The 55,459-nt window shown below is 64.3% G+C and carries 54 protein-coding genes and 5 pseudogenes (1 of these 59 cut by a window edge); 15 read left to right on the top strand and 44 right to left on the bottom strand.

All coding sequences use genetic code 11. The features are described 5' to 3' along the window. The 4 genes from Q0330_RS00005 to Q0330_RS00020 form a co-directional block, all read left to right on the top strand. Window positions 1–274 (top strand): hypothetical protein (locus Q0330_RS00005; RefSeq protein WP_366518274.1); only part of this gene is annotated, 274 nt, incomplete at its 5' end. 368 nt (window positions 275–642) lie between these two features. Continuing rightward, window positions 643–930 carry a hypothetical protein gene (locus Q0330_RS00010; protein ID WP_299472703.1) on the top strand — a complete coding sequence of 96 codons (288 nt, stop codon included), beginning with the start codon at window positions 643–645 and terminating at the stop codon, window positions 928–930. A gap of 27 nt (window positions 931–957) precedes the next feature. Beyond that, complete coding sequence (locus Q0330_RS00015; protein WP_299472705.1) at window positions 958–3,963, top strand: N-6 DNA methylase; 3,006 nt, start codon at window positions 958–960, stop codon at window positions 3,961–3,963. A 2-nt stretch (window positions 3,964–3,965) separates the two neighbouring features. Continuing rightward, the gene (locus Q0330_RS00020; protein ID WP_299472707.1) at window positions 3,966–4,682 is read left to right on the top strand and encodes a hypothetical protein; all 717 of its coding nucleotides are present in this window, start codon (window positions 3,966–3,968) and stop codon (window positions 4,680–4,682) included. 107 nt (window positions 4,683–4,789) lie between these two features. Here Q0330_RS00020 and Q0330_RS00025 read toward each other — a convergent pair whose 3' ends face one another. From Q0330_RS00025 to Q0330_RS00075, 10 genes are all read right to left on the bottom strand, one after another. Continuing rightward, the gene (locus Q0330_RS00025; RefSeq protein ID WP_299472709.1) at window positions 4,790–5,053 is read right to left on the bottom strand and encodes a hypothetical protein; all 264 of its coding nucleotides are present in this window, start codon (window positions 5,051–5,053) and stop codon (window positions 4,790–4,792) included. 147 nt (window positions 5,054–5,200) lie between these two features. Further along, complete coding sequence (locus Q0330_RS00035; RefSeq protein ID WP_299472713.1) at window positions 5,201–5,869, bottom strand: D-Ala-D-Ala carboxypeptidase family metallohydrolase; 669 nt, start codon at window positions 5,867–5,869, stop codon at window positions 5,201–5,203. Window positions 5,870–5,944: 75 nt separating this feature from the next. Next, entirely contained in the window at window positions 5,945–6,241 is a 297-nt protein-coding gene (locus Q0330_RS00040) for a hypothetical protein (RefSeq protein WP_299472715.1), read from the bottom strand. Continuing rightward, window positions 6,213–6,650: a hypothetical protein gene (locus tag Q0330_RS00045; RefSeq protein WP_299472717.1), complete on the bottom strand. Its 438-nt coding sequence runs from the start codon at window positions 6,648–6,650 to the stop codon at window positions 6,213–6,215. Before Q0330_RS00045 ends, Q0330_RS00040 begins: the two co-directional genes overlap by 29 nt. Then, a complete protein-coding gene (locus Q0330_RS00050) occupies window positions 6,647–7,390 on the bottom strand; it encodes a DUF2793 domain-containing protein (RefSeq protein WP_299472719.1) in 744 nt (247 codons plus the stop codon). Before Q0330_RS00050 ends, Q0330_RS00045 begins: the two co-directional genes overlap by 4 nt. Window positions 7,391–7,407: 17 nt before the next feature. Beyond that, the gene (locus Q0330_RS00055; protein WP_299472721.1) at window positions 7,408–11,430 is read right to left on the bottom strand and encodes a glycoside hydrolase TIM-barrel-like domain-containing protein; all 4,023 of its coding nucleotides are present in this window, start codon (window positions 11,428–11,430) and stop codon (window positions 7,408–7,410) included. Window positions 11,431–11,433: 3 nt separating this feature from the next. Then, on the bottom strand, window positions 11,434–11,877 hold the full coding sequence (locus Q0330_RS00060; protein WP_299472723.1) for an NlpC/P60 family protein: 444 nt from the start codon (window positions 11,875–11,877) through the stop codon (window positions 11,434–11,436). Next, window positions 11,877–12,761, bottom strand: coding sequence for a DUF2163 domain-containing protein (locus Q0330_RS00065; protein WP_299472725.1), 885 nt, complete (start codon window positions 12,759–12,761; stop codon window positions 11,877–11,879). Before Q0330_RS00065 ends, Q0330_RS00060 begins: the two co-directional genes overlap by 1 nt. Continuing rightward, entirely contained in the window at window positions 12,758–13,381 is a 624-nt protein-coding gene (locus Q0330_RS00070; protein WP_299472846.1) for a DUF2460 domain-containing protein, read from the bottom strand. Before Q0330_RS00070 ends, Q0330_RS00065 begins: the two co-directional genes overlap by 4 nt. A 2-nt stretch (window positions 13,382–13,383) precedes the next feature. Further along, window positions 13,384–15,795 carry a tape measure protein gene (locus Q0330_RS00075; protein WP_299472727.1) on the bottom strand — a complete coding sequence of 804 codons (2,412 nt, stop codon included), beginning with the start codon at window positions 15,793–15,795 and terminating at the stop codon, window positions 13,384–13,386. A gap of 77 nt (window positions 15,796–15,872) precedes the next feature. Between Q0330_RS00075 and Q0330_RS00080 the strand changes: the two genes are divergently transcribed. Together Q0330_RS00080 and Q0330_RS00085 are read left to right on the top strand one after the other, a co-directional pair. Beyond that, the gene (locus tag Q0330_RS00080) at window positions 15,873–16,211 is read left to right on the top strand and encodes a type II toxin-antitoxin system RelE/ParE family toxin (RefSeq protein ID WP_299472729.1); all 339 of its coding nucleotides are present in this window, start codon (window positions 15,873–15,875) and stop codon (window positions 16,209–16,211) included. After that, a complete protein-coding gene (locus tag Q0330_RS00085; protein WP_299472731.1) occupies window positions 16,208–16,498 on the top strand; it encodes a helix-turn-helix domain-containing protein in 291 nt (96 codons plus the stop codon). Before Q0330_RS00080 ends, Q0330_RS00085 begins: the two co-directional genes overlap by 4 nt. A 5-nt stretch (window positions 16,499–16,503) precedes the next feature. Here the strand turns inward: Q0330_RS00085 and Q0330_RS00090 are convergent, their stop codons facing one another. From Q0330_RS00090 to Q0330_RS00125, 8 genes are all read right to left on the bottom strand, one after another. Then, entirely contained in the window at window positions 16,504–16,653 is a 150-nt protein-coding gene (locus Q0330_RS00090) for a hypothetical protein (RefSeq protein ID WP_299472733.1), read from the bottom strand. Between the two features lie 83 nt (window positions 16,654–16,736). Continuing rightward, on the bottom strand, window positions 16,737–17,174 hold the full coding sequence (locus Q0330_RS00095; protein ID WP_299472735.1) for a hypothetical protein: 438 nt from the start codon (window positions 17,172–17,174) through the stop codon (window positions 16,737–16,739). 3 nt (window positions 17,175–17,177) lie between these two features. Further along, on the bottom strand, window positions 17,178–18,116 hold the full coding sequence (locus tag Q0330_RS00100) for a phage tail tube protein (protein WP_299472737.1): 939 nt from the start codon (window positions 18,114–18,116) through the stop codon (window positions 17,178–17,180). Window positions 18,117–18,149: 33 nt separating this feature from the next. Beyond that, window positions 18,150–18,872, bottom strand: coding sequence for a phage regulatory protein/antirepressor Ant (locus Q0330_RS00105; protein WP_299472739.1), 723 nt, complete (start codon window positions 18,870–18,872; stop codon window positions 18,150–18,152). Window positions 18,873–19,000: 128 nt separating this feature from the next. After that, window positions 19,001–19,426 carry an acyl-CoA transferase gene (locus Q0330_RS00110; RefSeq protein ID WP_299472741.1) on the bottom strand — a complete coding sequence of 142 codons (426 nt, stop codon included), beginning with the start codon at window positions 19,424–19,426 and terminating at the stop codon, window positions 19,001–19,003. Next, window positions 19,423–20,046 (bottom strand): DUF6441 family protein, encoded by a 624-nt coding sequence (locus tag Q0330_RS00115; RefSeq protein WP_299472743.1) that lies wholly within the window; start codon window positions 20,044–20,046, stop codon window positions 19,423–19,425. The genes Q0330_RS00110 and Q0330_RS00115 overlap by 4 nt, the downstream gene beginning before the upstream one ends. Beyond that, window positions 20,043–20,357 (bottom strand): hypothetical protein, encoded by a 315-nt coding sequence (locus tag Q0330_RS00120; RefSeq protein ID WP_299472745.1) that lies wholly within the window; start codon window positions 20,355–20,357, stop codon window positions 20,043–20,045. The genes Q0330_RS00115 and Q0330_RS00120 overlap by 4 nt, the downstream gene beginning before the upstream one ends. Continuing rightward, window positions 20,357–20,728, bottom strand: coding sequence for a DUF2190 family protein (locus Q0330_RS00125; protein ID WP_299472746.1), 372 nt, complete (start codon window positions 20,726–20,728; stop codon window positions 20,357–20,359). The genes Q0330_RS00120 and Q0330_RS00125 overlap by 1 nt, the downstream gene beginning before the upstream one ends. 72 nt (window positions 20,729–20,800) lie before the next feature. On the opposite strand from Q0330_RS00125, the gene Q0330_RS00130 reads away from it, so the two are divergent. Continuing rightward, entirely contained in the window at window positions 20,801–20,986 is a 186-nt protein-coding gene (locus Q0330_RS00130; protein WP_299472748.1) for a hypothetical protein, read from the top strand. On the opposite strand, the gene Q0330_RS00135 is transcribed toward Q0330_RS00130, so the two are convergent. The 11 genes from Q0330_RS00135 to Q0330_RS00185 form a co-directional block, all read right to left on the bottom strand. Continuing rightward, window positions 20,956–22,992, bottom strand: coding sequence for a prohead protease/major capsid protein fusion protein (locus Q0330_RS00135; protein WP_299472750.1), 2,037 nt, complete (start codon window positions 22,990–22,992; stop codon window positions 20,956–20,958). The genes Q0330_RS00130 and Q0330_RS00135 overlap by 31 nt on opposite strands. A gap of 10 nt (window positions 22,993–23,002) precedes the next feature. Beyond that, on the bottom strand, window positions 23,003–24,538 hold the full coding sequence (locus tag Q0330_RS00140; protein ID WP_299472752.1) for a phage portal protein: 1,536 nt from the start codon (window positions 24,536–24,538) through the stop codon (window positions 23,003–23,005). 3 nt (window positions 24,539–24,541) lie between these two features. Then, window positions 24,542–24,745, bottom strand: a complete 204-nt coding sequence (locus tag Q0330_RS00145) for a hypothetical protein (RefSeq protein WP_299472754.1) — start codon at window positions 24,743–24,745, stop codon at window positions 24,542–24,544. Continuing rightward, window positions 24,745–26,733, bottom strand: a complete 1,989-nt coding sequence (locus Q0330_RS00150; protein ID WP_299472756.1) for a phage terminase large subunit family protein — start codon at window positions 26,731–26,733, stop codon at window positions 24,745–24,747. The genes Q0330_RS00145 and Q0330_RS00150 overlap by 1 nt, the downstream gene beginning before the upstream one ends. After that, entirely contained in the window at window positions 26,720–27,319 is a 600-nt protein-coding gene (locus tag Q0330_RS00155; protein WP_299472758.1) for an elements of external origin, read from the bottom strand. Before Q0330_RS00155 ends, Q0330_RS00150 begins: the two co-directional genes overlap by 14 nt. A 39-nt stretch (window positions 27,320–27,358) precedes the next feature. Further along, window positions 27,359–28,351 (bottom strand): DNA cytosine methyltransferase, encoded by a 993-nt coding sequence (locus Q0330_RS00160; RefSeq protein ID WP_299472760.1) that lies wholly within the window; start codon window positions 28,349–28,351, stop codon window positions 27,359–27,361. Window positions 28,352–28,355: 4 nt separating this feature from the next. Next, entirely contained in the window at window positions 28,356–29,576 is a 1,221-nt protein-coding gene (locus Q0330_RS00165; protein ID WP_299472848.1) for a site-specific DNA-methyltransferase, read from the bottom strand. A gap of 325 nt (window positions 29,577–29,901) precedes the next feature. After that, the gene (locus tag Q0330_RS00170) at window positions 29,902–30,387 is read right to left on the bottom strand and encodes a DUF6362 family protein (RefSeq protein WP_299472762.1); all 486 of its coding nucleotides are present in this window, start codon (window positions 30,385–30,387) and stop codon (window positions 29,902–29,904) included. Then, the gene (locus Q0330_RS00175) at window positions 30,374–31,255 is read right to left on the bottom strand and encodes a helix-turn-helix domain-containing protein (protein ID WP_299472764.1); all 882 of its coding nucleotides are present in this window, start codon (window positions 31,253–31,255) and stop codon (window positions 30,374–30,376) included. Before Q0330_RS00175 ends, Q0330_RS00170 begins: the two co-directional genes overlap by 14 nt. Next, entirely contained in the window at window positions 31,252–31,404 is a 153-nt protein-coding gene (locus Q0330_RS00180) for a hypothetical protein (RefSeq protein ID WP_299472766.1), read from the bottom strand. The genes Q0330_RS00175 and Q0330_RS00180 overlap by 4 nt, the downstream gene beginning before the upstream one ends. Then, the gene (locus tag Q0330_RS00185; protein WP_299472768.1) at window positions 31,401–31,637 is read right to left on the bottom strand and encodes a transcriptional regulator; all 237 of its coding nucleotides are present in this window, start codon (window positions 31,635–31,637) and stop codon (window positions 31,401–31,403) included. Before Q0330_RS00185 ends, Q0330_RS00180 begins: the two co-directional genes overlap by 4 nt. Before the next feature lie 367 nt (window positions 31,638–32,004). On the opposite strand from Q0330_RS00185, the gene Q0330_RS00190 reads away from it, so the two are divergent. After that, entirely contained in the window at window positions 32,005–32,601 is a 597-nt protein-coding gene (locus Q0330_RS00190) for a hypothetical protein (RefSeq protein ID WP_299472770.1), read from the top strand. Here the strand turns inward: Q0330_RS00190 and Q0330_RS00195 are convergent. Further along, on the bottom strand, window positions 32,558–33,865 hold the full coding sequence (locus Q0330_RS00195) for a site-specific integrase (protein ID WP_299472772.1): 1,308 nt from the start codon (window positions 33,863–33,865) through the stop codon (window positions 32,558–32,560). The two genes, Q0330_RS00190 and Q0330_RS00195, sit on opposite strands and share 44 nt — an antisense overlap. A gap of 249 nt (window positions 33,866–34,114) precedes the next feature. Between Q0330_RS00195 and Q0330_RS00200 the strand changes: the two genes are divergently transcribed. Then, the gene (locus Q0330_RS00200; protein ID WP_299472774.1) at window positions 34,115–35,077 is read left to right on the top strand and encodes an SOS response-associated peptidase; all 963 of its coding nucleotides are present in this window, start codon (window positions 34,115–34,117) and stop codon (window positions 35,075–35,077) included. 25 nt (window positions 35,078–35,102) lie between these two features. On the opposite strand, the gene Q0330_RS00205 is transcribed toward Q0330_RS00200, so the two are convergent. The 4 genes from Q0330_RS00205 to Q0330_RS00220 are packed head-to-tail and all read right to left on the bottom strand — an operon-like array spanning window position 35,103 to window position 41,080. Continuing rightward, window positions 35,103–36,578, bottom strand: a complete 1,476-nt coding sequence (locus Q0330_RS00205; RefSeq protein ID WP_299472776.1) for a class I SAM-dependent DNA methyltransferase — start codon at window positions 36,576–36,578, stop codon at window positions 35,103–35,105. 1 nt (window position 36,579) lies between these two features. Further along, complete coding sequence (locus Q0330_RS00210; protein ID WP_299472778.1) at window positions 36,580–37,032, bottom strand: hypothetical protein; 453 nt, start codon at window positions 37,030–37,032, stop codon at window positions 36,580–36,582. Further along, window positions 37,029–38,561 carry a restriction endonuclease subunit S gene (locus tag Q0330_RS00215; RefSeq protein WP_299472780.1) on the bottom strand — a complete coding sequence of 511 codons (1,533 nt, stop codon included), beginning with the start codon at window positions 38,559–38,561 and terminating at the stop codon, window positions 37,029–37,031. The genes Q0330_RS00210 and Q0330_RS00215 overlap by 4 nt, the downstream gene beginning before the upstream one ends. Continuing rightward, window positions 38,558–41,080, bottom strand: coding sequence for a DEAD/DEAH box helicase family protein (locus Q0330_RS00220; protein WP_299472782.1), 2,523 nt, complete (start codon window positions 41,078–41,080; stop codon window positions 38,558–38,560). The genes Q0330_RS00215 and Q0330_RS00220 overlap by 4 nt, the downstream gene beginning before the upstream one ends. On the opposite strand from Q0330_RS00220, the gene Q0330_RS00225 reads away from it, so the two are divergent. Beyond that, window positions 41,054–41,458 (top strand): hypothetical protein, encoded by a 405-nt coding sequence (locus Q0330_RS00225; protein ID WP_299472784.1) that lies wholly within the window; start codon window positions 41,054–41,056, stop codon window positions 41,456–41,458. The two genes, Q0330_RS00220 and Q0330_RS00225, sit on opposite strands and share 27 nt — an antisense overlap. Window positions 41,459–41,799: 341 nt before the next feature. Here the strand turns inward: Q0330_RS00225 and Q0330_RS00230 are convergent, their stop codons facing one another. Both Q0330_RS00230 and Q0330_RS00235 read right to left on the bottom strand, forming a co-directional pair. Next, window positions 41,800–42,111: a type II toxin-antitoxin system RelE/ParE family toxin gene (locus Q0330_RS00230; protein ID WP_299472786.1), complete on the bottom strand. Its 312-nt coding sequence runs from the start codon at window positions 42,109–42,111 to the stop codon at window positions 41,800–41,802. 4 nt (window positions 42,112–42,115) lie between these two features. Beyond that, entirely contained in the window at window positions 42,116–42,370 is a 255-nt protein-coding gene (locus Q0330_RS00235; protein WP_299472849.1) for an addiction module antitoxin, read from the bottom strand. A 588-nt stretch (window positions 42,371–42,958) separates the two neighbouring features. On the opposite strand from Q0330_RS00235, the pseudogene Q0330_RS19195 reads away from it, so the two are divergent. After that, window positions 42,959–43,282 (top strand): annotated as a pseudogene (locus tag Q0330_RS19195) (UvrD-helicase domain-containing protein); the annotation flags it as partial. Between the two features lie 160 nt (window positions 43,283–43,442). Here Q0330_RS19195 and Q0330_RS00245 read toward each other — a convergent pair. From Q0330_RS00245 to Q0330_RS00260, 4 genes and pseudogenes are all read right to left on the bottom strand, one after another. Then, window positions 43,443–43,688, bottom strand: a pseudogene (locus Q0330_RS00245) (Arm DNA-binding domain-containing protein); the annotation flags it as partial. Between the two features lie 132 nt (window positions 43,689–43,820). Continuing rightward, complete coding sequence (istB, locus tag Q0330_RS00250) at window positions 43,821–44,585, bottom strand: IS21-like element helper ATPase IstB (protein ID WP_299472788.1); 765 nt, start codon at window positions 44,583–44,585, stop codon at window positions 43,821–43,823. After that, window positions 44,582–46,026: pseudogene (istA, locus tag Q0330_RS00255) on the bottom strand (IS21 family transposase). The gene istB (Q0330_RS00250) and the pseudogene istA overlap by 4 nt, the downstream one beginning before the upstream one ends. Before the next feature lie 809 nt (window positions 46,027–46,835). Next, window positions 46,836–47,528: a GntR family transcriptional regulator gene (locus Q0330_RS00260; RefSeq protein WP_299472790.1), complete on the bottom strand. Its 693-nt coding sequence runs from the start codon at window positions 47,526–47,528 to the stop codon at window positions 46,836–46,838. Window positions 47,529–47,698: 170 nt separating this feature from the next. On the opposite strand from Q0330_RS00260, the gene Q0330_RS00265 reads away from it, so the two are divergent. From Q0330_RS00265 to Q0330_RS00280, 4 genes are all read left to right on the top strand, one after another. Then, on the top strand, window positions 47,699–48,766 hold the full coding sequence (locus Q0330_RS00265; RefSeq protein WP_299472792.1) for an ornithine cyclodeaminase: 1,068 nt from the start codon (window positions 47,699–47,701) through the stop codon (window positions 48,764–48,766). Window positions 48,767–48,788: 22 nt separating this feature from the next. Beyond that, window positions 48,789–49,934 (top strand): amidohydrolase, encoded by a 1,146-nt coding sequence (locus tag Q0330_RS00270; RefSeq protein ID WP_299472794.1) that lies wholly within the window; start codon window positions 48,789–48,791, stop codon window positions 49,932–49,934. A gap of 49 nt (window positions 49,935–49,983) precedes the next feature. Continuing rightward, window positions 49,984–51,345, top strand: coding sequence for a branched-chain amino acid transport system II carrier protein (brnQ, locus tag Q0330_RS00275; RefSeq protein WP_299472796.1), 1,362 nt, complete (start codon window positions 49,984–49,986; stop codon window positions 51,343–51,345). A gap of 73 nt (window positions 51,346–51,418) precedes the next feature. Beyond that, a complete protein-coding gene (locus tag Q0330_RS00280) occupies window positions 51,419–52,747 on the top strand; it encodes an amidohydrolase (protein WP_299472798.1) in 1,329 nt (442 codons plus the stop codon). Between the two features lie 284 nt (window positions 52,748–53,031). Here the strand turns inward: Q0330_RS00280 and Q0330_RS00285 are convergent. The 4 genes and pseudogenes from Q0330_RS00285 to Q0330_RS00300 all read right to left on the bottom strand — a co-directional run. Next, window positions 53,032–53,774, bottom strand: a pseudogene (locus tag Q0330_RS00285) (3-keto-5-aminohexanoate cleavage protein). A 62-nt stretch (window positions 53,775–53,836) separates the two neighbouring features. Continuing rightward, on the bottom strand, window positions 53,837–54,382 hold the full coding sequence (locus Q0330_RS00290) for a hypothetical protein (protein WP_299472800.1): 546 nt from the start codon (window positions 54,380–54,382) through the stop codon (window positions 53,837–53,839). 51 nt (window positions 54,383–54,433) lie between these two features. Then, entirely contained in the window at window positions 54,434–55,198 is a 765-nt protein-coding gene (istB, locus tag Q0330_RS00295; RefSeq protein ID WP_299472788.1) for an IS21-like element helper ATPase IstB, read from the bottom strand. Next, window positions 55,195–55,459, bottom strand: a pseudogene (locus Q0330_RS00300) (IS21 family transposase) (its annotated part continues 728 nt past the right edge of the window); the annotation flags it as partial. The gene istB (Q0330_RS00295) and the pseudogene Q0330_RS00300, both read right to left, overlap by 4 nt.

The raw sequence follows: 55,459 nt of genomic DNA on the forward strand, positions 1-55,459 counted from the left end.
GTTTGAAAGGAACCGGCGTCTCCGTCAAATGTGCGAAAGAATTTGTACGTTATCCATCATCGACGGCTATCCCTTCTCCATCGAAATATACCGCGCCGAAACGGATCAGAACTGGATGCTTGAGGTCGTCGACCAGGATGGCACCAGTCATGTCTGGGACGACCAATTCTCTTCCGACAAGGATGCCAGAAATGCCGCCATTCAGGCCATCGAGGAAGAAGGCGCCATCGCCTTCATGCGCGGTGACAATGTCATCCAGTTCCCCGAACGGTGATGCGCGACGCTGATAGCGCCACAAGACGCATGAACGGCCCGAAGCGGACTCTCGGCCACCTCAGAGCCAGCGTCGGCTTCACGCCCGTCCAAGCCGTTTCGGTATCGACATGCGTCCGATACTTGCCCTACGTTCAGATGACCGATCTGGGCCGGTTCGCTGACCAGTCAGGTTGTGCCGGTGCCGATTGAGTGCTCCTTTCAATGAGGCTTCCGAAATGTGCTGACGTTGGAGTACTCCGCCAAACTACCGATCGGACGAGACGCCCAAGAACGTCGAGGGAGCATTGCTCACATCGCTTCGTGTGTTGCGACACATCAAAACATGTGCCACTCTACGTCAAACACTACGTAGGATGAAATATTGAGGTGCCGTACGCTGAATTCCTTGCCGAGCTTGAGCGCGCGGCTCTCAGTGTGCGCGGCTTTGCTGACCTCATCGGTATGAACCCCAATTCGATCACTAACTATGCCGGTCGGGGAGAGGTGCCCCAGCACATCGCACTTGTTGCCGTCCTCGTCGCTGAAATGGCAACGAGCGGAGGCGACTATCGCACCGCGATTGCAAAAGTTGCGCCAACGAAGAAGCCGCGCGGAGGGACCCGGCGCGGCCATTTCGGCGGCGACCGTCAGGCAAGTCTGGATCTGCTGCCGTGAGCTCGTCGATGCCACTAGGACCGGATCATGACTGATTGGCTGACCCGGCTCGAACCGTTCGGCGCCGATCGGCAAGCACTGCGCTTGCTTGATGCCGACTGCCCAGAACTGCTGCCCTATGCGACGCTGACAAACGCGCGGCGCGACAGCAATTCGATCCTCGGGGTCGTTGGCGCCGTCTATGAATGGCAGGATGCACCACTGATCTTTCTGGTGGATGCCGACCAAATCGAGGGCGTCACTCAAATCCACCAACTCCGTCGCCTTCTCGCGATGCGCGGCGATGCGCCCTATCTCGGCATCGCTGCACCTGGTCGACTGGACGTTTATGCTATCGCGCTTGATCACAATACACCCGCGCAGGCGCGTTTGGCCATCAATGCGTCCGGCGAGGCGCTCAAGGATCTGTTTCCGCATCTGGCCAATCGCCGTCCAAGTGCGACGCGTACTAGACAGAGCTGGATTTCCAATGTGGTCCTCAACCTTCTGACTGAGGCGATTGATCGGCTGATCGATCTCGATCTCGACCACGGAGACGCGATCTCCCTTGTAGGACGGGCACTGTTTGCGCGATTCTTGGGCGATCGCGAGCTTTTGCCGGCGGATCTGGAATCACCCGAAGTCGCCGCCGCTCTGTTCGATAATGCGGACAATGCCTGCGCGACCAGCGCTTGGCTGGACAGAACTTTCAACGGCGATCTACTGCCGTTGTCGGAAAATATTTTCGAGATCCTACCTACGGATGCCTATCAGGTGCTCGGCAACATCATGATGCGCGCACCCGGGGACCAGCTCTTTCTTGGTTGGGCAGAACGCTGGGATCGGCTCGACTTCGCTCACATCCCCGTCGGAGTGCTCAGCCAAGCCTACGAGCTTTACCTGCGCAGCCATGCTCCGGAAAAGCAGCGCAAAGAGGGCGGCTTCTACACGCCGCGGCCGATCGCCGACCTGCTTGTCCGGGCATCATTTCGCGCGCTAGAGCGGGACGGCTCGAGCGCAGCCGCACGCGTCCTCGATCCTGCGGCAGGCGCCGGCGTATTCTTACTGACGGCCTTCCGCGAACTCGTCGCGGCACGATGGCGCGCCGACGGCAAGCGACCCGACACTCAGCGCTTGCGCCAGATCCTCTATGGCCAGATCACAGGCTTCGACATCAACGAGGAGGCATTGCGCTTCGCCGCACTCGCGCTTTACCTTGTCTCGATCGAACTAGATCCGCAGCCACAGCCAGTCGACAAACTTGGCTTCGATGATCTTCGAGGCAAGGTTCTCCACCTCGTCGCCAGCGAAGAGCGAGTGCTGGGCGCTGGCCTCGGCAGTCTCGGCCCCCTCGTCGGCGAAGCGCATCGGGGGCGGTACGACATGGTTGTCGGCAACCCTCCGTGGTCTACCGGCACCAAGCTGGCTGATTGGCGATTAGTGCTGGAGACGGTCTCGCGCATCGCCAGCGAACGACATGGCGCAAAGATTGCCCCACCGCTTCCCAACGAGGTGCTCGATCTTCCTTTCGTTTGGCGTGCGATGGAATGGGCAAAGCCGGGCGGCCAGATTGCGTTCGCTCTACACGCTCGCCTGCTTTTCCAACAGGGTGACGGTATGGTCGACGCGCGCCGGATGCTCTTCCAAGCGCTCGACATTACTTCAGTCATCAACGGTGTCGAACTGCGTCAAACCAAGGTTTGGCCAGAAATCTCGGCCCCATTCTGCATGCTCATCGCAACCAACCAAGTGCCGGAGACCGGCGCGGGATTCCGACTGATCAGTCCCCGCCTCGAAACGACGCTCAATGCCTCGGGAACGATGCGTGTCGACGCCCACTCAGCCGAGATCGTCGCGACCCAGCAGATGGTTGAGACGCCCGACATCCTCAAAATTCTGTTCCGCGGAACGAAGTCCGACCTAGGCTTGGTCCAGCGGATTCGCGGTAAGGAATTTCCAACGCTAGAGACATTCTGGCGCGATGCCGTCGGCATCTCGACACGCGGCCGCATGGTTGGCTCAGGACAGGGATATCAGCAGCTCCGGCGGAGCAGCCGCACGAGAAAAAACGGAGACGGGCTCCCGGGCGCCGATGCGGCCTATCTGCACGGTCTGCCTGACGTTACGGTCAATTCCCTTGATGACCTGCTCATCGATACAGAACGCCTTCAAACGTTTCGGCATTCGCGCATTCACGACCCCCGAGATCCGCGCCTCTTCCAAGCGCCTCTCGTGATCGTTCACAAGTCTCCCCCTGCTGACCGGGGGCGTATCCGCGTCGGCGTAGCTGACTGCCAAGTCGCCTATAATGAGAATTTCTATGGCTATTCGCCAAGTGGATTTGAGCGCGCCAGCGAACTTGCACGCTATATTGCACTCGTGCTCGGCAGCAAGTTTGCGCTGTGGTTCACGCTGATCACCAGCGGCGAATTCGGGTTCGAGCGAGAGGTGATCGAAAAGACTACCATCGACCGTATTCCGCTTCCCGACTTCCGTTGCCTCCAGCCTGCCGACTGGGAGAAAATCCTCCAGCTCTTTGAAGACGTGTGCAGATCCGCTTCAGCTTGGGAAGACGTGGATCGCTGGGTCGCAAGTCTCTATGGCCTAGGCGCCGGTGACTTGCAGATCATCACCGACACGCTGTCCTACAATTTGCCCTTCGCTGAGATCAAATTGGCCGCTCAGGCACGTCCGGATCCGAAGGCCGCCGAGGATTTCTGCTTAGTCCTTCAAAATGAACTGGCGCCTTGGGCGAAGCGGTTCGGCACATCGCTCAGCGTTCGTATGATCGCCAGTCGATCGACCTCACCGTGGATGGGTTTTCTACTACAGACGGGGGCAAATACCTCTGATGCAGGGGTCCAGCAGCATTGGGAGGCATTACTCTCGGTCGCCGACGCTACGGCAGCAACCGAGTTAATGGTGGAAGACGGGAGCGGCGCGCTCCTCATTGGGCGTCTCGCCCAAAGCCGGTATTGGAGCTATACTCAAGCGCGTCTCTTAGCCCAGCACATCATCTGGTCGCGCCTCGACATCTTAAAGAGGCGAGGTTGAGGATGAGTTCGTCGGCGCTTTTGCCTCGTCCGGACCAGATCGCGGAACTAACACGCGGTTTAGATTTGCCCTTGGCGGCGATCGAAGAGGTGTATCTGCAAATCATCACCGAAGGCGTGGTCAACGCATTCCAAGACATTCGCGCCAGCGCATTCACCTCCGTCACAACCGGCGACGAGGCCGAGGTCACCGCGCTTTTGGTGACCCGACTCAATCGCATGATCGAGGAGGATACGGTCTGGCGCCAACTCGTCACTTGCGTGGTAAGGGGCGCCGAGAGCCTGAGCTACAATGGCGAGCATTTGGAAAAGCGCCCTGACCTTTCGATCTTCTTGTCCGGGCGCGCGCTGCGCTTTCCGTTGATTGCCGAAGCGAAGATCATAGACACCACGCGTGGCGAGAATCTCTATTGCAGCCAAGGTCTCAGGCGCTTTCTCAATGGTCAATATGGCTGGGGTGGCCGCGAGGCTATCATGATTGCCTATGTGCGGGACGGGACCACGATCGCAGGTCGGCTACAACCCTATCTTGCACAATCCGCTCAGACTGTGAGCTACGCCGTCAAAACCGCACCAATCGCGCTTGCGACCACCGTCTGCGACGCCGCCCGTTCAAGTCATGGCCGGTCTTTCCTTTATTCGCATACGGCTCCGCCCGCCAACGCTCCGGGTACTGTCACTCTCTGGCATCTTTGGGTCAACGCATCACCGTCGCCATAACCAAGCCAGCAAACCAAATATCTCGGGAAGGCAGCTACCAGTCGGACATCGGCCCCGAACCGGCCGTTCGTCCTTTTCGCAGCGAAAGGCAGCTCTCCGCCCAAGTTTCATCCTCTACCGCCCAGTTCCGTCCCTTCACACGCCCGTGCCTGCCGCCGCAGCACATGGTAATCCGCCATCATCCCGGCGACGGCGGAATCCTCTGGCATCGCCTCCAACTCTTCGGCCGCCCGTTTCTGCACTGCCGCCGGATAGTCCACCACCGGCGGGCAGGCGCCATGATCAGAACCTGCCGTCCCGCAGGCGCTCAGCAAGGTCATCGCGATCACGGGGCCGATCCGCCCCGGCCTCCAGCATGTGACGAAGCGCATCATTGGTCCTTTCCGTGTTTTGCAGGCGCTCGGCCGCGCGACCGGCGGTTTCGCCGGTTCGCCTTGCGCCAAGGATGAAAAGAAGAATGGCCGCAATAAGGGCCAGCCAGGGCAACGCCCGCCGCCAGAGGGCGTTGAGGACGGCGATCATCGCCGCCCCCGCTTCCAGTCGTCGAGCCGGGCGTAGACGGTGACGGCGATGCCGGCCAGTGCCAGCGCGATGAAGGCCCAGCGGAAGGTATCGAGCCAGGGCAGCAGCGCCTGCACCGCGCCCTGCGTCTCGGCGATGCCGTCCTGCAGCACCTCGATCCCCGCTGCCCCGACCGTGGCGGCACCGGCTGTGCCGCCACCCTTCATGGTGCGGCTGTCCGCCAGGGACTCGCGCGCCGGAGGCCGGTCAACCGCAAAGCGCGAGGCCCGGTCCGGAAAGGGCTCGCCCCAGACCCGGGCCGGTCCGATATCGATATGGACGAAGTTCGACCGTGGATAGGTGCCGATGCCGGTAAATCCGGCCTCGCGCGCGGCGGCAATGAAACTTTCCGGATCGTGGTTCGCCATGGAGATATCGAAGGCGGCGCCGGAGAGGTGCTGCGATTTCTTCGCGCCACCGACGCGGGCATTGTGTTCGGGGCTGCGATAGGCGGAATTGACGATCATTGGCCGGCCGAGGGCGCTGCGCAGTACCTGCAGCCGGTCGAGGGCTTCGGCGTTGACGAGCAGCTTGCCGGTGCCGCGGCAGGCGATCTCTGCCAGGGAAAAATCCGGCCAGCGCCATGCTTCGGCCGGGACATTGCGCCAGTGCTGATAGAAACTCATGTCGGTTCTCCATGTGGAAAAGCCGCCCCCGGGATTGGGGACGGCTGGTTGCATCTCAGTTGTCGAAGGCGGCGATCAGCGCGGCGGCAGGCGCTCGCGGATGACTTGTGTGTCGGTATGGATCCGAGCGAGATCACGGTCGATGCGATCGAAGCGGCGGTCGGCCTCGCTGGCGAGATCGTCCTGCCGGGCGGCGAGCTGGTGGATCTCGGCGATAAGGCTAGCTATGGGATCGGTGACCGGTGGTGACGCATCCCCTTGGTGTCGACGCAGACCCTTCATCACCGCGCCGATGGCGCCGATGATGGCCAAGGCCAACGCCGTCAGGCCGGCCCATGCGGGTTCATCGAGCCCGTTCAGAAAGTCCAGCATCGGCACCGGTCCTGTAGGCCGCGAGAAGATCGAAAATGCAGGCCACGGCACAGGTGCCGGCGCCGATGCCGAGGGCGGGTTGCTGACCGAGGCACCAGGGCAGTGCGAAGACCATCGCCAGAAAGGCGAAGATGCCGGCGCCCAGCACCGCGCCCACCATGCGCAGGAGGGGCGAGCGCCGCCAGGCCCCGTTTATGGTGAGACCCACCATGCGCAGAAGGGCGATCCATGAGAGGGGCAGGGCCAGCGCCGCCTCGTTCAGACCGGCACTGACGAAGCCCGCAAAGCCCGGGTTCCCGGCCAGCGTATCGCCGGGCAGGGCAAGGGTGAGGGCAAAGGTCAGCAGCAGGGCCGAGGTCATCCATTCCAGCGCGCGGCCCTGCTGCAGGAAAACGTCGGAAAACCTCACGAGGGCAGCCCCACGGTCAGGAGATGGATGGCAATGCGCACCGCGCCGCCGATGAAACTCCCGCCCCGCGCCGTCAGCCGGATCGGGGTGTCGGCATAGAAGGCCTGCGGGCCGATGACGCCGCGATTGGTGCTGCCGGCGGCGATGCCCAACGATCCGCCGAACTTCGATGCTTCGCTCGCGATGCCGCAGTCATAGGATGTGGCGCCGGTGATCGCTGTGACGGTGCTCGACGATACCCCCAGCACGATGGCCCGATCCGGGATGGTCACCGTGCTGTCGCGGATCGCCCCGGACAGCCCGGTCAGAGTTTCCTCGATGACCGCCATGCCGGTGGTGGCGCCATTGCCGCCCTTCGCCACGGCAACCGCTGCCGATTGCGCGATGAGCCCCATGGCATCGACCATCGGCGCCCATGCGGCGCCGGTCCAGAGAATTGCCTGCGCCTCATCCTCGACCCATGCCAGCCAGCCCGGCTGTGGCGAGAACCGCATCCACGCCCCGTCGAGCCAGCAGGCGACATTCCCGTCCCAGCCGGCCCAGAGGCCGGTCGCGCCTGCGGCGACGATGTAACGCGCACCTTCGGCCGGGCTGGCCGGCGGTGCGGCCAGCGTGCGGGTCGGTACCGAGAGCTGGACCATGGCATCCAGCATGCGCAGGGCCTCGTTATGGGTGACGTGTTTCTGGGCTTGTGCGGCCATCAGAAATGGCAGCGCCAGATGCGCCGTGGTCTCGGACATGGTTTTGCTCCTGCTGTTCAGAACCAGAGTGTGGTGATGGGGGCGGCGCCCGGCCCGAAGGCCTGGCCGATCTGGGCGATGCGGAGGCGGAGACTGTCGCCCGGCCCGAGCAGCGCGCCCCAATCGGCCAGTTGCTGCGCGGCGGTATAGGTCACGCTGCTGGTCGATGCGGTCAGGGTGCGGATCGCGACCGCGCCGTCGAGGATCTCCACCTGCCAGTCTTCCCGGGCTTCGCTCATCGGGATGGCGGCGGCGTTCCAGCTGTCGGCCGCCAGTGCCCGGTCGCGCCGGATCCAACGGATCTCCAGATCGCCCGGCGCGCGGCCATGGCGCCATGGCTGCCGGACATGCACCGGCGCGAAGGGCCGGAGGCCGATGCCCGCGGGCGTGAAGCTGGCTGCCGCGTAGCTGTCATCGCTGACCGGCTGCGATGCCGGGCCGATGCGCCAGTTGGCGGGCAGTCCGAGATCTGCCTCGGGCACGGGCAGCGGCACCAGCTGCTCGTCCAGCATGACGATGCGCGCGCCTGCTTCCACGACCGGCGCCATGTCCGGTTCCGTGCCGCGCTGCCCGCGCAGCAGTCTTGAGAGGCGATATCGCCCCGGTGCGATCAGCTCGGCCCGGGCAAACTGCAGGACCTCCCAGCGTCCGTTCGGCTGTTGGAGTGCCATGGCGTTCTCACCGGCAAAGAGGCGGATATCGGTCACGCTTTCCAGCCTGCCGTCCAGAAGATCGAGATAGACCGCATTGCCGTGATCGAAGCGCGAGACGGGGCCGACATGCAGCGGCGCCACCAGCACGCCCATCCGCGCCCGGCGCGAAAATACCCTCATCAGATCGAAGCCCGAGCTTTCAAAGCTCCGGAACACCGCCATCTGTCCGGGCCATGGTTTTGCATGCGCGGCGATCAGCGCCTGATGCGGGGCCTGATCCTCGCGCAGCTGCGGCAGATCGAGAAAGGCAATGGTTGGCGGGCTGAAACTGACCGGGCGGGCCAGTGTCGCCGGTCGCGGGCTGCCGGGTGGCAGATCGTAATTGCCCCGGTCCTGTCGGATCGCCTCGATGGCGCGGGCGTCGGCATCGGCGACGGACAGAATCCGCATCTCCACCAGCCGGCCGTCATGATCCAGATGGATGACATCGCCCGGATCGAGGGCGAGGCGCGAGGGCGGCAGGCGGAAGGCGCCGGTCTCGCGGCCGGTCCAGGCCTCCATCAGGGCGCGGCGGCAGCGTCGCTCGGCCTCTTCGGGCGGGACGGCGACGGCAAAACTGTCCGAGGCGACGCGGCTGGCCTCGACCGTGATGCGGCGCGCCTCGACGGTGAGGCCGTCATAATCCTCGTCCGAGCGGGCGACCTGCCACTTCAGAGCCTGCGGCAGTTCGGTCTCCTGTCCCCGGCTCAGTTCCATGACCTCGCCCTTGCCGGTGGCGACCATGCCCTCGGGCGACACCGTGGCGATCGGTGCCCGGCCGCGCATGATGAAGCGGATCACGCCCTCGCTCTCAACGGCGTCGAACCCGAACTGCCGCGCCAGCATGGTGATCGAGGTTCGGGGGCTTTCCAGCGCAGAAATGACAAACCCGTCGCAGGCGCCGGCGAGGCCCGTGACGTCGATCCAGGCCTCGGGCATGCCGGCGCGCAGGCAGAGATGGCGGATCAGGGCGGCCAGCGAGACCGCGCCCAGCCGCCCGGTCAGCCAGTGACCGAGGCGCCAGTTCGCTCCGTCCGACCAGATATCGGGGAGTTCCGGAAAGAACGGATACGGCCGGGCATCCCATGTCCATGCCGCGCATTCGGCCAGATCGACCATGCGGCCGGGATATTCCGAGGAGGCCGGGTTGTTCGACGGCTCGCCCCAGAAGAGATATGTGGCTTCGAGACAGGCCCGCTGAATGGCATCGTCGCGCCAGCCGCGCGAAAAATACGGCAGGAAGCTTTCCGAGGACTTCGGATCGTAGAAGACATTGGGCTGGTTGGTGCCGCGATCCACGGCGGGACAGCCGAGTTCGGTGAAGCGGATCGGCTTTGACTGCGGCAGCCATGCGGTCGGGGCGGCGGATTCCACACCACCCGGCCGGTCGTAATGCCGGTTCGACCACCAGCCCATAAGATCCTTGCTGCGGAAGACCCATGGTTTGCCATGGGCGCCATCGGTGATCGGTGTCCGGATCTGCGCGGCCCGGTCGGCGGTAGAGGCATAGAACCAGTCATATCCTTCGCCGCCCGCGATGTTGGATTGCAGATAGACGCGGTCATGGATCGCGGGCCAGCCTGCCTTTGCATCGAGATGATCCCCGCCATCGCGCCAGTCCGAGAGCGGCATGTAATTGTCGATGCCGACGAAATCGATGCTCTCATCTGCCCAGAGCGGATCGAGGTGGAAGAACACGTCGCCGCTGCCGTCCTCCGGATGATGCCCGAAATATTCCGACCAGTCGGCAGCATAGCCGATCCTTGTCGCTGGCCCGAGAATGGCCCGCACCGCGGCGGCGAGCGAGCGAAGCTGCGTCACGGCCGGATAGGCGGAGGCTGCCGATCTGATCCGGGTCAGCCCGCGCAGTTCCGAGCCGATCAGGAAGGCATCGACGCCGCCGGCCAGGGCGCAGAGATGGGCATTGTGCAGGATCATGCGGCGAAAACCCCAGTCATCTGCCGCGCCGGTCCATGTCACCGTCTCTCCGGCAATGGTGAAATCCGAGGGCTCTGCGCTGCCGAAGAACCCCGCGACCTGATCGGCGGCGGCTGTGCTTCGGTCCACCGATCCGGCAAAGCCTGCGGCCGGGGCACAGGTGATGCGCCCGCGCCAGGGCAGCACCGGCTGGCCGAGGGTTCCGGCATGATCGGAATACGGGTCGGGCAGGCTGTTGCCGACCGGAATATCCATCATCAGGAAGGGATAGAAGGTGACGCGATGACCGCGGGCGCGAAGGGCGCGGATCGCCTCGATGACCGAAAAATCCGCAGGCGTGCCGCCATAGACCGGGCGTCCCTGATCGTCGGGGCTGACCACATGTGCCGCATCGCGGATGATCCCATTCACCGACCATGCCGGCGTGGTCGCCTTCACCGGTATCTCGACCTTCGGCCGGATGTTGCAGTGACCGGCGCGCAGATCGTCGCCGAACCAGGAGACCACCAGCGAAACCGACCGGACCGCCGGGACCATGGCGTCCAGCCGGTCGAGCGAGACCTCCAGATCAGGTGTGCCCGCCATGGCATTGACATTCTCCACACCGCCCTCGGCCTTGCGGACCACCGAGGTGGCATAGGCGAACTCGCCCGAGGCCGGGATCATCGTCACCGCCGGTACCAGCCCCTCGGCCGTGTCGGGATCTGCCAGAGGCCGAAAAACCTCGAAACTGAGCTGGGGCAGGCGATTGCCGAATGGCGCCAGCGGCAGGTCTTCGAAAACGACATAGGCGGTGCCACGATAAGCTGGGGTCGCATCCGTTCCCATCTTCGCGGCGATGAAGGGATCGGGCTGCTGATTCTCATCGCCCGGATACCAGCGCCATGTGACATCCTTCAGATCGACGATATCACCATCGGCCCAGATCCGGCCGATGCCGGTAATCCCTCGCCCTGCCGGGCCTCCGCCGCCTCCATTCTCTCCACCGGAGAGAATGGTCCCTGCGGGACCGGCTTCGGAACCTTCGGCCAGTGCGACCGCGAAAGACGCATAGTACAGATATTCCGTGGTCTCGACTTTTGGCCCGCCGCCCTTGCCGCCGCCCTGTTTCCTGCGGTTCACCTCTTCGCGGAAATCCGTGGCCCAGACGATATTGCCGCCGATGCGCATGCGGCCATAGAGGCGCGGGATCACGACGCCCTCGCTGGCCGAGGTCAGGCGCAGGCTGTCGAGACGCTGCCCTTCGATCCGTTGGCCGGGCATCAGAGAGGAAACGATCCAGCTGTCGACTATGCTGCCGATGGTGGAGCCGATCATGCCGCCAATGGCCGCACCCGAGAACCCCAGCACGGCGCCGCCGAAGCCGCTGCCGATGGCGGTGCCGACCGCGCCCAGAATGATCGTGGCCATGGATCAGCTCTCCATTGCGGCTGCGGGAAAAAGAAAAGCGAAGGCGATGCGCCGCCGCCAGGCCGTGGTCAGCGCTTCTTCGATGACGCCGAGGCGTTCATAGGCGTGGATGAACCGGTCCGGCGCGGTGAGGATTCCGCAATGCTTGACGATGGCGCCGGAGCGCATCCGGAACAGGATCACCGCCCCGGTTCCGGCCTCATGCGCGCTGATCCGGATCAGAACGCGGTTTGCGGCCTCCGCCAGCACCTCTTCGCGCCCCGTCTCGCCCCAGTCGCGCGAATAGGCGGGCACGGTGAGCCTTTCCGGTCCCAGCAACTCCCGCCAGACGCCCCGGATAAGGCCGAGGCAGTCGCAGCCGGCCCCGCGCCGGCTGGCCTGATCGTGATAGGGTGTGCCAAGCCAGCTGCGGGCGATGGCGACGACGCGGGTTGGATCGGCGGGCATCACAGCACGCCTCCGTCATTCTGTCCGCCGGGCTTCGCATAGCGCGTGATGGCGTCCTGCCCGGGGATATGCGGAAAGCCCCGGAAATTGACCGCATTGCCGAATTTTGTCCTGCAGGTCTCCAGCCGCCTGTCGCAGCCGGCGCGGATGATGAAACCATCGCCCGGACTGACGCCGCGCAGCGGTGCCTCCAGCAGGGTCAGGGTGACGGCGCCGCCGCCGGCCTCATGCAGTGCGATCTCGGCCGCCCGGCCGGCATTGGCGCCGGTTGTCCATGCCAGCGATCCGAAAGTGAACCAGCCGCTCGCGAAACCCGAGAGCCCGGTGGCGATGAAGGCGCGCTCGCGCAGGAGATCGGCGACATGGCCCGTGCCGGTGAAGGCGGGACCCGCGAGATCCACGCGGCACCGCCCGTCGCCCAGTTCGGCATCGCAGCTCCCCTGGAACACCCGTCCGACGGTCTGGCCGAGCAGATGCGACAGGCTGCGGATCTCGGCGACGAAGGAATGCCGGCCCCGGCGCAGCTCGCCGATGGCGCCGCGGCGCATCAGAACCCGCTGGTCCACCGCCTGCCAGTTGACGCGCCAGAGTTCCACCAGCGCATTGTCCCAGCGACCGTCCAGAATGTCGGTCTCGGTGATCCGGTCGGAGGACAAGGCCCCTTCGGCATCCTGTGCATCGACCGAAAGGTCGGACCCGGCGCGGATCTCGGCGGCGGCAAAGCCGCTGTCCGGTTCGAATGTGGTCTCTGCAAAGGTAAGCGGGCAGTCGTGATCGGTGAATCCCATGACCACGCCATCGGCCCGAATAATCTTCCAGCACCAGGCCAGTGTGGTGGTGCCGCTGGCGAGATGCGTCTGCAGGGCCGGGGAGAGGGCTTTCATCGTCTGATCTCCAGAAGCGGTATCGAGGCGATCGAGCCGAGGCGCTCGATATCCAGCGTCACGTCCAGCGTGTCGCTGTCGAAACGCACCGGCACGTCGAATTCGAAACCGGCGGTGATGGCGATGCCCTCGCCGGGCGCGGCGGCGAAACTGACGATGCCGTTCGTATTGTCCACGCTCCAGCCGGAGGTTTGCGGGTTGCCGTTCAGGGAAATCGTCACGCTGCCTGCGACTGGTCTGGTGATGGCGCGCGTCCAGAACTGCGCGCCGGAGGCGTAGTGCTTCACCAGCTGGAAGGATTTTTTCGTGTTATCCCCGGTGCCGATCTGCTGGTCGGTCGGAGCGGGCACCTGCGAGGGCAGGCAGGAGCGGTAATCCGACCAGTCCCTGAAGCGGAAGCCGTGCAGCCGCCCGTTCCGCGCCTCGAAGAAGGCGACGACCTTGGCCAGATCGTCGGCGCGGCGGATGCCATAGCTGACATCGTATCGCCGCCGGCTGTTCGCCCAGGCCGCATTGCGTTCTTCATCGCCCGAAGCCAGTTCGACGATGGTGGTGCGCCGCTCCGGCCCGCCTCGGGCGCCGCGCGAAATATCGTCGGGAAAGCGGATCTCGTGAAACATGCTCACATGCCCCTCCGGCCCATGGCGACGGCGCGGGCGATATCGGCCGAGACCTGCGCCCGGGACTGCCGGAAACTCTCGGCGTCCCGGGTCTGGATATTGACGGTGATGCTGCCATGGCCCGCGGCCTCGCGGCGTGACAGTACCCGCTCGCCGCGCTGCAGGATCGCCGGGACCTCGTCCGAGCGCAGCCCGGCCCAGCCGCCGCCATGCATTTTTGGGGCACCCGCAAAGACGCTGGCCGGCACCATGCGGGCCGTCCCGCCCGATCCGACCATGCCGCCGGAATGCATGACATTGGCCATGACCCCGGCGCTGCCCAATGACCCGGCCCAGCCGCTCAGGGCACTGGCGAGCGGTCCGAGCAGAAATCGCCGCGCGCCGATCTTCGCGAAATCGGCGATGATCGAGCTGACCAGATCGCGGATCGAGGCCTTGCCGGTCTTCACGAAATCCCCGAGCGCATTCTCGGCGCCCTGAAAAGCCCCGGTCAGGGCCGATCCGATGCCGCTGCCCATGTCGCGGGCACTCTCGGCATAATCCGAGAGCGAGGCGGCAACGGCTTCCCAGCCCTGCTTGGCCTCTTCGGCGCCGTCCCTGGCGTCGCGCCCCGCCTGCTTGCCGGCTGCGCCCGCCCGTCGGGCCGCGCCACCGGCTTTCTCCAGTGCGGCATCGAGGCCTCCGGCAGATATCGCGGCATCGTTCAGCGCCTCCGCGCCTTCGGTTCCGCCAACGGTGATTGCATCCTGCAGCGCCTGCCAGCTCTCCAGCGGTGCCGTTGCGGCATCGCTGAGCGCGCGGGCCTGGTCGAGATAGTCGGCGGCGCGGGATGCGGCCTCGCCGGCCAGATCGCCGAAGAGGTCGGGGGGCTCGACATAGCTGCGGCTGAAGGCCTCGGCAAAAGCGTCGGCCGCAGCACTGCCGGCGTCCGACGCCGCACCTTCAAACGGGTTGTCGATGCGGCCGAGGTCAAGCGGATCGAGCCGGCCGATCTCGGCGCCGCCTTCGCCGACGGCCCAGTCGGGCAGGAGCGCCAGCGCGCCATTGATGGCGGCGATGAAGGCGTTGATGCGGGTGACGACGCCGTTCAGCATGGCCTCGATGCCGGCGATCAGCCCGTTCGCGGCCTGAAACGCGAAATCCCCGATGGTGCCGGGCAGCCGGCCCCAGATCGCGGCCACGGCATCGAAAGCTCCGGACCAGACCGCGACCGTGCGATTGACGGCGGTGACGGTGCCGGTGAGGATTCCGTCCAGCACGGTGAAGACGAGCGCCCGATAACCCTCCCAGCCCGCGCCCATGAGCGCGAATGCCCCCTGAAACGCCATGCCGATGCGCTGTCCGATCTCCAGGGCAAGACTGCCCAGCAGCCGGAAGGCATCTCCCAAACCCCCGACCTTCTCTACCAGCCGTGTGAACTGATGGATCAGCTCTCCGGCCGCGACGATCAGCGCGCCGATGCCAGTGCGGATCAGGGCCACCCGCAGGGCGGTCAGCGCGGCGGCGAGGCTGAAGGTGGCGATGCGGGCCGCGACAAAACCCGCGACCCAGCGTCCGGCCATGAAAGCGGCGAAAGCGATTCCCAATGACGCCAGCCGTTCGAGATTGTCGGCGACCGTGATCAGGACATCGGCGACGGCCGAGGAGGTGCCCATCATCCGGTCCCATGTGCCGACCAGACGCAGGGCGGCATTGCCGATCAGCGTGAAGGCATCGCCGATGGTCGCCGGCATGCTGTCGGCTTCCTCGCGCAGGCGGGTGAGGTTCCCCAGAAGCGCCGTGCGGATGACATTGCCGGTGATGCGTCCATCCGATCCGAGCTGGCGCAGGCCCGAGACGGTGCTGCCGAGTTCCTCGGCCAGCAGTTCCGCGAGCCGTCCGCCGCTCTGGATCACGGTGTTCAGATCGTCGCCGGCCAGCACGCCCAGGGCCATCGCCTTGGAGAGCGCATTCTGCACCGAGGCCGCGCGTTCGGCCCGGGCACCGGAAACCACCATGGCATTGTTCAGCGCTTCCGTGAAATCCAGACTCTCGGCGGTGGACAGACCAAGTTCCCGCAAGGCGGTGGCATTCGCGAGCCAGGATTCCGTGGTCTGGCCCAGTTCCGAATAAGTGCGCCGCGCCATGCTGGCCAGCCGCTCCATGACCAGCGCGCCCTTCGCCTGCGATCCGGTCGCCAGATCGACCCGCGAACGCAGGTCAGTCCACTGATCGGCATGAGCCTGCACCTGCCGCAGGCTGAAGGCGCCTGCAGCAATGCCGGCCAGGCGCGTCAGCATGATGCCGGCCCGATCCACCTCGGCCGACATGCGCCGGAAACTCCTGGCCCCGGCCTCGCCGACGCCCTGCAGTTCCGCACGGACCTGCCGCCCGTTCTCGGCCACAAGCCGGACGGACACCTTCTTCTCAGCCATGATCTGATCTCACTGGAGCAAAGCTGCCTTTACATGCGTCATTGACTTATGCGCCATTGGCGCATATCTGATGGGTGATGATTGTCACCGTGGTCGAAACACCCGAGTTCCAGCGCCGTGCGCGCAGCCTCATGTCCGAGGCCGAGCGTCTGGCGCTGATCGATTTTGTGGCGCGCAATCCGCTCACGGGTGTGTCGGTCGGCGGCGGGGTCAGGAAGTTCCGCTTCGCCCGTGACGGCGGCGGCAAGAGCGGCGGTTATCGGGTCATTCACTTCTTCAGCCCGGATGACGGGACGCCGATCTTTCTGATCACCGTCTTTGCCAAAAACGAGAAGGCGAACCTGACGCCTTCGGAAACGGACATGGTCAGGGAACTCGGCCGGATGCTGTCGGCAAGCTACAGGAGGACGGAATGAGCGAGGCTTTCAAGAGTATCGAACAGGGTCTGAAGGAAGCGCTGTCGCATGCAGGCGGCGAGGGTCAGGCGCGTGTGCATGAGATCGAACTGCCGGAACCGGATGTGCAGGCGATCCGCGCCCGGACCGGTCTGTCGCAGAGCGAGTTCGCGCGCAGCATCGGGGTGAAGAAGGGCACGCTCCTGAACTGGGAGCAGCGGCGGCGCAGCCCGGACGGTCCGGCGAAGGTGCTGCTGGCGCTGATCGCAAAGGATCCGCAGATCGTGCAGCGGGTCCTGGCCGGCTGACGCGATCATCCCCGGTCCCGGTCCTTCCCGATCTGCTCATTGGTGCGGCGGATCATCTCCGCCTCGATCGCCGGCAGAAGCTCGGCGATGGCGAGGGCGGGGATGCCGAGCGCGTGCCCCAGTGCCAGCGCGGCCGTCATGTCCCAGCCCAGCACGGCGCCGGGGATCGCGCGGATCTGACCCGACAGCCTGCCGGCCAGATCCCAGATGGCCCAACCTTCCTCGGTCTGGGGTGCATTCAGCCGCGCCGGGCAGTCCTGGCAGGTTTGGCTGCACGCTTCGCAGTACCTGTCGCCCCCGCCGTAATGCCAGTCGGCGAGGGCGCGGAGACGTTTTTTTCCTGATCCAGCATCAGATGCGGGGCGAGGCAGTCGCGCTGGAAGGCCTCGAACACCGGCCAGATATCCAGAAGTGCATCGATGCCTTCGAGTGTGACCGGCACCGGCTTGCCATCCGCATCGCCGACACCCTGCCAGTCGAGAATGACCCGGCGGGCGACGGCTTTCGCCATGGTGACGGCCAGTGCTTCCTGCGGCAGGTCTTCCGGGACATCCGAGGCGGCGAGATCGCTGCGGGCGGCAGCCATGATCGCGGTGGTGACGGGGGCGATCTGGAGGCGCAGCCCAGCGGTGAGATCGAGCCAGCGCGGCTCGGCGGTGAGGTTCAGGCGGATCATGGATCAGTAGCTTTCGATGTCATTCGTGAGGATGATGGTGGCCATGCGGCCGGTGACGGGATCGCGCGCCGCCTGCCAGTCGAATGTCGCCTGCACCCCGGCCGGGCCGCTGATCTCGATGCGCGGTCGCGGCAGATAGACGGCATGGGCGGTCAGGGTCAGGCTCTGGCCCGAGGGCAGGGCATAGGCGAACTGCAGGGCGCAGGGCGTGCCCGCAATGGCCTGCTGAACCAGCGTGCTGTCGGCGAAACGGACCTCGATCTGGCCGGTCAGGGCGGCGATGGTCGGATCGGCGCCGTCGATCATGCCATCGGCGCGGATGGTCTCGATCCTGTCGAGATTGTTCGAATAGGTCACCTGCGCCGAGACGACATTGCCCAGTGCCGCGCCGTTGCGGGTCACCGATCCGTTGAAATGCCCGAAGCGGATCAGGTCGAGGTCAGTGAGCGTGCCGGCCTGCGACGCGGTATTTATCGTCTCGCCCTGCGCGATCAGCCCGACGGTTGCGGTCAGCAGGCCGGATCGCTGAAGCGTCCAGGAGAGCTGGTTCAGCATGACGCCGGAATACATCGCATAGCGGGGGATCTCGGGCAGTCCGGTCTCGATTGCCATCGAGGGCAGGGTCCAGTTGCCGCTGTGGAATTCGTGGCTATAGGGCCCGGTGCCGGTGGTTTCCGGCGCCCCGAACGCCGCCTTCAGCCAGAAGCCGAAGGCCTCCGCATCGATGGGCACGCTCAGATCGCCATCGGCGGTGATCGCATCCCTGACCGGGGCCAGCGGATCGCGGCCGTAGCCCAGCAGTTCCGAGCTGAGCAGCGGCTGTTCGGCGCTGAGGGTGGAACTGGCGAAGGGCAGGCGGGTGAAACCGCCCGCGGGCGGGGTGCCATAGGTCGTCTCGAACGCGACCGCCAGCTGCGATCGCGCCCCCTGGGCTCGGGCCATGGGATGTCCTTTCGGTGTGGGTGGGGAGGCCGGTCAGCGCAGGCGCGGCCGGATCAGCGCGGCCAGCTTCGTCAGGCCTTTTGCGGTGACCCGGACCTGTTCGGTGACCTTCTCGCTGCCATCGGCGCGCAGAACGGTGGTGACCTTGTGTTCCAGCAGCGAGGCCGCGGTCCTGCTCTGATAGCCGAGATAGCCTGCCGCGCCCGGGCGTTTGTAGATCCAGCCATTGGCCTGCAGCCAGTCGAAGAGCTCCTTCGGGCGCATCTGCAGGGCCTTGGCCGCATCGGTGATGCAGAAGGAGCCATCGGCATTGCGGATCCGGTCGAGGCTTTCGACATCTTCGCGCATCGCCTCGATCTCGCGGGCCTGGTCGCGGTTGATCTCGACGAGCTGCTGGGTGACGCGGGCCAGCTGCACCGGCTCGCGCAGATCGATGGTGGCAGGCCGGTCCCGTGCGGCATCCTCCAGTTCCAGCCAGCGGTCGACGATGCGTTTGCGCAGGATGACATTATAGCCGGAGATCAATGTCAGGGTCAGATCCTTACCCAGCAGGTATTCGGTCTGGCTGCGATTGCGGCTGTCGAGATAGATGTGCCCAAATCTGGATGCATCTATCTCAAGATCGGCGCAGATGACGTCGATGTCGCGTTTGACATGGCTGTGGCGTTTATCGCAGAGGCTGGCGATCTCACGGCTCGACATTCTCGGCATCCGATCTCTGTCGGGTGTCGGCGCGAGCTGGGGCAGAATGTTCATGGCTTTTCCTTTCTGGTTCGGGGGCAGAAAACCCCGGCTCATCCGTGCAGATTCCACTGACCGGCGTCGCGGAATGGACCGGAATGGAAACCCGTGTTCCTGTTCCGGTCTCACCTGCCACCCTCGCTTCAGGCCAGCGCATCGGCGGTGGTGTAATGCAGCGTGATGCCCAGCACGGCGGCGCGGATGGTGGTGGCGCCCTCGACGGGCAGATCGGCCGGTTCCGGGGCCTCGGCCTCGGTCCAGTTGCAGAGACCGCCCAGCGTTCTGTTCGCCGCCAGAACCGCGCCGATCCCTGCAGTCAGCGCATCGAACCGGTCGTCGAGATCGGCGCCGCGCAGGAAGACCTCCAGTTCCGCGCGGTGCTGCCAGTGCCAGCGGAGTGGCGAGAGAGTCACTTCAGGCGTGCCGGGCGTGCCGTCGCGCAGGATCAGAAGGCCCGCATCCGGGATCCGTTCCGGCAGAACGGCATTGCGCATCACGGTCACGCCGCCGGGCATTGTCAGCAGCGTCGCATGCAGCGCTTTCAGCGCGGTCTCGCGGCGGGTGATCATCGGGTCTCGCTCCAGCGCCGGGCAATCGCGGCGGGCAGGGCGGCGAGCGCCGCTTTGGCCGGTCGCTCCAGGTCCAGCCGTTTGCTGAGACGGACCTGCGGCACCAGCAGGAAGATCGGCACCGAAGTGAGACCGCGCCCGGTCTTTGAGCGCGAGCGAACCGCGCGGCCCTTTCTGCTGAGCCGGGCTTCGGCGATCAGCAGGCTGGGGCCGCTGCGGCGATAGATGAAGCGCAGGCGCAACCCGGTCCGCCGCTCCCATTCGCCCGGCGTGATGCGCCCGCCGCGCAGGCTCTTGCCGGCGGCCGGCGTGGGGATCGCCAGCCAGAACCCGTCCGCCGAGCGGATCAGCGGGCCGGTATTATGGGCCTCGACGATCACCGGCGCCCGGCTCCAGACCATGGCGGCGGCATTCAGGCTGTCGTGTCCTTTGGGGTAGACCTCGGATCGGATGGTCCGCGCGAGGCGCTGCCCCAGACCCGCCCGAACAATCTGACCGCGCCAGTTGTCGCGCAGGTTCAACCCGGCATCCTTGATTGCCGCCGTCACCGCAGTCTCGCCGGCCGCGATCTCGCCCTGCATCAGCTTTGCGATATCGGTGACGGAGGCCGAGAGCTTCATAGCGGGTGCAGCTCCAGCGCCCAGATCAGCCGTTCGCGGTCGCGGATGGGCTCGCCCTGCACCTCATATGTCTCGCCGTCGATCATGACCCGGTCGCCCGGCGCGGGTTCGGGGACCTGCGAGATCATGACATCGGCGCGCAGCGTCTCGGACCAGACCCGACTGCTGCCGAAACCGGTCACCTCGTCCGGCGCTCTGCGGATCAGCCGGATCGGCACGGCGGGTCCGACCCCGCCCGCGCGCCATTGCGCGTCCACGGCCATGTTCGGATCGGCAAAGACCCGGGCCAGTGCCGCCTCGAAGGCCAGCATCAGACCGCCACCCCGTTCAGCCTTACCCGGCCGAGGGTCTCGCCCGCCGTGCCGCCGGTCGCGAGCATGGCGATGCCGATCAGCGTATTGCTGGTGTCTGTGGTCGTGGCGCGTTCAATCACAGCGTCCCAGTAGATCCTGGCGCCAACCGACCAGGCCTGCGAGGGCTGTTTCGGCAGATCGAAGATGCCGGCCAAAGCGAGGCTGCAGTCTTTGCCCTGTCCCGGACCGGTGACCTCGACCGTGACGGTGGCGATGCCGAAGAGGCCGCCGGAGAGCAGATAGCCCTTGCCGCCGATGATACTGGCGCCGGGTGCCAGATCGTCGGTCGGCACGGTGATGACATCGCCACGGGCAACGAAGTTCTTCATGGGAGGGTCCTTTCGGGATTGGAGATTGCGCCGAGGGGCCGGGCGGCCCTACGGTCGGGGTGGAGGTGGAACATGGGTGACAGATCCGGCAACGATGGCGGCAATGCCGCGCGGGACGATCTGCGTTCGCTGATCGGCCGGTTGTGGGATGAGGGCCTGGCGAGCGGGCCGGCCCCTGCTGGCACGACCATGGCCGATATCAAGGCCGAGGCCCGCCTCCGCCATGATCAGGATGGCGCCGCGCCCGGGTTGCGATAGAGCCCGCGCCAGTCGATGGCTTTCGCGGCAAAATCGTGCCGGGCCTTGATCTCCAGCCCGTCGACCTCGAAGCCGGTGCGGGTCTCGGTGAAGACGCCCTCCTGCCCGTCGAGATAGGCATATTCGATGGTGTCGATGCGGGCCGGGTCGGCGGCGAGGAACCACGGATCCTGACCGCTGGCGGGGATCAGGCGCGGTTCTTCGATCACCTCCAAGCGTCCGGAGAAGGTGTTCACTTCGGCGGTGCTGCCGGGGGTCGTTGCCGTGACCTGCTTGCGGGCCTCGACAGAACGCGGGCCGGGAGGCGTCAGGATCCAGCGCGGCAGGATCGAGATCAGCCGGTCCTCGATGCCCTTCTGCTGGCCGAAGGCGCGGTATGCGGCGGCAAGCGCCGATTCCGAGATGACCGAAGCCGTGCCCTGATTGCCGTGATCGGCGTGAAACAGCGTCTTGCCGTCACCCATGGCCGGGTTCTGCATCAGGATTGCATAGACGATGTCGGATTCGAGATCGGCGGCCGAGGCGCCGAAGGAGGCGGGCAGGCGGGTGAAGGCGTCGAGATCGTCATTGATCAGCACCTGCCGGGTGATGGCGACGATGCGGCCATAGGTGGCGAGCGCATAGACCTCGCGGCCCTCGCCGATGGTGCCGTATTGGAACTCGCCCGATTCCAGCACCCGCTGCAGATCCGGGGCGCCGCCGAGCTGGGTCCGCTGAACGGGTTTGAAATCGGTGATGGTCGCGCGCCGCGCCCAGGCGCCGAAGCTGCGCGGTGTCGCTGCATAGGCCTGGCGCAGCGTGGCATTGGCGACATTGGCGAGGATGGCCGGGAAATCGCTGGTCGCGTGATAGCCGGTGGCGCGCTGATCGAACGCCGCGCGGGCGACTTCCATCTTTGAGAGCCCCCGGGTCGTGCCGCCGCGACGCTCGATGGCATGGCGGGCCATTTCCAGCAATGTCAGGCCCCGGAACGCGCGGCTGCCTGCTTCCAGCGCATGGGCACCGGGATTGTGACGATGCAGCAGCGCATTGGTGATCGCATCGCGATAAGCGATCTCCGCCGCACCATCGCCGCGCGCCTGCGCCGGGGCGGGTTCCACGGTCCGCCCGGCCGGATCGCTTTCGACCAGCCTGTCGAGGACGGCCGAGCGGGCTTCGTCAATGCTGACGCCGCACGCGATCAGATCATCGGCCATGTCGGCGAACCCGGCGCGGCGACACAGGGCCATGATATCGGCGCTGCGGCGGCGTTCTTCCGAGCGAATGGCATCCGCGTCTGGTGCGGCCGGGGTCGGGTTTGCCGGTGTCGGGCTGGCCGGTGCCGGGCTGGCAGGCGCCTGCGGCGCGGGACCCTCGCTGCGGGTTGCGGGATCGTCGCGGGTATCATCGGCCTCGGCCGGGCTGTTCTGGGGCATGTCGGTTCCTCTCATGGTGATGGTGCAGGGGTTCAGGCGGCTGTTCCGGTCGCCGGGTTCCACGCGGATGCCGGCACTGGCATCGGCGCCGATGGCGACGGCGGAAATCTCCAGCGGCTCCCAGTCGATGGCGCGGTAGAGCGCGCGGGTGCCGCCATCGCTCCGGTCGGCCTTCGCGACCCGCTCGAAGCGGTGGACGCGGTAGCCGACCGAGACATTGCGGATGATGCCCGCGCGGATATCGCGCCAGATATCCTCGACCTCGTCGCGTTCGGAGAGACGGATGCGGGCGAAGGCGCGGCCGTTCTCGATGCGGATCGAGCCGTCCTCGACCACGCCCAGGATGCTGCGCAGGCTCCAGGAGGCATGGCTGTTCAGAAACGGCGCGCCGCTGTTCAGCCGGTCGAGCCGCATCGCGCCGGGCGAGACCACCAGTTCCTCGTCGAATTCCTCGTCCCGCGCCCAGGAATAGCGGCGCACCTGCGCGCCGGTGGTCCAGAGCACCTCGAAGCTGCGCGTCGTCTCATCGACGGATTGCAGCGAACCGGCCCGCCCGATCACGGGCAGGTCGATCGTCTGATCGTTCGGCATGGGTCGGTCCTTACTTGTCCTCGCCCGCAGGCGGCGATGTCGGATCGGAGGTCTGCACGAGACCGCCCTTGGTGACGCGGCGCGGATCGCTGTCGAAGACGAGACCTGCAGCGTCGGATTTTGCGGCAAACCCGGCCCATTCGGCGAGAACTTCGTCCGGATCGTAGCCGCGCCGGGCGATCTGCTGCGGCAGGGTCGAGAATCCCGCCCGCACCTCCAGAAGATCGGCCTGTGCATCCTGCAGCGGGTTCACGCTTTCGAACTTCGGCGGCCCCCATTCGACCGGGATCTCGGTTCCTTCGGGCAAAAGGCCCGCCATCACGGCGGCATCGACGAACCAGCGCCAGATCGGCGCGCAGAACATCGGGATGACGGTCTGCCATTGCAGCTGTTCGACCATGCGGCGGAACTCGTTCAGGCCGACGCGGCTCGAGGAAAAACTGGTCTGGCTGAGATCGCCGGTCATCAGCGCATAGGGGACGCGGAACCCGGCGGCGATGATGTGCAACTGCACCCGGTGCCATTCATAGACCCCGGCGGTCGAGGCGGGCTGGTTGAACCTGATATCCTTGCCGCCGCGCGCATAGGCGATGAGGCCCGGCTCGAACTGTTCGATCCGGTTGCCGGAAGCATCCTCGACCACCGGGGCGATGGACTGCTGGTCTTCGTCGGCCCCGAGCACGATGCCGACAAGGCAGGCCTCGGTACGCTTGCGGACCAGTTCCGCCTGCTGCCAGTCGTCGACATCGCGGATCGCCCGCATGGCCGGCGTGCCCCATGGCACGCCGCGCGATTGCACCCGCTGGCGCTCGAAGAGATGGGCGACGCGGTCTGCGGGCAGGCGGGTGGAGTCGAGGCGCCGGGAAAACACCGGCGAGGTATCGCCCGGATGATCGGCAAACATCCAATAGGCGGCGCGGCGCCCGCTGCGGTCATATTCGATGCCCTGGCTGATGCGGGACCCGTCCGGGCGGCTGTCGAAACGGGCGGCGTCGAGATGATCGGCCTCGCGCAGCTCGATCCTGAGCGGCACATCGCGCGCGCCGGTCGCCCGGACAGTGCGGCGGATCGCGAAGACATCGCCGCCCTCGATCATCCCGCGCACCGCCAGCCCCAGAAGCCCGTGAAAATCCGTATGCCCATGCTGATCGCAGCCAGCTGACCAGCGCTTCCACAGCGCATCGACACGGGCGTTCAGGCCCGCATCCGCAGTTGCGGCGCGGGGCCGGATGCCGGTGCCGACGATATTATTGACCAGCACCTGCACCGCCTGCGCGGCCATCGGGTTGTTGCGCACCAGGTCGCGCATGCGGTGGCGCAGGAGCGGCCCGTCTGCGGCGATCCCGGCATCGGCGGCGGTGCCGCGCGCTTTCCAGCCGGCTGTGCCCCGCCCGCGACCGGCGGCATCGTAATCGCGGCGCAGATTGCCGATGGCGAGCCGGGCGGCATAGCGCTTTGCGGCCATGCGCGGCGCGACGGCTGAGAGTGCTGCATCGATCAGCCCCCAGCGCACCTGCGGGGCAGAAGTGTCGCGGATGTCCGGCATGCGTCAGTTCCGGCGGAACCCGGCAAAGCCAGCCACCGGGCGGGGACGACCGGCCGCCCCCGCCATCTCGCGCTCGATCAGGCGGATGCGGGTCAGAAGATCACCGGCGCTGCCATAGTCCACCGATTTGCCGTCATAGGCGACGCGGGTGGTACCCGCCGCATAGGCCCGGCGCAGGGCGTCGAGTTCCGTCTCTGTCCAGGCCATCAGAACCAGCCTCCTCTCTTGCGGTTGCCCAGCCAGCCCGATGGGCGGGGCGGGGGCGGATTGATCATCTGCCGCCGGGGTTGCCCGGCGGGTCGTGTCTGGTCATCGCGGCCGGGCGTCAGCTGTTCTTCCAGCTGTTCCCAGCGGCTCTCGTCCCAGCGGTCCATGCCCATCAGCCAGGCGGCGGCGCGGGCATAGACCCGGCAGTCCAGCGCCTCGTTGCGCTCGCGGGTCTGCTGCCATTCCAGCCGCTGAAACCCCTGCCTTGTCTTCACCGTCATCAACTGCTCGGCGGTCAGCTGCTTCGTCCATTCGGCGGTGGTGCCGCGCGGGATATGCACGAAGCCGGCAGGGAAGCCGTTTCCCGCGGCCCGCTCCTCATCGGTCGGCGGCGACAGCCGCAGAAACCGGTAGGTCTCGGATTTGAACACCGCGCCGGCCACCTTCCAGAGCCGCACCCCGCGCCGGATCTTTCGCCCGGCCTCGGTCACATCGACATGGGTCGGCCCGTCCACCGGCGTGGCGCGGTCGAACCCGCCGACGCCCTTCACGGCGATGACCTGCCCATGGCCCATGCGCCGGCACCAGCCATAGACCGCATCGGTCGTGGCCCCGTCGCCGCTGTCGATGGCAAGCCGCGCCAGCGCCATGCGCGCCCCGCCCGCGTGTTCCCAGGTCTCGCCCAGAAACGCCGTCAGATCGGCCCAGACCTCTTCGCGGGCGGTATCGCCTTCGAGGACCACGTGATCGACGAGCCAGCTTTCGAGGTTGCGGCCCCAGCCCCAGACATCGATCTCGATCCGGTCGCGCTGCACATCGGCGCCGGCCGTCAGCAGCAGCGCGCCCTCCGGCACCACGCCCAGCGGAAAATCCTCGCGGCGCTCATAGAGCCGCTGCCAGTCCGGCGCCTCGCCGCGCTCGGCCCAGGTCTCGCCCAGCACGGTGTTCTTCAGCGTCTTCAGGCTCGCATCATTGCCCTGCGCGGCCTCCCAGCCCCGGGCGATCTCGGCCCAGGAGAGCCAGCCGAGCGGCGAATAGAGCCCGCTGATATGAAAGCCCACGATCCCCGCCGCTTCGGCCCGCCGCCTGGTCTCGGCATCGGCGGTGGGCAGCCATCTGGCCCCGTTCGCCTCGTCCATCATCGCGGTCTTGTGCCGTTCCGGGATCGGCTCGTCGCAATGCTCGCAGAGGTAATGCGCCGTTTCCGGCTGGCCGGGCGTCCAGCGCAGGCGCTCGAACTTCAGCCATTGCAGCGCGCCGCAATGCGGGCAGGGGAGATGATAGCGCTGCTGGTCCGAGAGCTCGTATTCCCGTTCGATCCGCGAAAGGCCCTTGACCGTCGGCGTCGAAGCCAGAAACACCTTGCTGCGATGGCCGAAGCTGATCGTGCGCGCTTCGGCCAGCGCAATCGGATCGCCCTCGCCGTCGATATCGCCCGGATAGGCGTCGACCTCGTCCAGAAACACCCAGCGGGCCGGCATCGAGCGCAATCCCACCGCACTGTTCGCCCCGGTCAGGATCAGCTGCCCGCCCGGGAACCGCTTGCCGAGGATGGTATTGCCGCTGTCCTTCGCACGCGACGGCATCACCAGCGCGCGCAGATCCGGGCTTTCCTCGATCAGCGGGTCGATCCGCTGCTGCGACAGGCGCTTGGCGAGGTCCACCGTCGGCTGCACCGCCAGAAACGGTCCCGGCGCCCGGTGGATGCAGAAGCCGATCCAGTTGTTGCCGGCCTCGGTGGCGCCGACCTGCGCGGCCTTCATGAACACCACCCGTTGAGCCGGATTGGCAGGCGAGAGCGCATCCATGATCCCGCGCATATAGGGCGTGCGGCCCGTGCGGTATGGCCCGGCCTCGGAGGCCGCGCGTGAGGACAGGATCCGGTGCCGGTCCGACCATTGGCTGACACTCTGGCTGGGATCCGGTGCCAGCCCATCCAGCCATGCCTGCCGGATGTCATCCGCGCCGTCATACTCAGCGAAGGTCAATCCTGACCTCGGCCATATCCGCCAGATGCGCGCGCAGATAGCGGTCCAGCACCTGTTCCAGCGCATGGGCCTCGACGCCCAGTTCGGCGGCCATGTTCGCCGCCACCCGCGGCGGCCAGTTCAGCCAGGCATCGCGTTCCCGCCGCGCCAGATCGAAGACGCTGTTCGTCGCCCGCGCCCGGTCGACCAGCTCGCCCTTCATCTTCTCCAGCCGCACCCGCGCCGTCTGCGCTTTCAGCACCTCATTGGCCATCCGTGCGCGCAGGAAGGACACCTCGCCGCCCGAGCCAGCGGTTGTGTCGCCGCTGTCGCCCAGCGTGGCATTCACCGCGTCGATGGCCGCCTTCGGCACCGGCTTTGTCGCGGCAGCACGGGCCGTACCAGCGGCAGTCTGCGTGCCCAGCGCCTGCGCATGCACACCGCGCTGCTTCGCCGGATCGGTCTGGCGTTCCCATTCCGCATCCGCCTTCGCCGGGTCGATGGTCCCGTCGGCCTCCACGCTGATCCGCCCGCTCGCAATCGCCTTGCGAACCGCCATGTCGCTCACGCCGCGCATCGACGCATATCTGCGGCGCGATACGCCCATGGGGTGGTTCCTTACATTCCGGGTTATCTTCTCTCTGCCTCATCCGCCTTCCAGCAGCTGATGCGCCAGAGTTCGGAGCGCATGCGCGGCAACCAGCGGGACCACGCCGTTGCCACAGAGGCGAAGCCGGTCCACCCGCTGGGCCAGCCCATCAGCGCCTCGACGAATTGCGGGTTCAAGGTCCGGCGCTGATCGGAGGTATCGTTGCCAGCCATCGTCGTCGTGAGGACCTGGCGGCCAAGGAGGCCGTTCACTGGCGTGTTTGCCAGCGTCGTCGCCCCGTCCTTGTGGTCCCGTGCGGTCGGCGTCATCCACAGTCCCGCCGAATGCGTCAGATCGGCCGATCTGCGATTGCCCGCGCTCGGTTTGTTCCCATCCGTCGCCAGCGGCGTCGGCCAGAGGCGCAGGATTTCCGTCCGGTTGCCGCCGCTCGAGCGGATGCCGGAGCAGGCGCGCGGGGTCGGCCAGCACGTCCCCTTCGCGGATGGCGAGGATGAAGAGGCGTTCCCGCTTGTGGGGCGCGCCGACTTCCGCCGCCGTAAACAATCCTGCCGCAAGCCTGTAGCCCATGCCGACCAGTCCGCCGGCGACTTCGGGGAAGCCGAGGCGGAGATGATGGGCGACATTTTCGAGGAAGACGAAGGGCGGTTCGCATTCGCCGACGATCCGGGCGACATGCGGCCAGAGGTGGCGCGGATCGTCCGCGCCCCGGCGCTTGCCCGCCACGCTGAACGGCTGGCACGGATATCCCGCAGAGACGATATCCACCGCGCCGCGCCACGGCTTGCCGTCGAATGTGGCAATGTCGTCCCAGAGAGGCGCGTGATCCAGGGCCTGGTCTTCCATCCGCGCCACGAGAGTGGCCGCAGCGAAGGTTTCCCGCTCGACATGGCCCACAGTTCGATATCCGGGCAGGGCGAGGGTGAGACCGAGATCGATCCCGCCCGCGCCGGAGCACAGCGAGAGGCCGAAGAGGCAGGTGTCATCGGCCCCGGCATCACGTCCGGGGGCAGGTAAAGCCAGGTCATTCATGGTCTCAGCGTCTGTTGGCGGAAAGATCGGCGAAGGTCTTGTCCGTGCCCTCCAGCACCGCCGCCTGGCCCGTCAGGTTCTGCCAGCGGGTGATGGCGACATCGACATAGGCCGGGTTCAGCTCGATCCCGTAGCAGACCCGGCCGGTCGTCTCGGCGGCGATCAGCGTGGTGCCGGATCCCATGAAGGGCTCGTACACCGCTTGCCCGGGACTTGAGTTGTTCAGGATCGGCCGGCGCATGCATTCGACCGGCTTCTGCGTGCCATGCACCGTTTCCGCGTCCTGATCCCTGTTGGCGATGTGCCAGAGCGTGGTCTGCTTGCGATCCCCCGCCCAGTGGCCCTTGCCGGTCTTGCGCACCGCGTACCAGCAGGGTTCGTGCTGCCAGTGGTAATCGCCGCGGCTCAGGACCAGCCGGTCCTTGGCCCAGACGATCTGCGAGCGGATGTTGAAACCGCAGGCGATCAGGCTGTCGGCGACGGTGGTGGCGTGGAGGGCGCCGTGCCAGACATAAGCGACATCGCCCGGAAACAGCGCCCAGGCCTCGCGCCAGTCGGCCCGGTCGTCGTTCAGCACCTTGCCGGTGCGTTTGGTCCTGGCGGCGCCAGACTGGTTGCGCCAACTCGGGTCGTATTCCACCCCATAGGGCGGGTCGGTGACCATCAGCATCGGTTTTACCCCGGCCAGCAGCTTATCGACATCGGTCGCAACCGTGGAATCGCCGCAGAGCAGGCGGTGATTGCCCATGATCCAGAGATCGCCGGGGCGGGAGATCGGTTCGACCGGGGGCTCAGGCACCTCGTCCTCGCCATCGACCGCGCCGTCCTCGCTGGCATCAAAGTCGCCCAGCAGAGCATCCAGTTCGGCCTCGGAAAACCCGATCAGGTCGAGGTCGAAATCGATCTCGCGCAGGCTTTCCAGCTCGGCGCGCAGCAGCTCTTCGTCCCAGCCGGCATTCTCGGCGATCCTGTTGTCGGCGATGACCAGCGCCCGGCGCTGCGCCTCGGTCAGGTGGTCCAGAACGATCACCGGCACCTCGGCCAGCCCGAGCTTCTGCGCCGCCATGAGGCGACCGTGCCCGGCGATGATGACAGCATCACCGCCGATCAGGATCGGGTTGGTGAAGCCGAATTCGGCGATGGAGGCGGCGATCTGGGCGATCTGATCCTCGGAATGGGTGCGGGCATTGCGGGCGTAAGGGACCAGCTTTGCGGCATCCATCATTTCGATCTGCAAGGCACGTCCTCCGTTTCCGCCGTCGCGGCTCATGAAAACGCCGGGCGGTGGGACGCCCGGCGGTTGGTTTCCTGTGATCGGGGCAGGGCGCGAACCCTGCGAACCCAAAGCTGCGAACCCGGGCGCGAACCCAGAATTTTTCCCTGACGCTAGAGGGCTTGCGAGCCTCTGCCCCCCGCATAGGATCGGGGCGGCGGAGGAACCAGGGCCGGGGGGCGGGGCTTTCGCCCGGCCTCACCTCGCCTGATCCTAGGTCGAATATGGGCCGAAACCCTTGATAATGTCGCGCCCCAAGTTCGACCCATTCGCGCCCTCACGGCGCCCCGCTCGCGCCCCCGCCGCGCGGTTTGACGCCCGGTTCTGCACCGGTCGATTTTGCGGCGACGGTTTGCGCGGGCCTTTTCTCAAGCTTCTTCAGGGCCTTGGAGATCGTCAGCAGGCTCGCCGTCCAGCGCCGCCAGGCGGTCGATCGCACGCAGCCGACATGGCGGCAGACGGTCTGCCAGCGATGGCCCTCGGCCCGCATCCAGACGATGCGCCGGTTGTCGGCCGCCTGCTGCTCGGTCTCGCCGCCGATCAGCGCCAGCCAGTCCAGCGCCTCCTCCATGCGCTGGATCTCGTGGGCGTTCGGGATCACCCGCATCCGGGCCGGTTCATAGCCATAGGCATGCTTCGCCTCATGCACATAGTCCGGCCAGGACCGGCCGTAACCGCGCGGCCCTGAGGCGGTTGGGTTCGGCAGGCGCTTCAGGGTCAGTGCGGCTTCCTCGAAGCGGTCCTCGATCTCACGCGGCGTCATCTTCACCAGCCTTTCTGTGCGGAATGGGAACGCCGCGTGTTGCCAGCCGGGCAACCGTCACCAGATCGAAGCGCAGCAGGGCATGGGCCATGGTGTTGGTCACCGCCGTCGGCGGCAGGTATTTGTCCGAGTTGATCCAGTCGGCGAAGAACCGGTGCTGGGCGGTGATGCGGGGATCGGCTTCTCTGCGCAATCTCGCCTGCTTCGCCGCCCGCACGGCGTCGGTGAAATAGGCCCAGGTCCGGATCGGGCTGATCCTGATCTGCGTGGTGCGCCTGGCGATGGTCGGCAGGATGTCTTCGTCCAGGTCGATCCCCTCGCGCAGCCAGCTGTCGATCACATCCGCCGTGCCGGTGATCGCGGCGCGCGATGCCGGGCAGAGGCCGGGACCGCCGGCGGCGAGACAGCGGGTCTGGGGATCGGTCGCCTCCGCACCCGTGTCCGGCTCGCGCGCGGTAGTAATTACCTGTTGTATACTTACAGGGTTAGTGTCCAGATTCTGGACACGGGATCTGGACACGGCTCCGGGTGTTTTGGCCGCCTCGCCAGGCCTGTTTCCGTGTCCGAGATCCGGACACGGCTTCTGGGCGAAAGCCTCCTCGAAGGCGAAGAGGTAGCGCGTCGATCTCTGCCTGCGGGTCGTGGGATCGATGCGCCGTTCGCGGCGGATCAGGCCGGCGCGTTCCAGCTTGTCGAGATGGACGTTCAGGCTTGAGCGCGACATCTCGGCATCGGCTGCGATCCGGCTCTGGCTGGGGAAGCAGCCGAAATCGGGATTGTGCCGGTCGGCAAGGATGATGAGCACGCGCCATGTCGCCGCCTCCAGCCCGCGCTGCTGGAAGGCCCAGTTTGTCGCCTGGTGGCTCATCGATCGCCTCCCTCGAGGATTTCCTCGATGGACCGGGTCTCGAAGGCGGTGGGCGCGATGAAGCGCAAGACAACGCTGCGGTCGATGGTCCGTAGGGACAGGATGGTGGCAAGGGCAGCTACGGCGGTAATCATGATCCCCGCTCTCATCGTGCCACCCTGCGCGCACCGGTCTTGCGGCTTTCCTGTTCCAGCAGCCAATCCTTCACCGCGCCGCGCCGATAGAGCACCTTGCGGCCGATCCGGATGCAGGGTGGCCCGATCCGCCGCGTCTCCCAGCGCTTCAGCGTGTCGCTGCTGACCCCGATGATCCCCGCCAGCTCGCGCCGCGGCATCCAGTCATCCAGCAGCCCTTCCGGCACGCCCGTTGCCTCTTCCACCATGATCCTGCTCCTTTGCGTGGTTGCGGGGCAGAGCGGAGCACGAGGGAGACCGGAAAGCGCGGAATGGACCGGCGCGGGAAACCCGGAACCCGCGCCGGTCGGGCGTTTGCAGGGCAGAACAGGGTGTGAAATGGGATCCTGTTCCGGGTGCGCAGGCGTTACAGAGGGGTGGAAGCCTGTCCGCCTCCGCTTTGCGCATTCCGTGCCTGGCCAAGCGCATGGACCAACTGACGTTACGTTACCTGACGACGACGTTTCCGCCTGTCAGCGGTAACGGGACTCAACTCTGGGGAGAGTGATTCCTATCTACGCGGCACCGGAGGGCAGGTCCCCTTCGGCAGGAATGACGGAGAAAAGGGATTGCATCATGTCTTTGCCGCCACGCGCATTGTACAGCCTTGCCGAAGTTGCCGCCCGTTGGGGCTGTACGATTGCGGATATCGTCGAGTGGGGTTTTGCCGGGCATCTGGAGATCGTGGTTGCGATCCCGCCGACCAGCTTTGGCGGTCAGCTGTTCACGGATATGGTGGCGGTGGCACCGAGCGATGTGCTGCGGATGTGCCGTCGGTGCGGCACCGGACCCGATGAGATCCGGATCCTGCGGGTTCGCCCGCCCGGCGGTGACGTGTGGTCGGTTGTGCAGCCGCCCGAGTCGGGAGTGATCATCGACCGGAAGGATCTGGCGATGACCTCGGAAGGGCTGGCGGGGTTCGAGGATCGCTACACTGTCTCCCGCCGAAGCAGCGCTGTCCCGACCGCCAGGTATGACTGGGAGGCCTTCTACACAGCCTTGATGATCCGCATCCACGAGAACGGCCTGCCCGGAAGCATGACCGAACTGGTCGGCGAAATGCAGGACTGGTTTGTCCGTCACAGCGCCGATGGCGAGGCGCCGGACGAAAGCACCATCCGCAAGCGGATCAGCCCGATCTGGCACCGACTGCGCGCTGCGCTTCCGGCATAGGCACAGAGACCTCAACGGGCGGATTGGCATGGACCAGCCGCGGTCTTGCCCGCACAAGGTCGGCGACGGCATCGACGCCTGCGCGCAGCGGCGAATCCATCAGATGGGCATAGCGCTGGGTGGTGCGCGACTGCGAATGCCCGAGCAGTTTTCCGATCATCTCCAGCGAGGCGCCACCGCTGACCAGCAGCGACGCAAAGGTGTGGCGCAGGTCGTGGATGCGGACATCCGGGATATCTGCGGCCTTCTGAATGCCGGTCCAGAACCGGCGCAATTCCTGTACCGGCTGATCCTTGCCCTCGACATCGCCCGGAAACAGCCAGTCGCAGCCGGTGGGCACAGCCCCCAGCCGGGTCCGGACCAGCGCCACCGTGTCCAGCGAGACCGGCACGCGGTGGATCCGGCGCTGCTTGGTATTGGCGGCGGGCTTGGTCCAGATCGCGCGCTCCAGATCGAAATGCTCGAAACGGGCGGTGCGGACCTCGCCAACCCGGGCGCCGGTCAGCATGCACATGCGGATGATGGCGGCGGCGCGCTGATCCTCGGCTGCGGCCAGCGCATCGCCGAGCCGGGCGATCTCGTCCATGGTGAGAAAGCGTTCCCGCTCGACCTCCATCCGGCGGCGGAAGCCCAGCGCCGGATTGTCCACCCGCATTTTCCAGGCGATGGCGAGATTGAAGACCTTGCGCAGCATCTCGCCGGCACGATTGGCCCGGATCGGCGTGGGCTTTGGTGGCGCCAGCGGCTTCGTCCGTTTGGCCTTCGGCTTCTTCTTCGCCGGGCGCGACCGGCCCTGTGCGATCAGGTTCAACACCCGCTCGACATCGGTGGGTTCGATTTCGCTGACCAGGCGGTGCTTCCAATGCGGCTCGATCAGCTTGCGCAGCATGGATTCCTGATCGGCGGCATTGCGCGGCGCCAGATGGGCCGCATGTTCGCGCAGATAGCGCTCGACCAGATCTGGAAACCGAGGGGCCTCGCGGGCATCCTCGCGCTCCGCCATCGGATCCTGCCCGCTGTCGACATCGCGGCGCAGCACCTTGGCGCGGTCGCGGGCGGCGGTCACGCTCCATTCCGGCCAGCGGCCGATGGTGAACCGGCGCTGGCGACCGGCAACCCGGTAGTCGAACATGAAGGACCGGCTGCCCGAGGGGTAGATGCAGAGCGACAGGCCCAGCACCTCGGTATCAAAAACCTGCCATGGCCGGGGCCTGGTCTCGGCCGCCCGGGCCAGTTTCTCGCTGAGCTTTTCTCTATTGCGCAAGGATGAATCTCCCGTCTTTGCCGTCGACACATGCGTAGAATCGCTGGCTTATCAACAGGATCATTTGCCGACCGGAATACAGGAATGGACCGGCGCGGGAAGCCGGGCAGGGGCGCCGGTCCTGCCAGACAGCGACAAACGCACCGCACATTGCGAGCCGCTTTGATCTCCAGGCCAGGATCGCTTTGTCGCTGGGGCTGCGATATCGAACCTTGCGGAATGCTTGAAGTTCTGCATTTGTTCTTGCTCATGACACGCCGCAGCACACCGCAAGCTAAGATTGACGATTCGGCCTTCCCGGTCCGGGTGCTGATCTGTGTGCCGGAGATGGGCTTTGGCAGTCGTTCCGATGCACTGCATGGCTGGCTGGAGGAACGGATTGGCCGCGGCAACTATGCTTGGCATGGTGGCGGGCGCGGTGGGATGCGCGACCGGATTGCGCTTTATTTCCGTGAACCGGATGCGGCCAGCGCCTGCCTGACAGCCTTTCCGGATCTGGAACTGGCTGACGGAACCTGCCTGCCGGGCTACAGTTCACCATACCTGCCCTTTGGTAGCTCCGAGGACGACGACACCGTGTGCAACCTTTACAATCAGACCACCACGCAGGAGGCGATGCGCCAGCTTTTCAAGGGCATGAGCATGACCGACCGCGCGGGCAATGTCGCGCCCGGCAAGGTCTATCCGGATCAGTTGGCGCCGATCATCCGCCATGATGGCAATGCGCTTGAGCTTGTGAAGGCGCGGTGGGGGATGCCATCGCCGCCATCGGTCTTGAAGACTCAACGGGATCCGGGCGTTACCAATGTCCGCAACCTGACCTCGCCGCATTGGCGGCGCTGGCTGGGCCCGGCGCATCGCTGCCTCGTGCCGGTCACGGCCTTCGCCGAACCGATCAAGGGCGGCAATCAGTGGTTTGCCCCGGCCGAAGCAGAGACGCCGATGCTCTTCGCCGGGATCGAGGTTCGGGGCTGGAGTTCGGTCCGCAAGGTGAAGGATGGCGAGACCGCCGACGATCTCTATGCCTTTCTGACCTGCGCGCCCAATGCCGAGGTGAAATCGGTGCATCCGAAAGCCATGCCGGTCATCCTGACCGATCCCCGGGATTGGGAGACCTGGCTTTCGGCACCGATCGAAATCGCCAGCAAGCTGCAACGCCCGCTGCCGGATGGCGCACTGGCGCTTGTGGATGCTCCGACCGAGGTGCCATGAGCCCTGAAACTATGGGCCACCACGGTCAGATCTTTTCGGTCACCGCCTCGAAGCTCGCCATCGCCGCACCAAGCTGGTCCATGATTTCTGCGGCAAGTACGTCCGGCTCGGGCAGATTGTCCAAATCGGTCATTGACGCATCGCGCAGCCAGAACAGGTCCAGGCTCGCCTTATCGCGCTGCAGCAGCTCCTCGCGCGTGTAGGCGCGCCAGCGGCCGTCGGGATTGTCGTCACTCCAAGCGGGTACACGCTTGTGACGGTTGTCGGCATTGTAGCATTTCACAAAGTCGGACAGATGCGCGTGAGTCAGCGGCTTCTGTTTCAAGGTATGATGCACGTTGGTGCGGTAGTCGTAGAACCAGACCTTCGATGTCTGCGGATCCGGGCTGGCGGCGCGGTTATCGAAGAAGATGACGTTTGCCTTCACGCCTTGGGCATAGAAGATACCGGTCGGCAGCCGCAGGATGGTATGCAGATCAGTGTTCTGCAGCAGCTTTCTGCGGATGGTCTCGCCTGCTCCGCCTTCGAACAGCACATTATCTGGCACGACGACAGCCGCCCGTCCTGTGGTTTTCAGCATTGCGCGAATATGTTGCACAAAGTTCAGCTGTTTGTTTGACGTGGTCGCCCAGAAGTCCTGGCGATTGTAGGTGAGGTCGTCAGTTTCCTGCTCACCTTCCGCGTTGGTGAAGCTCATCGAGCTTTTCTTGCCGAAGGGTGGGTTGGCCAGCACGTAATCAAAGGTATCCGACGGCGGCGCGACCAGGGCATCAGCTGGGGACACCAGCGTATCGCCGGTCATTTCGCCGATGCCATGCAGATACATGTTCATCAGGCACAGACGACGCGTGCCGGCGACGATCTCGTTGCCGTGAAAGGTCGAGTGTTTCAGGAACTCCTTCTGGTCCTTGTCCAAGGAGTAGTTCTCAGGGTCTGTCAGGAAATCATGCGCAGCCAGAAAGAACCCACCCGTACCGCAAGCCGGATCGGCGATGGTCTTGCCGGGTTCGGGCCGCACGCATTCCACCATCGCCCGGATCAGCGCGCGGGGGGTGAAATATTGGCCCGCGCCGGACCTTGTGTCCTCGGCATTGCGTTCCAGCAGGCCCTCATAGATATCGCCTTTGACGTCGGCGCCCAGCATGACCCACTTTTCACCATCCACCATGTCGATCAGGCGGAACAGCTTGGCCGGGTCGGTGATCTTGTTTTGGGCCTTGGTGAAGATCTGGCCCAGCATGCCCTTCTGTTCGCCCAGCTTGCGCAGCAGGGCGATGTAATGCGCCTCCAGCTCAGCCCCCTTGCGCGATGTCAGACTGGTCCAGTCATAGCCTGCGGGGATGCCGACATCGCGGTGATACGGCGGCTTGCCGTATTCGTCCGCCATTTTCAGGAAGATCAGATAGGTCAGCTGTTCCAGATAGTCGCCATAGCCGACGCCGTCGTCGCGCAGCGTCGTGCAGAAGCTCCAGACTTTGGAGACGATGGAGGCGGTATTCATCTTAGTCCTCGTGAATGATGAGGGTGTCGCTGTCGCGGTCCAGTTCCCACATCTCGACGTCGGCCGGGATCATGTGCGCCTGTGTGCGACGGAAATAGGCCAGCAAGGATTCATCGCGCCCGTTGCGCAGGCTGCGCTCGACAAAGAAGATCTTGCGGTAATGCGGCGGCGCCATGTGGAAATAGAACATGGCCTCGGCCCAATTCTTCATCTTGGCACTGGGTATATTGCCACCAGCAGTCCAGGTCTGGCACTTGCACTCCACGATCACCGGCGGATCGTCTGAGCCGAGATCGAAGGCGTGGTTCTTGAGTCTATTGCTAAGGCCGCAGGGCACCTTGTGATTCAGTTCGAGGGGGAGGCCCTGCGATTCCAGGATAGCCCGAGCCCGAGCTTCGAAATCACGGCCGACATGGGCGTTGCTGATCGCGCCGGCTCTTTGGAAATTGTTCACGCCGACACCTTGCGCTTGCCTTTCTTCGCGGTTGCCGCGCGTGCCTGCTGGATTCGTGCCAATAGAGCGGAGGCCGGTTCGTCGGTCGGATCCTGCGGGACAAGCTGGCCGGAGAACGCGCGCTTCAGGATGGATTGACGCAGAGCATCAGCGCGGGCTAGAGCGGCGTCGATCTCAGTTGCGAGACGATCAGCCGCGTCGAGGCGTGTGTCGAGGATGCGGACTATCTCGGCTTGTTCGGTCAGGCAAGGTAAAGGCAACGTGAAGCCGGAGACATGATCTTGATTGATTTTGTATATACCGGCGGTCGTACGCGCGGCGTCCTCAATTTGGCGGCGAATCGACCATGAATTCCAGCAGAGCAAAAAAAAGTCGGGTCGAACCACGGAAGCATCAAGGCGCACACGGATCATCGTATCAGGGAAGGCCACAGGCATCGGTTGATCCAACACTCGTCCGCCGATCCCAACTAGCTTCTTACTTCCATTTCCACGAGCAACGAAGATATCGTCGTACTCAACGAGGAACGGAAAGGCATCATCCCGTGTCCAATTGCCTTCTTTTTGCTCCGAGAGGACGATTTTTCCATTTTTCAAAGCGGTGAGGCGCAACACTGGAAAGCCGCCGGACTTGTCCTTGACGGAACGACCGTTAATCAATGGCGCGCCTAGGATCGTTCCTACGCTTGTCACCGGCCATGGCGATAAATTTTCTGTGGCTTGGTACGTAAATTCAGGTTGCAGTTTAGGCTTCGGCGGCTTCTTGCCTTTCTCGCCCCCCTCTTTCCAAGTGACTACAGCCTCTTTCCATTCCGCGATATCGGCTTTGTACCGCGCCTCGCGTTCCTTGCGGATGCGGGCGAGGAGGGTTTGGGGGTCTTCCAGTTTGTCGGGGTTCTGGGCGCGCCAGTCGGCGGTGAGGCGGCCCTCGAAGGCCGCTTTCAGCAGGGATTGGCGATAGAGGCCAAGCGCGGCCTTCGCCGCCGCAAGGCTCTCGCCCCCCTTGTCGATCTCATCAAACAGCGCCTCTATCTTTTCCACGATGCGGCGTTGTTCGTTTGTCGGCGCAACGGGCAAGTGAAAAGCCGACAGTCTAGGCATTTCGATGCTATGGACGGTCGTCCCGCCTTTGCGACAAGTAGCCAATATTGATTGCTCGAATGCCCGGAGCCCCCAAGCGACATAGCTGGAATCTACACTGTCCGGAAGCGCGAGCGCCTTAAGATCCTGGTTGAGTGCCGTTTCGACAGCAGTCACCGCAATCGGAAGGGTGTGCGCTAAAATCCCGGAGCGCGTTACAATTAAAACGGAATCAGGAGGAACTAATTTGGTCGCAGAATTATGAACCGCATCGGAAGTAATGCCGTCGATAGCAGTTCTTATGACCTTAGATTTCATATCCTTTGGTGAAACCCAAGGGATGGGGCCGTCCCAAAACTGTGCGTTAGCTTTCGATGGCGTGCCGCCGCCGATCCATGTTCCAAAGTCGGAAAAGGCTGCGCTGGCCCAACCGGGCGGGAGTTCCGTCATGCCGAGAGTGCCTCGTTCATCTCGGTCATGATGTCCTCCATATTGTCGCCGAACAGCGCGTACATCTGCCCCAATCCGCCCTTGCCGTCAAAGGGGGACATGTCCAGATCGTCGTGTTCGATGATGAACGAGGTTGCAAGGTGGTCGCGGATCATGCGCAGCCAGTCCATCTGCGCCTCAGTGAACTTTTCGCCTGCGCCCGAATGGCGTTTCAGGATCCAGTTCTGGAAATTGCGGCGCACCCTTTCGGAATGGCGGGTCAGGGTCGCATCCAGCCCGCAGACCCGCCGGATCAGTGCCACCAGCGCCGTCAGATCGCCAGCCGGACTTTCGCCCTTGTAGTCATCCAGATGCGCATAGGCGCGCCAAACGGTCAGCGGCGCAAGGCGGGGCTGATCGGCCGCAAGCCTTCTCAGTACATCCTTGACCATGGCAAAGGTGACCTCGGACCGGCGGGCGGGTGTGTTGAAATAGATCGACAGCGCCTCGATCTCATCGCGGTTCTCGTTCAGGTAATCCTCGAACTCCTGCACGATCTTCTTGGCGTTTTCCTCGACATCGCCCGCCCATTCGGCGCGGGTCAGTGTGTCGAGGTTGTCGTGGTCGATGGTCTGTTCATTGTCGCGCCGGATCGTGTCGATCATGTTGATCAGCGGGCCAGTGAAGACATTTGCGGCGTTTTTGATCCGATCCTCGCGCGCGGCGTGCATCGCGGCATCGTCAGGCTCGGGGTGACCTGCGGCCTTCGCATCCGCCTCGACCTTGTCCGCGTCGATGGCGTCGAACAGGTCACGAACGATGGCGGAAAGCGGTTTGCCCGCCTGTTCCGCGATCTTTGCCTGGTCGGTATTGTCCAGCCTGTTGTCCAGCCGCGACAGGCGCGAGGCCAGAGAGCTGACCGTTTCCTCTGACCGGTCGCCCATCATGAGGCCCATCGCCAGATCCTTGAACGGGATCGATGGCTTGCTGTCGAGCGGACGACTGGCGGTCTTCAAAGACTTGGTGACGCCGACGGCATCGACGATGACGTAATGTGTCTTGGCCTGTGCCGAGGGCGAGACCTTTTTCAGATCGTCCGGTTTGACGACCCGGGTGCCGCGACCTTTCATCTGTTCGAAATAGTTCCTGGACTTCACGTCGCGCATGAAGATCAGGCATTCCAACGGCTTCACGTCGGTGCCGGTGGCGATCATGTCCACGGTGACCGCAATGCGCGGATAGTACTCGTTGCGGAAGGCTGTCAGCGACGATTTCGGGTTCTTGGCGCCATTGGTGATCTTGCGGCAGAAGTCATTGCCCTCACCGAATTCCTGCCGGACGGTCTGGATGATGTCGTCCGCATGGCTGTCGGTCTTGGCAAAGATCAGAGTTTTGGGCAGTTCCTTGCGGCCAGGGAAGATGTCGGGCCAGTTGTCGCGGAAGGCGCGGATGACGGTCCGGATCTGGTCGGGATTGACGACCGAGCGATCCAGCTGCGTAGCGGCATAGGCTTCCTCGTCATCCTGAACCGCCCAGCGCTTGGCCCGGGTATCACGCTCACGCTTCTGCACCAGCTGCTTGGGTTTCAGCGTCTGGCCCTTCTGGGAGATTTCCGTTTCGATCAGATAAACCTCGTTGCCCACGTTCACCTTGTCGGCCACGGCCTTTTCATGGGTGTACTCGCTGACGACGTTCTTTTGGAAAAAGCCGAAGGTCCGGTTGTCCGGCGTTGCGGTCAGGCCGATAAGATAGGCGTCGAAATACTCGATAACCTGCCGCCACAGATTGTAGATGGACCGATGACATTCATCGATGACGACGACATCGAAGTATTCGGGTGGCAGCTTGGGGTTGTAGACAACGGGCAGGGGATCTTTGCGACGGAAGATCTGTTCGGCCGGGTTCTCTTCTTCAGCGGATTCGTCCAGCGGCTCCCCCTTCAGCGTCGCGTACATGCGCTGGATGGTGGAAATCACCACCTGCGTGTCATTCGCCATCGACGGCGAGATCAAGCGTTGGACGTTGTAGAGTTCGGTGAACTTGCGATTGTCGTCATTGGGGACGAAGGCCATGAATTCCTGTTCGGCCTGTTCGCCCAGGTTCTTGGTGTCGACGAGGAACAGGATCCGGCGCGCGCCTGCATGTTTCAGCAGACGGTAAACCTGCGTAATCGCCGTGAAGGTCTTGCCCGAACCTGTGGCCATCTGCACAAGCGCGCGCGGCCTGTCCGCTTTCAACGATTCCTCAAGCTTCGTGATCGCGGTGATCTGGCAGTCACGCAGCCCGTCGGGGTCGAGTGCTGGCAGGGCGGCAATGCCGGCCCGTAGGGATTTTGGCGATTGAGCCCAGGCCTTCAAAGTCTCCGGCCGATGAAATGTGAACACCTCGCGGGATCGCGGCAAGGGGTCACGCGCATTGGTGAAACGGGTGATCTTGCCCGTGCTTTCGTAGAGAAAGGGCAGCGGCTCCGAGTTGGATACCCATTTCAGCTTCGCGCTGGCGTATCCTTCTGATTGCTCCTCGACGGTAGTGAGGAGCACTCCCAAATTATCTGGCTTCGCCTCGACGACCCCGACCGCCTGTCGGTCAGCAAACAGAACATAGTCAGCGGGGCCGACATCTGTTTGATACTCTCTTACGGCGATCCCTGGGCCGGCGTTGAAATCCAACTTGGCCTTGTCCTGCACGATCCATCCTGCAGCATTCAGTCGTTCATCTATTCGATCACGAGCGACCTGTTCAGGGTTCTGGTTCAGATCGTGCGGCACTTCGTAATTCCACTGGACTGCAACTTCCCGCAGATATTGACCGCCTGCTGGGAGAAATGCAATTGCAGCGCCTTGGTGGATTCGTCTCGTCAGAAGGCCGTCCGCTTTGGGTGTGGGCCGGAGGCCGGTGTGCAGGGGCGCAGGAATTGACTCAACGCCTACTCAACAGGCGAACGCCCTTCGAGTGCCCCCGAAACGCGGTGAATGCCGATGGGCGGCGGTGGATGCCGGGACTATCGCCAAACATGTCAAAGGCATGTCCGGTAAGGCATTGATATCGTTATATCGGAGATTGCTCGGGTCTATAGCCTCATAACCTGAAGGTCGTAGGTTCAAATCCTACCCCCGCAACCAGAAATAGCAAATATATCAAACTATTGGATTCCGATAAAAACAGTCGACATTTTGCGTTTTGAATTCTTGTCAACACCTGGTCAACGTTTATCGAGGCCCCCTGCGACGGTGCGGATAATCGTCGACAGAGCCATCCGTCACTTCGGAAGATCCTCCCGAAACCGGTCCATCTGGTGCATGCGCTCGTGCAGGATGGTCACGATGCCGACGTCCCCGTTCGACAGCCGTCGCCAGTACACGAAATGATGCTCGTGCGGGAAATAGAAGCCTTCGACCCCGAACTCGGCCGGGATGGGGCGTGACGCGACGCCATGGCTTTCTATCTGGTCAAACGCCGCGAAGAGCTCGGTGATGTACCGATCCGCCTGCTCGGCGCCCCAGCGGACGCGCGTGTACCGATATATCTCGTCAAGCCGCAGCGATGCGGCCTCCTGGACGCGAATTCCCACGAAGTCAGCCCCGGTTCCGGGCGATGACCTCGGCTGCCGTCAACGGGCGATAGCTTTCCTCCGGAGCAGCGAAGGCGCGTCTCAGCTCAGCCTTCAGACGATTGAAGGCTTCAGCCTCGGCCCGCTCCTTATCGCGCCGGATCAGGTCGCGGACGTATTCGCTGATGTTCTCGTAGGACCCGTTCTCGCCGACGTTCGCTGCCACGAACTCGCTCAGTGCGCCGCTGATGCGGACCGTCATCGTTGTGGTCTGGGACATGGTCGCCTCCGTCTGCTTGTATTCAAGATAAGCAAGAATGAACACGCGGGCAAGGCGCACCATGTAGCCAATCTCCGCATAACTTGCGGAGATTGGCATGCCGATTCTCCGCAGAGGCCGGAATCGGTGCGCGCATCGCGACCCATCAAGGTTGCAGACCACCCTAGCCGCAGCACAAACTGACAGGACGCGACGACGAGGCCCAGTTCATTGATTCGACTGCAACAACGCTCCTTGCTTGGTTTCCTCCTTGACCCCTTTGGTAGGTCTGTCCGCGCAATAGAGCTGGACGGGGATCATATCACGATCACGCGAGGCCGTCAGGTTGCGACCGTATCACTGCAGGCGCTGACACATGCACCAGATCTCCGAAAGGGGATGCTCGGGACTGCGCTGACCATAAACTCGCAGGAGCATAACGATGTCACGCTGAAGGGGGCGGGGCACGTCGCAGCTAGGGAGTTCGCGGAGGAGGTCAAGGAGGCCTGGACGCGCGTCAATCTCGTAGCCCTTGATAAGGAAGCGGCGCGGCTGGACAGGGTTCTTGCCGGGGTGCTTGGACTAGCGGCGTGCAAGATCGCGCCGCTCATGGATGACGCCAAGGCTCTGGATGCATCGCTTCTATCGAAGCTGAATGCCGAGGCCATTGGACCTGAGGTGGTCGCGCGTATTGCTACCGTCCGGAAATTCGCTTCCGACCCTCGAGCGGCACGGGCAAATGCCATCGCTGCGTTCGTCACAGCCGAACTGGACCGATGGAAGGATTTCTTCGACACCATCGAGAGCAAGCCGCTGACGCAGGAGCAGCGCCTGTCAGTTGTCGTCGATGAGGATGCGACTCTGGTCCTTGCCGGTGCAGGGTCAGGCAAGACCAGCGTCATCACCATAAATGCGGCCTATCTGGTCAAGGCGGGCATTCGTCAGCCGGAGGAAATCCTGCTTCTGGCCTTTGCAAAGAATGCGGCCGAGGAAAAATTCGGAACTGGTCGAGGCCCGATCCGGCGTGCCCATCGTCGCGAGGACCTTCCAGGCGATTGCCTACGACATCATCGGGATCGTCGAAGGGTCCAAGCCCGGCATCGATGTCGCGGCGCAGTTCCTTCGCCCGGTCACGCGCCGCCGCCGTCGACCATTCCGGCCAACGCCCCAGCGTCATCCGCCGCTGCCGTCCGGCATGGCGGTAATCCAGCGTGAAGGCCCGGTTGCCAGACCGGTAGATACAGATGGCAAATCCCCGCATCTCGCGGTCGAAGATCTGATAGTCCCGACCCGGTTCCGGCACTGCCTCCCGCACCGACTTCTCGTTCAACCTTGTCAACGGCGGAGTAAAATTCGGCCATTGTGGCGGAGCAAAAGTCGGCCAGTTTGGGGCGAGCGCCTTGGAGCGTGCGGCCCTCATATAGCAAGCCCGGTCCAAGGCGCATTGGCCGTCAGGCCAATTCTGTGAGGTTCATTTGTTAGCGGCGGCGAGGCGGGCGCGGCTTTGATTGAGGCGGTAGCTTTCGCCGTTCATCTCGAGGATGTTGACGTGGTGTGTCAGCCGGTCCAGCAGCGCGCCGGTCAGGCGTTCGGTGCCGAAGGTTTCGGTCCACTCCTCGAAGGGCAGGTTCGACGTGATCAGGGTCGCCCCTCGCTCGTAGCGCTGTGAGATCAGCTCGAACAGAAGCTCGGCGCCGGTTTTGCTCAAGGGGACGAATCCCAGCTCGTCGATGATCAGCAGTTTGACCTTGGCGAGTTTGCGCTGGAGTTGCAGGAGGCGTTTTTCGTCGCGGGCCTCCATCATCTCGTGCACAAGAGCTGCGGCGGTCACGAAGGCGACAGGCAATCCTTTCTGGCAGGCAGCCAGTCCCAGCCCGAGGGCGACATGGGTCTTGCCGGTGCCGGAGGGACCGAGCGCGATCACATTCTCCTTGCGTTCGATCCATTCGCAGCGCGCCAGCTCCAGCACCATCATCTTGTTGAGCGACGGGATCGCCTTGAAGTCGAAGCTGTCCAGGCTTTTGATGGTCGCGAACTTTGCGGCCTTGATCCGGCGTTCCACCATGCGCCGTTCCCGGTCGATCAGTTCCAGCTCGGTCAGCCGGGCCAGGTAACGCACGTGATCTACGCCTTCAGCGGCGCAGATACGGGCCTGCTTGTCATGTTCACGCAGGAACGTGGGCAGCCGAAGCGTTTTGAGATGGTGGGCCAGCAGCAGTTCGGGTGCATCTGTCATGCCCCACCCCCTGCCAGCAGGCTCATGTAAGATGCGGCGGAGGTGGTGGTGATGTTGGTTCTGGGCAGGAAGGGATAAACATCCAGATCCAGCCTCGGAGGCCTTTGCTCGACCCTGCACAAGATCAGGTGCTTGATTGCATCGAAGCTGACCGCTCCCATTCGCAGGGCATCTTTGACGGCAAGATGCAGCACGTCAATCTCGAAGCGCTCCAGAAGGCGCAGGACCTGCACATACTCGCGCTTGCCGGCCTTTCCCTGCCGGGCTTCCAGCAGTCGGCGCAGGGTTTTGAACGCTTCGGGCAACTCCCAGCCCTGCAGAGGCGCGGCCTGATCGAAGGACATGATCTTGCGTTCGATCAGCGCCAGGTAATGCAGTGGATCAAACACCATGTCGCCGGTGTCATAGGAGCGCGAATGCTCGGCGATCACCTCGGCACCGCAGCCGATGACAACCCGGGTCACGAAGCCCTTGATCCAGACCGCACGGTGGCCGTAGGCAACTGGCACCGAGTAATCATTGCCGCGATAACGCACCACGGATGTCGAGGTGACCTGGCCACTTTGCAACTCACAGGCCTCAAAGGGGGTGCCGGGCAAATCTCGCATCGCCGCGAGATCGGCCTTCAGCCGTTCCCCGATTCTGACCTTGTGGCCACGCAGAACATCACCCTGGCGCTTGCGGCACTGCTCTTCCAGGTGAGCGTTGAACGCGTGCCAGTCCGGAAAGGACGGGATCGGCACCATGAAGTTGCGACGTCCGTAGCCGACCAGCCCCTCCACGGCCCCTTTGTCATTGCCTTTGCCGGGACGGCCATAGCGGTCCCGGATCACGTAATGCGACAACATCGCGCTGAACCGCTGGGTTCTTTGCCGGGAGCCATCCGGCAGAATCCAGGCAACCAGGCAGCGGTCATTGTCATAAAGAACCGACTGGGGAACCGCGCCGAAGAACGCAAAGGCATGGACATGGCCGTCAAGCCACGCCTCGGTATGGCCGCAGGATAGGCCCGGATGTAGCATGCGTCGCTGTGCGGCAGATCAAGGGCAAAGGAGTGTGCCTTCTGCTCGACGCCGCCGATCACGACAAGCGCTTCACCAAAATCGGCCTGTGCATGACCGGGCGGATGGCTCAGCGGCACGAACATCTCCTTGCCGGTCCGCTTCCGGTCTCGAACATAATCCTTGACGATGGTGTAGCTGCCATCAAAACCGCACTCGTCCCGCAACCGCTCGAAAATACGCTTGGCGGTGTGACGCTGCTTGCGAGGGCGGTCCCTGTCTTCAGCAAGCCATTGGTCCATCTGGCTGGTGAACGCATCCAGCTTCGGGCGCCTGATCGGCGCTGTTCGCCGATATCCCGGCGGTTCCGAATAGGCCAACATCTTCGCGACACTGTCCCGGCTGATGCCAAAATCCCGGGCAATCTGACGCCCGCTCAATCCATCCTGGAAATGAGCGTGACGCACCTTCAAATACAAGTCCACGGTGTATATCCCCAAGCCCTCCCGAAATCCGAAAGGGCAAAAGTGGACGACTTTTACGCCGCCCGCGACAACACTATGCCGTCGCTACCGTGGCCGAGTATTGCTCCGCCGTTCACAATGTGGGCGTCAAAGCGCGCCAGTTCTTGCGCAACGGCCGTTTCCGAGGCGGGATCCAGTGCTCCCACGCCATCGGCCCGTAACACTTCCAGCAACTGGGCGAGTGCGGCTCGCAGCTCTTGGCGCATGGGCCGGACCGGATAGGGACAACTTCACGCTGGCATATGCTCTGCCAGGAAGCGCGCGACCAAGGCCTCGCCGATCGTGCTCAGGCCGCATCGTTCTCCGGTCAGCCAACGGGCGAAGTGCGCAACGCAGCACAAATAGACACGCTGGGTGATCGGGGCATACCGCCCACGGCGCAGGTGAGCGCCAAATCGCGAAACGTATGGCTGAATAACGCTGTCCTCAGCCACATGCGGGGCAGCGAATGGACGCCGACCACCGTGGACATGTTGACCTCCTGTCGGGCTGAACGTGCCCAGGAGGAGGTCAGGATTATGCGCAGTCCGCCGTGCCGAAAATCGCTGGCGCGTCAGCCTTGCAGGCGCTTCCCTCGGCGGGCTGCGCATAATCACATTGTGCGCATAATTTCGGTTCAAGGCAATCACCCGTTCATTCTGGCAAGTAGGGCAGTTTGTTGAAGTGCATTACCGTTGGCATGCGCTTTTTGGCCGTCATTTGCGGATTGAGCGCGTGGCACCCTATTACGGCAGCTGCCCCTGCAATAGCTTTGCTCTCTGCGCATCAAAGCGCGGGGGGAGGTCACGGGTCCAATACGCCGTATCCTCCTCGGCGATCTGTCGGGCGCGATCGCCATCCCCCGCCACAAGCGCCGACCAGAAGCGGCGCAGGGTGGTGGTGATGCGGTCGATGCGCTCGGCCTCATCCGGCACATCGATCAGGGCGGTCACGATGTAGAACTTGCGGTACAATGAAAGCGCATGTTCTGCCACATAGCGGTTGTGGATGCGGGCGACGGCCTGCTCGCGGAACGCGAACAGCGATCGCGAAAACGGCAGCTTTGCCGAGCGGTCGATCCCGTCGATCTCGGCAAGCGTGTCCCGGCGGATGTCCTCCGTCCAGTAGCGCATCACATCCCGGATCAGCGCCTGATCGATAAAGACCTTGACCTCGTAAAGGTCAATGATCTCGCTTGCGCTGAAATCGACAACATAGAAGCCCAGGCGGGGACGGCTGACGACCAGCCCTTGACCCTCAAGCTCTCGTGCAGCCTCGCGCAGGGGGCCGCGGCTCACACCCAGGCGCTCAGCCAGATGGACTTCGTTCAGGCGCTGCCCGGGTTTCAGGACTCCGGTCACGATCAGCCGGACAAGTTCCTCGCGGACGGTATCCGAAAGGCTGGGGTGGTGCAGCCGGATCATTCCTGCATCATTCATTCGAGTTTTCCCAATCCTGCGGCCAGTACTCTTGCATGGAAAGGACAGGTGACGCCAGACAATAGACTGTCAACAGTTGACGGTTAACGATTATTGCGGTATTGCGACATCATGCAACAGCGAATGCCCGTGCCTCCGATCTATGGCATTCGCGCAATGGGAGAAGCATCATGACCGTATCGCAGCCCGTCCCGATGAACCTTGTGCCTTTCGTCAGCGTCGATGACATGATGCGGCTGGTGCTGGATATCGGGGTCGAGTCCGTTCTGGTCGAACTGGCCGCCTATATCGAAGAAGATTTCCGCCGCTGGGAAAGCTTCGACAAGACGCCGCGGGTCGCCGCCCATTCGGAAGAGGGCGTGATCGAGCTGATGCCGACCTCTGACGGCAAGGCCTATGGCTTCAAATATGTGAACGGCCACCCCAAGAACTTCCAGGACGGGCGCCAGACCGTCACCGCCTTTGGCGTTCTGTCCGACGTGGACAGCGGCTATCCGGTGCTGCTGACCGAAATGACGATCCTGACAGCGCTGCGCACGGCGGCGACCTCGGCGCTGGTGGCGAAATACCTTGTCCCCGAGGGTGCGCGCACCATGGCGATGATCGGCAATGGCGCCCAGTCCGAATTCCAGTGTCTGGCTTTCAAGGCGGTCTGCGGAATCGACACGGTGCGGCTTTACGACATCGACCCGCAGGCAACCGCCAAGGCCGCGAGGAACCTGCAAGCAAGCGGGCTGACCGTCATCACCTGCGCCTCGGGCCATGACGCCGTGCATGGGGCCGAGATCGTCACCACCTGCACCGCCGACAAGCAATATGCCACGATCCTGACCGACAACATGGTGGGTGCGGGCATCCACATCAACGCGATCGGCGGCGACTGCCCCGGCAAGACCGAACTGCACAAGGACATCCTGTCGCGATCAAAGGTCTTTGTCGAATATCCGCCCCAGACCCGGATCGAGGGCGAAATCCAGCAGATGCCCGCCGATTTTCCCGTCACCGAAATCTGGCAGGTCATCACCGGACAGGTGCCCGGACGCACCGACGAGCGGCAGATCACACTGTTCGACAGTGTGGGCTTTGCGACCGAGGATTTCAGCGCGCTGCGCTATGTGCGCGACAAGCTGCAGGGCACCGGCTTTTATCAGAACCTCGATCTGCTGGCCGATCCCGACGACCCCCGCGACCTGTTCGGGATGATCGAACGGAAATCGGCGGCGCTGACGGCCGCCTAAGCCGGCGCAGAGGGAGGGAATGATGCTCAGCAATCGTGAAATCGTGGATCTGACCGAGTTGCGTCATCTGCTGCACCAGAGGCCTGAAGTCTCGGGGCAGGAACGCGAAACCGCCGCTGTTGTTGCCGACAAGTTGCGCCAGATCGGCGCTGACCGCGTGGTGACAGACTTGGGCGGGCACGGCGTCGCCGCAGTTTTCGAGGCGGCCGAGCCAGGTCCGACGGTGATGCTGCGCGCCGAATTGGATGGGCTGCCGATCGAGGAAACGGGTCTTGTTCCCCATGCCTCGACCATCCCTGGCCGGGGGCACATGTGCGGCCATGACGGCCATAGCGCGGCCTTGTTGGGCTGCGCCTATGCCTTTGCCCGGCAGCGGCCGGCGACGGGGCGGGTGGTGCTGATGTTCCAGCCCGCCGAGGAGGACGGCTCGGGCGCGGCGGCGGTGATCGCCGATCCCCGATTTGCCGACCTTCAGCCCGACATGGCGTTTTCCTGGCATAACATGCCGGGCATGCCTCTTGGCCATGCGCGGTTCCGGACCGGGCCGATGTTCTGCGCCTCGGTGGGCCTGCGGGTCGAGTTGCGCGGGCGCACCGCCCACGCCTCGCAGCCCGAAACCGGCGTGTCGCCGGCACAGTCCCTCGCCGCGCTGATCCGCGAGATTGCCGCCCTTGGTCCCGGCGGGCCGATGGACCCGGACTTCGCCCTGGTCACGATTACCCATGCCCGTCTGGGCGAGCCGAGCTATGGCATCGCGCCGGGCCGGGCCGAACTGCAGGCGACGCTGCGCGCCCTGATGCCCGCCCGGATGGAGCAGTTGCGTTCTGATGCCGAGGCGCTTGCCCGGCAGGTGGCCCGGGACGCCGGCCTCGGCGTTTCCGTGGAGTGGCACGACGATTTCGCTTCCAGCGCAAACGATGCCGAGGCGACCGACATCATCCGCCGGGTGCTGGATGCAAGGCAGGTGCCTTGGGCCGAGATGACGGAGCCCTATCGCGGCTCCGAGGATTTTGGACGTTTCGGACAGACCGCGCGCACCGCCATGATCCTGCTCGGCGCGGGAACCGAGGTCAGCGCGCTGCACAATCCCGATTACGACTTTCCCGACGATCTGATTCCGATCGGGGCGGGAATCCTGACTGACGCTGCACGCGCGATCCTGGGGTGATCGCGCCGCAATCCTGCACACCGCTTCTTACCATCTGGGAGGATGGGTCATGCTGAAAATGAATGCGCCGCACATGTGGCGCGACATGGTGATCGTGGGCTTCGCCATGTTCGCGGTCTTCTTCGGGGCCGGAAACCTGATCTTCCCGCCGCAGGTGGGATTTCATACCGGCACGGACTGGCTGCCCGGCCTCTTGGGATTGCTGATCACGGCCATGTTGCTGCCCACGATCGGGGTGGTTGCGGTAGGTCTGGGCGGCGGCACCTTCGAACGCCTCACCCGGCCGATCGCACCGTGGTTCGGCACCGTGATGATGGTTGTGACGATGATCACGGTGGCCTGGCTGGTCACCATTCCGCGCACCGCCGCCGTTGCCTTCGAGACTGGAATGGCCACGCTGGTTCCCGCGACTGCGGGCGCTGTCGGCAAGGCGATGTTCCTGATCCTGTATTTCGCGATCTCGCTGTTCTTTGCCATCGACCGCAGCAGCGTCATCGACAAGATCGGCAAGTACCTGACGCCCGCGCTGCTGGTCCTGCTGGTGGGCATCGTCGTCTGGGCCATTGTGGACCCGGTGGGACAACCGGTCGCGCCGCGAGAGGCCAATCCCTTCACCTTCGGCTTCGTGACCGGCTATCAGACCGGCGATGTGCTGACCGGCCTGCTGTTCGGCGTCCTGTTCATCGAGGCGCTCAGGCGCAAGAACTATACCGAGGATCAGGTCTTCGTGCCCATGATCATCGGCGCGGCAGCAATCACGTTTGTCGGCCTGTTCGTGGTCTATGGCGGTCTGGAATACCTGGGCGCGACCGGCAGCGGCCTGTTCGACGAGGATCCGGGCCAGGCGGCGTTGCTGACCGGCCTGGTATCCAGCCTTGCGGGAAATCTTGGCGCAAAGGCCTTGGCAATCGCGGTGATCCTGGCCTGTTTGACAACCGCCGTCGGCGCCACTGCGGTGATGGCCACCTACCTGGCGAAATGGACCGGAAATCGCATCAGCTATCGCACGGGCGCCATCGTCACGACGCTTGTCGCGATTGTGCAGGCCTTCGGTGGCGTGAACTACATTGTTGCGATGGCGGGGCCGATCTTCATGCTAATCTACCCCGTGGCAATCTGCATCGCGATCCTGGGTCTGTTCTCGCGCCTCTTCACCAATGACGGCATCTGGAAGGGCATGGCGATTCCCACGGTGCTGATCGGCATCTACGATTCGCTGGCGCTGACCGGATCGATGCTGGGCTTCTCCCTGCCGCAAGGCTTGCAGAATGCCTATAATGCCATTCCGCTGGCCGGACAGGGCTTTGCCTGGCTGCTCCCCGCCATCGTCGGCGGCGTGATCGGGGGCGTCGTCTGGTCGGCCACCGGACGCCCCAGCGTCGGCAACCGGCCCGAACCGGTTGCCGGCTGACACCTGCCACATTCTTCCCTGCCCTTGTCCCCGAGGGCGGGGCCGCCATCACCCCGACAAAGGAGAGCTTGAGATGAAGCGAGTTTCCAATGGCGGCTTTGCCGTCACTGCCCTGACCGGCAGTCTTTGCCTGGCGCTTCTGGCCGGCGCGGCCCATGCCCAGGACAGCGCCATCGACGCCTCGGCGGCAGCGCTGGAGCAGAAGGTCATCGACTGGCGGCGCGACATCCACCAGCATCCCGAGCTTGGCAACCGCGAGACCCGCACCGCCGGCCTTGTGGCCGAACATCTGAAGGCGCTTGGCTTCGAGGTGCGCGAAGGCATCGCGGCCACCGGGGTGATCGGGATATTGCGCGGGGGCAAGCCGGGACCGGTCGTGGCCCTGCGCGCCGACATGGACGCGCTGCCCGTCACCGAGGACACCGGCCTGCCCTTTGCCTCGACCGTGCGCACGACCTATAACGGCGAGGAGGTCGGCGTCATGCATGCCTGTGGGCACGATGGCCACACCGCCATCCTGATGGGCGTGGCCGAGGCGCTGGCCGGCATGAAGGACGATCTTGCCGGCACCATCATGGTGATCTTCCAGCCCGCCGAGGAAGGCGCCCCCGAGGGCGAGACCGGCGGCGCGCAGCGGATGCTGGCCGAAGGCGCCTTTGACGATCCCACCCCGGATGCCGTCTTCGGCCTGCACCTGATGTCGGGGATGCCCACCGGCCAGATCGGCTATCGCGAGGGGCCGATCCTGGCGTCTTCGGACGGCTTTCATGTTCACGTCAAAGGAGAGCAGACGCATGGCGCGATGCCGTGGAACGGCGTCGATCCGATCGTCCTCGCCTCGCAGATCGTGCTGGGCTTTCAGACCATCCAGAGCCGGCAGGTGGACGTGACCAACCAGCCCTCGGTGCTGACGGTGGGCACCTTCGACGCGGGCACGCGCGCCAACATCGTGCCGGACGAGGCCGTGTTGACAGGGACGCTGCGCACCTACGACGAGGACATGCGCGCCTTCATCAAGCAGCGGATGCAGGACACCGCAGGGCTGATCGCGCAATCGGGCCAGGGCAGCGCCGAGGTCAGCTTCCTTCCGGGCGCCTATGCGACGACGGTCAACGATCCCGAACTGACGCAGGCCATGGAACCCACGCTGCAATCGATCCCCGGCGTCGAGGCAGTGGTGGTTCCCAAGCGCACCCCGTCAGAGGATTTCTCGTTCTTCGCCCAAGAGGTGCCTGGACTGTTTCTGTTCGTGGGCGCCACCCCGCCCGACGGCAATCTCGCCGCGGCGGCCCCCAACCATTCGCCGCAATTCGTCATTGACGAAGCATCGCTGCTGGTCGGCATGAGAACGCTCTTGCACCTGACGCTGGACTACATGGAGAAGCACCCGGCCAAAGGCTGACAGCGCGTCACGCGCTGGCGGTGTCAGTCCTGGATTCCGGCGGGGGGGCTTGCTCTTCCGCCGGACATCTGTCGTTATGACACTTCCGGATCGTCGCGGCAGAGGCGTCTACGGACACGGCGCTGGTCAAGGGGCAGAGGCGCAAGTCCAGTGCGGAGGACGGTCGTCCGTCTGACAGAGCTTCGCCGAAAACGCGATCAGGTTCGGGCAGACGCTGCTGCGGGGACGTCCTGTTTGAACGCTGCCGCTGCAATCTGTCGGCGCAGGTCTGAAGGGCCTGAGGTTCAAGCTGCGGCGATACCGAGGATCTGGCGGGCCTGTTCCGGGTTGGCGACCGGACGATCGTTGCGAGCGCAAATCTCGACCGCGCGCCGCACAAGCGCCGCGTTCGACGGCGCACGTTGTCTTCAAGCCCGGTCCGGGCGTGTCCGCCCGCGGCGATAGACCATTCGTTCAGCGTCAATTGCTGCGGGCCGATGCCGGCCGCGCACCAGGGCGCATCCTCGCCGAACAGCCGCTTGACGGTGTGGATGTAATAGTCGAACACGTCGCGGTCAGCCGGCATGGCGTTCTTTACCCCCATGACGAATTGCACATAGGGACGGTCCTTGATGCGGCCGTCCTTGTGCATAGCCGCCGCCTGGAAGATGTGCGACAGGTCGAACGCCTCGACTTCCGGCTTGACATCATAGGCTAGCATTTCCGAGGCCAGCCAGTCCACCAGATCGGGCGGGTTCTGGTAAATGCGGGTCGGGAAGTTGTTCGACCCCACCGACAGCGACGCCATGTCGGGGCGCAAGGACAGCATTCCGCCGCGTTCGCGGCCCGCACCCGACCGGCCCCCGGTGGACAGCTGAACGATCAGGCCGGGGCAGTGCTTCACCAGCCCATCCTTGAGCCGGGCGAAAAGTTCGGGATCGCTGGTCGGTCGGCCGTCGTCGTCTCGTACATGGCAATGGACGATCGAGGCCCCGGCCTCGAAGGCCTCGTGGGTGGATTCGATCTGCTCGGGGATCGTGATGGGCACTGCGGGGTTATTTTCCTTGGTCGGAAGCGAACCGGTGATGGCGACGCAGATGATGCAAGGGGTCATGACATGCTCTCGGGTTGTTGCTTTGGCGGCGTTGCGCTGGGTTGGAGGAATTGCTTCAAGGCCGCGTTGAAGCGAGACGCCGATTCCAGGTTGACGATATGCCGGCCCGGCAGCGACAGGTGATGCCCGTTCTGCACAGCATCGGCAATCGCCTTAAGATCGGCCGGGGGGCAAACGGGATCGTCATCACCGGAAATTGCAAGCAACGGGTGCATGATCAGGGCAAGCTGGCCTCGAAAATCCGCTTCGGCAAGAGCCGCGCAACATCCGGTGTAACCATCGACAGAGGTCGTCGCGAAGCTGCCCAGGATGGCCTCGACGGTCTCGCGATAATCGGTGCCGAACCCGGCCATGAACCAGCGTTCCGCCGTCGCGTGAACAAGGCTTACAAGCCCGTTCGCCCTGACATCCTTGATGCGGGCGTTCCAGCTTGCGGCGGTGCCGATCCGCGCCGCTGTCAACGGCGGAGTAAAATTCGGCCATTGTGGCGGAGCAAAAGTCGGCCAGTTTGGGGCGAGCGCCTTGGAGCGTGCGGCCCTCATATAGCAAGCCCGGTCCAAGGCGCATTGGCCGTCAGGCCAATTCTGTGAGGTTCATTTGTTAGCGGCGGCGAGGCGGGCGCGGCTTTGATTGAGGCGGTAGCTTTCGCCGTTCATCTCGAGGATGTTGACGTGGTGTGTCAGCCGGTCCAGCAGCGCGCCGGTCAGGCGTTCGGTGCCGAAGGTTTCGGTCCACTCCTCGAAGGGCAGGTTCGACGTGATCAGGGTCGCCCCTCGCTCGTAGCGCTGTGAGATCAGCTCGAACAGAAGCTCGGCGCCGGTTTTGCTCAAGGGGACGAATCCCAGCTCGTCGATGATCAGCAGTTTGACCTTGGCGAGTTTGCGCTGGAGTTGCAGGAGGCGTTTTTCGTCGCGGGCCTCCATCATCTCGTGCACAAGAGCTGCGGCGGTCACGAAGGCGACAGGCAATCCTTTCTGGCAGGCAGCCAGTCCCAGCCCGAGGGCGACATGGGTCTTGCCGGTGCCGGAGGGACCGAGCGCGATCACATTCTCCTTGCGTTCGATCCATTCGCAGCGCGCCAGCTCCAGCACCATCATCTTGTTGAGCGACGGGATCGCCTTGAAGTCGAAGCTGTCCAGGCTTTTGATGGTCGCGAACTTTGCGGCCTTGATCCGGCGTTCCACCATGCGCCGTTCCCGGTCGATCAGTTCCAGCTCGGTCAGCCGGGCCAGGTAACGCACGTGATCTACGCCTTCAGCGGCGCAGATACGGGCCTGCTTGTCATGTTCACGCAGGAACGTGGGCAGCCGAAGCGTTTTGAGATGGTGGGCCAGCAGCAGTTCGGGTGCATCTGTCATGCCCCACCCCCTGCCAGCAGGCTCATGTAAGATGCGGCGGAGGTGGTGGTGATGTTGGTTCTGGGCAGGAAGGGATAAACATCCAGATCCAGCCTCGGAGGCCTTTGCTCGACCCTGCACAAGATCAGGTGCTTGATTGCATCGAAGCTGACCGCTCCCATTCGCAGGGCATCTTTGACGGCAAGATGCAGCACGTCAATCTCGAAGCGCTCCAGAAGGCGCAGGACCTGCACATACTCGCGCTTGCCGGCCTTTCCCTGC

This window comes from uncultured Paracoccus sp. (assembly GCF_937873615.1).
In the GTDB taxonomy this organism is placed as follows: domain Bacteria; phylum Pseudomonadota; class Alphaproteobacteria; order Rhodobacterales; family Rhodobacteraceae; genus Paracoccus.

Excerpts from the sequence above, each read along its gene's own strand:
- Q0330_RS00235 (WP_299472849.1), bottom strand. The coding sequence starts at position 42,370 with ATGTCCCAGACCACAACGATGACGGTCCGCATCAGCGGCGCACTGAGC.
- Q0330_RS00060 (WP_299472723.1), bottom strand. The coding sequence starts at position 11,877 with ATGCCCGCCGATCCAACCCGCGTCGTCGCCATCGCCCGCAGCTGGCTT.
- Q0330_RS00040 (WP_299472715.1), bottom strand. The coding sequence starts at position 6,241 with ATGCTGGACTTTCTGAACGGGCTCGATGAACCCGCATGGGCCGGCCTG.
- Q0330_RS00270 (WP_299472794.1), top strand. The coding sequence starts at position 48,789 with ATGCTCAGCAATCGTGAAATCGTGGATCTGACCGAGTTGCGTCATCTG.
- Q0330_RS00105 (WP_299472739.1), bottom strand. The coding sequence starts at position 18,872 with ATGAACATTCTGCCCCAGCTCGCGCCGACACCCGACAGAGATCGGATG.
- Q0330_RS00100 (WP_299472737.1), bottom strand. The coding sequence starts at position 18,116 with ATGGCCCGAGCCCAGGGGGCGCGATCGCAGCTGGCGGTCGCGTTCGAG.
- Q0330_RS00200 (WP_299472774.1), top strand. The coding sequence starts at position 34,115 with ATGACACGCCGCAGCACACCGCAAGCTAAGATTGACGATTCGGCCTTC.
- Q0330_RS00280 (WP_299472798.1), top strand. The coding sequence starts at position 51,419 with ATGAAGCGAGTTTCCAATGGCGGCTTTGCCGTCACTGCCCTGACCGGC.
- Q0330_RS00190 (WP_299472770.1), top strand. The coding sequence starts at position 32,005 with ATGTCTTTGCCGCCACGCGCATTGTACAGCCTTGCCGAAGTTGCCGCC.
- Q0330_RS00265 (WP_299472792.1), top strand. The coding sequence starts at position 47,699 with ATGACCGTATCGCAGCCCGTCCCGATGAACCTTGTGCCTTTCGTCAGC.
- Q0330_RS00020 (WP_299472707.1), top strand. The coding sequence starts at position 3,966 with ATGAGTTCGTCGGCGCTTTTGCCTCGTCCGGACCAGATCGCGGAACTA.
- Q0330_RS00290 (WP_299472800.1), bottom strand. The coding sequence starts at position 54,382 with ATGAGGGCCGCACGCTCCAAGGCGCTCGCCCCAAACTGGCCGACTTTT.
- Q0330_RS00055 (WP_299472721.1), bottom strand. The coding sequence starts at position 11,430 with ATGGCCACGATCATTCTGGGCGCGGTCGGCACCGCCATCGGCAGCGGC.
- Q0330_RS00165 (WP_299472848.1), bottom strand. The coding sequence starts at position 29,576 with ATGATGGATGCCGCAAAGCTGGTCCCTTACGCCCGCAATGCCCGCACC.
- Q0330_RS00070 (WP_299472846.1), bottom strand. The coding sequence starts at position 13,381 with ATGTTTCACGAGATCCGCTTTCCCGACGATATTTCGCGCGGCGCCCGA.
- Q0330_RS00160 (WP_299472760.1), bottom strand. The coding sequence starts at position 28,351 with ATGAATGACCTGGCTTTACCTGCCCCCGGACGTGATGCCGGGGCCGAT.
- Q0330_RS00075 (WP_299472727.1), bottom strand. The coding sequence starts at position 15,795 with ATGGCTGAGAAGAAGGTGTCCGTCCGGCTTGTGGCCGAGAACGGGCGG.
- Q0330_RS00050 (WP_299472719.1), bottom strand. The coding sequence starts at position 7,390 with ATGTCCGAGACCACGGCGCATCTGGCGCTGCCATTTCTGATGGCCGCA.
- Q0330_RS00065 (WP_299472725.1), bottom strand. The coding sequence starts at position 12,761 with ATGAAAGCCCTCTCCCCGGCCCTGCAGACGCATCTCGCCAGCGGCACC.
- brnQ (WP_299472796.1), top strand. The coding sequence starts at position 49,984 with ATGCTGAAAATGAATGCGCCGCACATGTGGCGCGACATGGTGATCGTG.
- Q0330_RS00170 (WP_299472762.1), bottom strand. The coding sequence starts at position 30,387 with ATGACGCCGCGTGAGATCGAGGACCGCTTCGAGGAAGCCGCACTGACC.
- Q0330_RS00085 (WP_299472731.1), top strand. The coding sequence starts at position 16,208 with ATGAGCGAGGCTTTCAAGAGTATCGAACAGGGTCTGAAGGAAGCGCTG.
- Q0330_RS00115 (WP_299472743.1), bottom strand. The coding sequence starts at position 20,046 with ATGAAGCTCTCGGCCTCCGTCACCGATATCGCAAAGCTGATGCAGGGC.
- istB (WP_299472788.1), bottom strand. The coding sequence starts at position 44,585 with ATGACAGATGCACCCGAACTGCTGCTGGCCCACCATCTCAAAACGCTT.
- Q0330_RS00185 (WP_299472768.1), bottom strand. The coding sequence starts at position 31,637 with ATGGTGGAAGAGGCAACGGGCGTGCCGGAAGGGCTGCTGGATGACTGG.
- istB (WP_299472788.1), bottom strand. The coding sequence starts at position 55,198 with ATGACAGATGCACCCGAACTGCTGCTGGCCCACCATCTCAAAACGCTT.
- Q0330_RS00205 (WP_299472776.1), bottom strand. The coding sequence starts at position 36,578 with ATGAATACCGCCTCCATCGTCTCCAAAGTCTGGAGCTTCTGCACGACG.
- Q0330_RS00260 (WP_299472790.1), bottom strand. The coding sequence starts at position 47,528 with ATGAATGATGCAGGAATGATCCGGCTGCACCACCCCAGCCTTTCGGAT.
- Q0330_RS00120 (WP_299472745.1), bottom strand. The coding sequence starts at position 20,357 with ATGCTGGCCTTCGAGGCGGCACTGGCCCGGGTCTTTGCCGATCCGAAC.
- Q0330_RS00080 (WP_299472729.1), top strand. The coding sequence starts at position 15,873 with ATGATTGTCACCGTGGTCGAAACACCCGAGTTCCAGCGCCGTGCGCGC.
- Q0330_RS00130 (WP_299472748.1), top strand. The coding sequence starts at position 20,801 with ATGGGTGACAGATCCGGCAACGATGGCGGCAATGCCGCGCGGGACGAT.
- Q0330_RS00025 (WP_299472709.1), bottom strand. The coding sequence starts at position 5,053 with ATGCGCTTCGTCACATGCTGGAGGCCGGGGCGGATCGGCCCCGTGATC.
- Q0330_RS00110 (WP_299472741.1), bottom strand. The coding sequence starts at position 19,426 with ATGATCACCCGCCGCGAGACCGCGCTGAAAGCGCTGCATGCGACGCTG.
- Q0330_RS00180 (WP_299472766.1), bottom strand. The coding sequence starts at position 31,404 with ATGAGAGCGGGGATCATGATTACCGCCGTAGCTGCCCTTGCCACCATC.
- Q0330_RS00035 (WP_299472713.1), bottom strand. The coding sequence starts at position 5,869 with ATGAGTTTCTATCAGCACTGGCGCAATGTCCCGGCCGAAGCATGGCGC.
- Q0330_RS00140 (WP_299472752.1), bottom strand. The coding sequence starts at position 24,538 with ATGCCGGACATCCGCGACACTTCTGCCCCGCAGGTGCGCTGGGGGCTG.
- Q0330_RS00135 (WP_299472750.1), bottom strand. The coding sequence starts at position 22,992 with ATGCCGAACGATCAGACGATCGACCTGCCCGTGATCGGGCGGGCCGGT.
- Q0330_RS00095 (WP_299472735.1), bottom strand. The coding sequence starts at position 17,174 with ATGATCCGCCTGAACCTCACCGCCGAGCCGCGCTGGCTCGATCTCACC.
- Q0330_RS00015 (WP_299472705.1), top strand. The coding sequence starts at position 958 with ATGACTGATTGGCTGACCCGGCTCGAACCGTTCGGCGCCGATCGGCAA.
- Q0330_RS00125 (WP_299472746.1), bottom strand. The coding sequence starts at position 20,728 with ATGAAGAACTTCGTTGCCCGTGGCGATGTCATCACCGTGCCGACCGAC.
- Q0330_RS00155 (WP_299472758.1), bottom strand. The coding sequence starts at position 27,319 with ATGGGCGTATCGCGCCGCAGATATGCGTCGATGCGCGGCGTGAGCGAC.
- Q0330_RS00145 (WP_299472754.1), bottom strand. The coding sequence starts at position 24,745 with ATGGCCTGGACAGAGACGGAACTCGACGCCCTGCGCCGGGCCTATGCG.
- Q0330_RS00175 (WP_299472764.1), bottom strand. The coding sequence starts at position 31,255 with ATGAGCCACCAGGCGACAAACTGGGCCTTCCAGCAGCGCGGGCTGGAG.
- Q0330_RS00215 (WP_299472780.1), bottom strand. The coding sequence starts at position 38,561 with ATGACGGAACTCCCGCCCGGTTGGGCCAGCGCAGCCTTTTCCGACTTT.